This is a genomic window from Mammaliicoccus sciuri (genome assembly GCF_002901825.1).
Lineage (GTDB): Bacteria > Bacillota > Bacilli > Staphylococcales > Staphylococcaceae > Mammaliicoccus > Mammaliicoccus sciuri.
In genome coordinates this window covers 1,445-51,975 of record NZ_PPQD01000034.1, presented here as the reverse complement: position 1 = coordinate 51,975, position 50,531 = coordinate 1,445, and the positions used below count along the sequence as shown (strand labels likewise).

The window sequence follows — 50,531 nt, the reverse complement described above, 5'->3', positions numbered from 1 at the left end:
TGTCTAAATTGTTTAAATTGGCCTTTTGGTTTGACTGTTACTTTTTTATCGGCATTATTTTTAGCTTTTTGAGCTATCATACCTTTTATTAAGCCACCCTCTTTTTCTTCTTGTTCTTTAAAATGAGGGAATGTTGTTTTTAAGCTTAATTTATCAATATTTGCACCATAAATACCTGCCATTAAAGGTTCGATTAAGTTTTCTAATACTTCATCACCTAATCTTTGTCTAAAGAAATGGCCGATTGATATATCTGTATGCATCGGTTTAACAGGTAAGAAATAATCTAAACCCGCTCTTAATTTAGCTGCTGGAGAAATCAATTGTGTTTTAAGAAATGGTTTAATTTCTGTCGGTATACCCATAATTGAACCACCTGGTATTGGATATAACTTATTATGGCTGTAAATATATGATTGCCCTGTTTTATTTGTTACTAAATCATCAGCAATCCCAATTTCTTCAGCCAATTCTGTCATAATTGTTTTTCTACCTAAGTATGATTCTGGCCCTAGTTCAATTGTATAACCATTTTTACGATATGTTTTAATTTTGCCGCCTACTCTGTCTGATTGTTCATATACATCAATTTGTGCATCTGGATAATCTCTTCTTAAATAATGGGCAGCAGATAACCCAGTTATCCCTGCCCCTATTATTGCAATTCGTTTTGACATACTTAACACTTCTTTCTTATTCGAATATCGAATTAGAATTTTTTCTTAATTGCTGATACCATTGCTTCTATAAATTTAGGATCAATATTTGGCATTGGTGGTCTGTGATATTTCACGCCTAATTCATCACAAACAACTTTACATTCATAGTCGTTGTCATATAATACTTCTAAATGTTCACATACAAATCCTACTGGTGTATATATAAAGTGTTTATAGCCATGTTCATTGTATAAGTCTCTCGTTAAATCTTGAACATCTGGTCCTAACCAAGGTTCTCCAGTTTGACCTTCTGATTGCCAACCTACTGATACATGTTTGATGTTAGATTCTTCACTTAAAATTTTAGCAGTTTCTTCTAATTGATCAGGATATGGGTCGTTTGCTTTTTTAATTTTTTCAGGCAAACTGTGCGCTGAAACGATTAATACTGTTTCATCATGACTTTCTTCTGGAATCGTTTGTAATGTTTCGTCAATCATGTTTGTCCAGTAAGAAATGAATGCCGGTTCATTATAAAATTGCTCAACGTGATGCATTGAAATACCGTATTTATCAGCTTCTTCTTGAGCACGTTTATTATAACTTCCAACTGAGAAATTAGAATAATGAGGTGCTAATACAATCGTAACCGCTTCTTCAATACCATCATTATGCATTTGTTCTACTGCATCTTCAATAAATGGATGAATATGTTTTAAACCAATGTATAATTTAAATTCAACATCTTCATATGCTTCATTTAATGCGCCAAGTAAACTTTCTGCTTGTTTCTCTGTTGTACCTGCTAATGGTGAAATACCACCAATCGCTTTATAACGTCCTTTTAAGTCTTCAATTTGCTCATCAGATGGCTTACGACCATGTCTAATGTGTGTGTAATAAGGCACAATGTCACTTTCTTTATAAGGTGTACCATATGCCATAACTAAAAGTCCCACTTTTTTATTCATCTTCTATACTCCCTTTAATATAATTAAGCTGTTTAATAACCTATCTTTGTTGTAATTTATATTTTGCTGAATAATCATGCACAAACTGAGCAACTCTTCTCAATGTATCAGGTTGTACTTCTGGAAAGACACCATGTCCAAGATTAAAGATATAATTATGGTCTACTAAACCTTGATCCAATATTTGAACGAGTCTTTCTTCAATAACTTCCCATGGTGCTAGTAAAATAGCTGGATCTAAGTTTCCTTGTAACGTCTTAGTAATACCTTTTTCCCTAGCTTCTTTGATTTGTAAGCGCCAATCTAGCCCGATTACATCAACCGGTAATTGATTCCATTCTTCTATTAAATGGCTTGCTCCAACACCAAATGTTGTAACAGGTACGTTCTTTTCTTTAATTGCTGCAAAAATTTTATTCATAGATGGTCTAATGAAATAATGATAATCTTCAGCATTTAACGCACCTACCCATGAATCGAATACTTGAATCATCTTACATCCAGCATCAATTTGAGCATGTGTATAGCGAATTGCCATATCAGCTAATGTATCCATTAATTTAAACCAAGCTTCTGGCTGTTTATACATAAACGCTTTAGTCTTATTATAATTTTTAGATGGTCCACCTTCAATCATATAGCTCGCTAATGTGAATGGTGCGCCTGTAAATCCTATTAATGGTACGTTAAGTTGTTCTTCTGTTAAAAGTTTAATCGTATCTAAGACATATTTCACGTCTTCTTCAGGATTAATTTGACCTAATCGATTAATATCAGAAATGTCTTTAATAGGGTTATGTATAACAGGTCCTATTCCAGATTTTATTTCTACATCTACACCAATTCCAGTTAAAGGTGTCATAATATCTTTATATAAAATTGCAGCATCAGTATTATATTGGTCTACTGGTAATTTTGTAACATATGCACAAAGTTCTGGTTGATGTGTAATTTCAAATAGTGAATACTTTTCTTTAATTTTTCTGTATTCAGGCTGTGATCTACCTGCTTGCCTCATAAACCAAACTGGAGTATGAGATGTTTTTTCTCCCTTTGCTGCTTTTAAAATTGTATCGTTAAACGGTACACTCATTTATTTCACCTCATTATAATCATTACAATCTATTTTAACATATTCTATTATAAAGACATCTCTGTGCACAAAAATTCATAAATTATACAAAAGATTTCATGAATTGGTTGATTTTAGCGCTTACATGTTTATAATCTAATTAAAGAGATATAGGAGGTATATCATTATGAAATGTTATATAACAACAGGTACGTATCATTTTCTGCACAATATAATGAAGAAACATCCAAATGAAGATATTCATCATTATACGAGACAAGATACGACAGTACTTATTCATGAAACAAATGGTGATACAGTATTTGCACAACCTAGAGAATATCGAATATTAGAATCAAAAGGTGTTTTTATCAATCATGAATTTATAGCAGCAAGCTACATTCCTGTATCTGATGAAATGCAACATCGATTCGAAAATCATTATGTAGATATCGACAGTCAATTCGATAATTTCGAAGGGTTCGAATCATTTAGATTACTCAAACCTCGAAAAGGCGATACTTATATGATATTAGTTGGTTTCGATTCAAACGAATTATATGAAGATTTCACTAAATCATCTTTCTACGCTGAATATTTCTCTAGAGAGGCTACTCGTAAATTCTCTGGTGCTGAACAATATTCAACAGCAAATTATACAAAGTACTGGTATAGACCTGAAGAAGATGAAGAAACTGAAAACGAACAAGCATAATTATAAAATAAACAAGAAGAAATGACTCTCACTGAGTCATTTCTTCTTGTTTATTTGTTATTAATCTCTAAGTAGCTCTTGATGTTTTTTAATTTTCTTAATGGAAGAATCTATTGTTAACCAACCAACAATGAAGAATAATATAACGAAATAAATAGCTGTAACAAATTTCAATATATATATGATTGATAAAATAATACCTAAAACAATCATGATATTAATTAAAAATTGATGATAGCCTTTAACAACTTGTCCTTCACTAACCGGCCATACTTGAGGCCACAATCCGTATGCTTGTTGTTTATAAAATTGAGATAATTGTAATATCAACAAGTACATGATTAAAGCACCTAATATTGCTGATATAACTGGCTGGTCAATCCACCAAATGAGTACAAGTCCGATAATCAATAATCTTAATACGATAAAGAATGCATCTTTCCCTCTTGCAAAACTTCTAACAAATAAGAATTTATACATATAATCTTGATTAAATTTCTTAGAACTCGGAACTTTTAAGAATACATCTAAATATCTTCTACGAACTGTTCTTTCATTTAATACTTTTACATCTGTAAACATATTAACAAATTTATAATAATTCATCTTATGATTATGTTCGATAGCGATTAATGTTTCCCATTGATAAAAAGTACCTCGATTGATATTTTCTAATAAAATAATTAAAGCAATCAATACGACAATAGATAATAGACCTGATAATGCCCCTACTTTTAAAGTTGTGTAATAACCACTCGCATACACGATAAAGAGTAATACATTAATCCCCCAAATTTCTAATCCATATTTTAACCAGAACCATTTCATAATCAGTCCTAGAATTGGAAAGACGAAACTCAATATCATAACCGTGATATATAAGTAAAATTTACCACCCATTAATTGATAGAATAATGGTAGACCTATCACTAAAATCACGACTGGTAAAAATAGTCGATTAAAATAACTATATGTCAGTGCTTTTCTAATATAGACCGTTAAGTGTTTCTCAAATGGTAATAAATATAACTTATCCGCTTCTCTAAAAAAAGTCCTCATTGGAAATATCGAACAAATAGATAATATAACCGAAAAGATTAGTCGATAGTTAATATTTTGTGGAATGTCTTTTAACCAATTACTATAGCCTAACGCGAATGCGCCAATCATAATGGTTATAAATATCAAGAAATGACCATTAAAAATGAATTTATTGTAATTCATTTTCTCTAATACTTCTTCTCTTTGTCTAACCTTATATAAAGTATTTACATCATTCATACGCTTCACCTTGTGTTAAATGTATATAAATATCATCTAGCGTTGCATTGTTAAGTCCTGTTTTTTCTCTCAGTTCTTCTAAATTGCCCATCGCTACTAAACGACCTTGATGTAATATAATAAATCTGTCGCAATATCTTTCAGCAGTTGCAAGTATATGTGTAGACATTAATACTGAAGATCCTTGATTACGTCTTTCTACTATTAAATCTAACATTGTTTGTATACCTAATGGATCTAACCCTAAGAATGGTTCATCTATAATATATTGGGTCGGTTCAACTAAGAATGCGCAAACAATCATAACTTTTTGTTTCATACCTTTTGAAAAATGTATCGGAAAGACTTTTAATTCATTTTCAAGTCTTAGTCTTTTCAATAGTGGCATTGCCTTTTCAAGTGCAGTGTCTTTATCTATACCATATGCCATAGCAGTCATGTATATATGTTCTTCTAAAGTTAATTCATCATATAAAACTGGACTTTCTGGTATATATGTAAGATTTCTTCTATAAGATTCTATATCTGCTTTAATATCTATATTATTAATGGACATCTCACCTTGTTGTGGTGTTAATAAGCCAAGTATATGTTTAATTGTTGTACTCTTCCCTGCACCATTTAAACCAATAAGTCCTACTACTTCATTTGGTTTACATTCAAATGAGATATCATGGATAACAGCTTTTTTACCGTATCCACCTGTTAAATTATTCACTTTAATTGTCACGTGAACACACCTCCAAAATATATTGTAGCATGTTCTCAATGTTACATTCATTAAATATTATCTTTATCAGTGAGATGATATTACGAGCATGATATAATAAAACTAATATTTACATAGGAGATGATAGTATGTCAGAAACAATATTCAGCAAAATTATCGACGGTGAAATTCCATCATTCAAAGTTTACGAAAATGATTATGTATATGCATTCTTAGATATTTCTCAAGTAAGTAAAGGTCATACATTACTTATACCAAAGAAAGCTTCACCTAATATTTATGAAACAGATCCAGAAACAATGAAACACATAGCTGAAGCTTTACCAATCGTCGCGAATGCCATCAAGAAAGCTTTCAACCCTGATGGTTTAAATATTATTCAAAATAATGGTGAGTATGCTTCACAATCTGTATTCCATATCCACTTCCACTTAATCCCTAGATATAAAGAAGATATCGATGGTTTCGGTTATATTTGGAATACGAATGAAGATCAATTAGATGATGAAAAAAAAGCAGAAATCGCACAAACAATTCAACAGCATTTTTAATACACTGCATGTTTACAAAAATTTAGGGTATATATTTAAATAAGAGATATCAAGGAGGATAATTATGAAATTTTCAAGACTCGCAATTGGTGTTGGTGTAGGATTTGTAACAGGTTTTACAACAGCTATTTTAAATACAGACCGTTCTGGTGATGCTTTGAAGACAGATTTAAAATCAACTGCTGACGGTTCTAAAATTCAATTAAGTGAAATTAAAGACAATGCTATTGAAATAAAAGATTATGTATTAAAGACGAAAGACGAAAGCCAAATTGCCATTCAATCATTAAGTGAAGAAATTAAAACGATGATTAATGAATTTAAAGCTGATATTAACCCCAATATTGAACAAATCCAGAAAAATATTGAAAATATTAGTAATCGTGGCAATGAAATTCAAAAAGAAATTCAAAATACTAAGCTTCCATTTCTAAAAAATTAGAAAACATGTTAAAATTATTATATTATTAAAGTGTTATAACTAAGCATGATACATTAGTATCATGCTTTTATTATACAAAAAAGGGGGATGTAACTATGTCGAATGAATTGGACATGATTGAGAAAATGTTATTTACTCATAAGGTTTCACAGTTATCTAAAGCTTTATGGAAGACAATCGAGAAAGATTGGCAGCAGTGGATTAAGCCTTTCGACTTAAATATTAATGAACATCATATTTTAATTATTATTAGAAGTTTAAATGAAGCTACAATTTCTGAAGTGAGTAAATATGGTGTTATGCATGTATCTACTGTTTTCAATTTCGCTAAAAATTTAGAAAAACGTGGCTATTTAACAATGCCTAAAAGTCAGCACGATAAGCGAACAACTTATTTAGAGTTAACGGATAAAGGTCTTGCAGTGCTAAGAAAGACATATTTAAACTATTCAAATGATACAAACAGATTATATGAAATTGCTGCAGATTATGAAAAGGTTATGTACAATATGCCAGAATTTACAGATGTGAAATATATCGTTGGTCAAATATACGGTAGCGACTTTATTCATCACATTGAACAAAACCATGAACAATTAAGAAAATATCTACTTGACGAACAGTCTGAGGATGATGCATAATATCAAGATAAATCATATCTTAGAAGGTGACATTTCTTATGTTTTTGTGTTCTAAATCAATAAATATACAGTCTCGTTACGGATTACAGAGAATTGTATTAATTAGTGCTTTAGTTTCATTCTTAACATTTATCGTCACTTACGAAATATTCAATTATATACAAACAGAACCTTTAAAGGACGATAAGTTTATACTATTCTTATTCGTCCTTTGCTTAATTTATCCAATTCATAAATTGTTGCATTTGATTGTATTAATGTATTATCGTAAGTCATTTAAAATGAACAAAACAACTAAAGCTAAACGCGCTTTACCTTTATATAATATTAGAGTAGATCAACCAGTTAATAAGATTGTATTTTGTTTTGCACTTATTTGTCCGCTCGTAACGATAACTACCCTATCTATTGCACTCGTAAATATAATTCCACAATATGGACATTACATTTTATTTATAATGTCTATTAATATTGGCATATCAATTATTGACTTACTTTATTTGAAGATTATTTTATTTACAAAAAAAGGTACTTATATTGAAGAAAGAAAAAATGGTATCGAATTGTTAACAAAACGTTCACTGGATGCCGAACATTTATAGGTTATTTTTTGTAATTAAAATAGCAAATATGCTATATTTATCATTGTATTCTTACAAAAGGAGTTCTATTTATGAAATCAATTAAAAAAATAGTGTTACCTGTAACACTTTCAGCATCAGTATTAACTTTAGGCGCTTGTGGTAATGGTTCAGATAATTCTGGAGAAACCTTAGTAGAAACTAAAGCCGGAAACGTAACTTCACAAGACGTACTAGACAAAATGGGTAATAACGAAGTCGCACAAAATGCATTTCAAATTGTACTTAACAAAGTCTTAAAAGATAAATACGAAGACAAAGTTGATACGAAGAAATTAGACGAACAAGTTGATAAACAAATCGAGCAATATGGTGGTAAGAAGAAATTTGAAGAAGCACTACAACAAGAAAAACCAGGTGCTACTATTAAAGACTTTAAAGAATCTCAAAAGACTTCTAAATATCAAGAAGAATTTATCAACGATGCCGTAAAAGTTTCTGACAAAGAAATCGATGAAAACACTAAAAAAGGTTCTCATATCTTAATTAAAGTTAAATCAGAAGATTCAGAAGAAGGCTTAAGTGATAAAGCAGCTAAGAAAAAAGCTGAAAAATTACTAGCTCAAATTAAGAAAAATCCAGATGATTTCGAAAAAATCGCTAAGAAAGAATCACAAGATGAAGGTACTAAATCTAAAGGCGGTGCTTTAGGATTTGTATTGAAAGGTCAAATGGATGAATCATTTGAAAAAGCATTATTCAAACTTAAAAAAGATGACGAAATTTCAGATGTTGTTAAATCTCAATATGGTTACCATATTATAAAAGCAGATAAAGGCGAACCATCTAAGAAAGAAAAAGCTAGCCTTAAAGAACAATATCGTCAACTAAAAATCCAAAAAGAACCTAAGATCATCATCAATGCTTACAAAAAATTATTAGATGAATACAAAGTTGATTACAAAGATAAAGATATTAAAAAAGCAATCGAAGATAATATCTTAAACGAAAAAGCATTACAACAACAACAAATGCAAGCAGCACAACAATCATCAGCAAGCTAAAATTAAAAAGCTATGAAGAAACGTTAAATGTTTCTTCATAGCTTTTTTGATTAATCTAAAGTTTCAGGTTTATAAAATTGTCTATTTTCTAAAGCAAAGATGCGCTCTGTAAATTGACCTTTATCTACTTTTTTAAGATGTTTTTCAAACATCATCATTCTTGCATCAATATTATCAATAAAATGAAGAATTTCTGCTTCTTTAACCATAGGTAATTTTGGAGATCCATATTCTAATTTACCATGATGACTTAAAACTAAATGTCTCAATAAGAGGACTTCTTCCCCTTCTATATTGTGCTCTTTTGCAACTTGAGCAATTTCATCACTTACGATTGAAATATGACCTAACAAGTTCCCTTCAACTGTGTATGATGTTGCGACTGGTCCTGATAACTCTTTTACTTTACCTAAGTCATGTAGAATAATACCACTATATAATAAGCTTCTATTTAAAATTGGATAAATATCACACAATGCTTTCGCTTGTCTTAACATTGTAACAACATGATAGCTTAAGCCAGAAACAAAATTATGATGATGTGAACTAGCTGCTGGGAATGTAAAATACTCTTTTTGATACTTTTTCAGTAATATACGTGTAATTCTTTGTAATTTAGCATTTTCAATATCTAGTATATACGTCATAATTTCTTCTGACATATCGTCTATTGATAATGGCGCCGCTTCTAGAAAGTTTTCCAACTTCACATTATCTTCATCTACAGCCACTCTAAATTGATTAACTTTCATTTGTTTTCTTCCGCGATAATCAATAACGTCACCTTTCACACGAATAATCGTTTCAGGTACGAGTAATTGAATATCCTCATTTGTTACCGTCCATACTTTTGCTTCTATATCACCACTTTTATCTTTAAGATAAAGTGTCATATATGGTTTACCTTGAGCTGTAACACCTTGAGTTGCTCTATGAATCAAAAAGTAATGATCTACTGAGTCTCCTGGTTTTAATGTCTCTATAGTTCTCATTTGCTCTTAGCTCCTTCTATTTTTGTCAGCGTAATTGTTTGTTTCTGAGGTACATTTTGATCTTTATTACAAGTGAAATAAAGTATTTGAATATCATCTTTCATACTCATTAAATATTTAATCATAATTTCTTTACGATGTTTATCAAAATGCACAAATGCATCATCAACGATAATTGGGAATGGATAATATTTTTGTAAAGATTTAATTAAACTAAATCTTAACGCGATATATAATAATTCTTTCGTTGACTGACTTAATTCAGTAGGATGGAATATTTGTCCATTTTCATGTCTAACTTGTACATTTTGTTCTTCATAAATAACTTGATTATATCTGCCTTCTGTTAATGCTTTTAAGATATCTGTAGCATCTTTCACAACATATGGTAGTCGTTTATCTTTAATTTGTTTAATATGTGCTTCAACTAAGTTTTGTAAATAACTTAATGCTGCCCAATCATTTGCAGTTTCATTCACTTTATCTTTAAGTAAATGGTATTCATGTCTTAAAGCTGAAAGTGTTTCATCCGTTTCCATATGATTGATTTGAGCATTTAAATCACTTAATTCTGCTTGAACATTTAAATAGCGATCATTATATTCATCAACTTGACCTTCTAACTGAGTACGTTCATTTTCTAGGTCTGTTTTTGTCATATAACTTAGTTGTGTATTTTTATCGTAATCGTAATTTTGATTGTTCAATAAATCTGTTAAATAATTAAATCGTTTTAAATCTTCGTGATAAGACACAAAGGCTTTATGATGACGATAATAAGCTTCTTCATTATCTACACTAATGAAGTCAAATAAAGATTGAATCACATTGTTATTTTCTTCTAAACGTGCATTCAATGCATTTATTTCATTTGTTAATAATGCTTGTTGGTCGTTATTGCGTGATTGAATATTAAATTCTTTTTGATGTTCGTCTAAAGCTTGTTTGACATCATGAAATAGTGAAATCTCTTGATAATGTAATCCTGCATGACTCACAATGCTATCAGCTTCTCTATAAAATGCTTCTAAAGCCGCTTGTTTCTCGTCTCTTATTTTAGTAATGCGTGTGATTTCTAATCTATTTTGTTTAATTTTTCTAATTGTCGACAATGCATCATTTAATAATTGAGAAGAAATTTGATTAGAAACATGTAAACTCACTTTAGTTTCTTTAAGTGCTCTTTCTTTGTTCTCAATAATTTCTTCTACTTGTTCAAGTTCTTTATTTAATTCAGTTTGCTTAGTAGATAAAATCTCTTGAGACTGATAATAACTTTCTAATTCTTGTCTAATTTTCGTTTGTTCATCAAGATTAAAGTCTAAATCATAAAATTGCTTTAAGTGTTGTACTTTTTCTTCTAGTTCATCAATTTCCTTAGAAAATGCTTGATCATGGTTTAATTCTTTAGATTTAATCATAAAGGCTAATCCTACTAATACGACACCTACAACTACGAATATAGCACTAAATACGATTTGTGATGCGATAAACGCATAAATTGCAATTGCGATTAATAATATGCCACCAATTCCAGAAGCAAGTCTATATTGTTTACTTCTCTTTTCACTTTCTTCTTTTTGCTTATTAAAGCTTTCTTCCATTTTTTTGTATAGCGATTTCTTTTCACCGAGCTCTAGCGCTTTTTGGTTATATACTTTCTTTTGTTCATAATTCTCATCAGATACGAGATTATTATGCAATTTATCAACATTATTAGTATAACGCTCTTGTTCTATAGATAATTGATTGAGCGAACGTTTAATTTGCTCTCGTTCTGCAACGTTTTCTTCTCTAATGCGATTGACTTCAGCTATATGTGTCTTCATCGCATCAGACGTATCTACATCTAAAAATTCTTCATTCCAGCCGATATCTTGTCTAAGTAATTCATTATCACGTTCAGCATTATCGATTTGCTGGTTTAATTGTTTTAATTCTTGATGTTTTTCTTTAATATCTGATTCTCTTTGTCTAATACTATTGAGCGCTTTTTCATCTCGTTCGGACATGACTTTTACATTTTCTAAAGTATGTACGACTTGTCCAAGCTTTTCATTTCTTAACGTTAAATCGCGTTTAATACTTTCAATTGAACGTACAGCTGATTCATAACGCTCTATCCCTTGTTCAGGGAATTCATATGGTTCTATATTTAAATTTCCTTCTAATTTCTTCCATTCAACCACTTCATTATGTAGTGAAATTTCTTTTTCTTTATTTGTTAACCTGTCAGTAAGTTTGCCAAGATTCTCTTTTAATTGATTTAATCTTCGAGATGTTTTATCACTTTCATCTTGAAGTCTTTCATATTCTGATAGTTTCTTTTCTTCGTTTTTAATCTTAATTTCTAAATCATTCAACTGCTCTAATTGAACATTTAGCACTGGATTTTTACCATTTTTCTTATATAATGCATCTTTCTCAACTTGCATTAAATCGCTCATACCTGTGAACTCAGTTGAACCTAGTGCACCTGCTTGAAGTAAATACATTTGAAGCTGGTCTTCAGTTAAGTTCTTATGAATATCTTGTAAACCTAATACATTAAAAGAGAAAATACCTTGATAAGTTCGCTTATTAATGAAATTTAACTTTTGTTTCAGCCATTCTTCATCTTTAACTTTACCATTAGAAAGATATACTTTAACATCACCTGTTACACGACCTTTAACTCGTTCTACTTCAACAATTTGACCATCGAAGTCTAACACTAACTTACCGCCGTATTGGTTCCCTAGTCTTGGTTCTAATCTTGGTTCATTTTCTTTTTTAGTTGGAAAGCCAAATAATATAGAATGAATAAACGCTTGTATCGTTGATTTGCCCGCTTCATTCTCTCCATATATTTGCATAAAACTTTGATCAAATTTTATTGTTCTAGACATGAGTTGGCCATAGCCATAAATTTCTAAAGATTTAATTTTCATCGCTTTAACCTCTCATTCTTCTTTTTAAAATTGCTTCCCCACGCTCAATAAGTGCTTGTTTATCAACATCACTAAATGGCTCTAAAAATCTATTTGCTTTTGGATTCATATACAAATCACTGAGGGCTTCTTCAAGAATGTTCTCATCTTGTAAAATATCATCATTGAACTCATTCGCTAATGCTACTTCTGAATCTTGATCAAAAAAGACATTCAACTGTTCAACAAAGATAAAGTTTGTTTGATTCTCTTCATACTCTTGAATCAATTGTATAACTTGGTTAATTTCATCTTGCTTTAAAATCTCATCATGTTTGACATAAACGTCTAATTGATAAAAAGCCTTACCTTCTGTTCTCACACTATCTTTGAATTTTTGTATCGCTTCGTATAATGCGTGTTTACCTTTAGCTTGTGTTTCAATGACTGCTTTTTCAAACCTAATATATTGAGTTGGTTTGAATGATGCTTGTAATTTAGACTCATCGCCTTCAACGAGTAAATAACCCTTTTCACCTTTTTCTTTAAAATGACGGGCTTGTATATTACCAGGATAATGGACTTGAGATAATTCACTAATCATTGCTCTTTCGTGAATATGCCCCAATGCCCAGTAATGATATAATTTGCTATTTAAATCTTCAATATTGAATTCAGTATATCTTTGCTTCACACCTGAAGCTTGTGAATATGTACCATGTAAAACACCAATATGTATTCCTTTGTTACCTGTAGATTCAGGATATTCATCAATTTTATTCTCATAACTTTGATCTTTTTGATAACTAAAACCATGTAAATAAACAACTTGCCCATTTTTCGTAATAAGTTGATAAGTAGAAACTTTATCAGAGAAGACTGTAACATTCTCTGGCCAAACAGTATGGACACCCACAGATAAAGGATCGTGGTTACCATGTATGATATAAACAAAAATTTGTTCATCTTGTAATCTAAGAAATTGCTCTCTTAAAAACACTTCTGCACGCAAAGTTCTATTATTTTGATCAAATAAATCCCCTGCAATTACGATGAAGTCAACTTGCTCTTTAATTGCGTCGTCAACAATTTTTCTAAAACTATTATATGCACTTTGCTTTACATCGCTTAAAATAGAAGGGCTTAAATAATGTCTAGACTTAAATGGACTATCAAGGTGTAAATCCGCACAATGTATAAATTTAATCATATACCTAACCTCTTTCAATATTAGCTCATTTCTTAATTATTATATTCAAGCTCAACCAATAGAATAATCAGATTTATAAAGATTTTTAATGCTTTAATTTTACCATATTCCGCGCGTATACGATACATCGCACATATAAGAATGAACAACAAAAAAGTGACATATGAATTATTACTATGGAAGATTGTAATGGATATGTTATGAACACTTCTGGCTAAACTTGTTCGTAACGAGGGCGTTAATTACAAAACTCTGCCGAAGTGTTACTATAGACCACCTTAATTACAAAACTCTGCCGAAGTGTTACTATAACCCACCTTATTACAAAACTCTGCCGAAGTGTTACTATACCCCCCCTTAATTACAAATCTCAGCCGAAGTGTTACTATAGACCACCTTAATTACAAATCTCAGCCGAAGTGTTACTAACGCACTCACTATTTGCAGTTCTCATCAAAACTGCTAATAACAACACCAGTATTTGCACCTTCAGCCAAAACTGCTAATAACAGCCTACTCTCATCAACATTCCCCACTCTATATAATCTGTCATAAAAATTCCCACAAAAAAGCCGACAAAGTCTAATGACTTTGTCGACTCATAAAAGTTAATTAATTAACCTTCTTGGTTTTCTTCAAGGCTACCATAGATATCTTCTAATGGTTTCATGATAACACGGTTTAAATCTTGAATTAATTGACTCATTGCTTGTTCAGCTTGCATTAATTCAGCGATTGTTTCGTTTTGTTCAATTTCTTGAGCAGATTTTTGAGCTCTAGCGATATCTACTTCTGAAATTTCTTCGCCTTGCATTTGTTTAGTTTGTAATTCTAATTGAATTTCACGGAATTCATCGAATAATTTTTTTGTTTCTGGGTTTGCATTAACTTTTTCATATTGTTCTTTAATTTTGTTATATTCTTCACTTGCACGTAAAGTTTGTTCTAGTTCATTCGCTTTGTCGTAAATGTTTACTTCTGCCATAATTAATTCGCTCCTATAATAAATAAATGTATTAGAAAATCAATTCCAATAATACTGTATCATAATTCTAGGTCTTATACAAAAATAGCGATTATTCCTTGTAATAATCCAATAATTCCACCTAATACAAAGCCTAATAATGTAATTAATTTTAATTCTTTATTAGAGATTTCTATGACTAATTTTTCTAAATAAGATAATTCAAATCGGTCAATTTGATCTTTAATCAATTCAGCTAATTTCATTCTTTCCAAAATTAAGCTAATATTATCACCGACTTTACCAATCATATAGTCAATAAATCTTTCTGTTCCTCTTCCTTCCATATATACAAATAAATTTGGAACGAGTTCATCTAAAGGTGTATTTAAATATTTATTAACATTAATAGATTCTGTAATCTCAGTTGCGAATAATGTTTTGGCTTTTTCTTTTCTTTCATCTGTTAATACTTCTTGTAAAGGTTTAGCCATCCATTTGTCGTATTGATTATGCACTTGTAGATCAATCATATTTTTGATTTTTTCTTGTTTAATGACATTTCTTAGTTCTTTTTTAACTCTATATACGATATCTTCAGTTGTCATAAACATTTGAATCATGCCGACCATTCTACCTTTTTGTTCAAAAAATTCTTCAACCATCGAATGAATATCTTGTTCTCCTTTTTCAGAAACTAAATATTCATCAATCTTTGTTAAAATTTCTGGTGTTACACGATTAAGTTGAATATTTAATTGCTCAAGTATTTCTTCTGGAATAAGTGATTTAATGTCTTCATTTTTATGAGATGTATAATATTGATCAATCTTTTCTTTAATAGTAGATTTAATCGTTTCATTTAATTTCTCTTCAAGTGGATAATCAATTCGATCCACAAAGTTTTGAATGGTATATTTTTTCTCTTTCAAAGTATTAAATTGGACTTTAATCGTATCTTCAAGCACTTTCTTCGTACTTGGATTCACAAGTTTTTCTTTAAATACTTCAGGTGTTAAGAGATGTTTAGTAACCATCTCACCTACTTTTTCTGATAATTCATTTCTTCTTTTTGGTATTAAGCCTGGTGTGAACGGTAATTTATATCCAAACCATCTAATTTCATGGTATGGATGAAATAACATTTTAATTGCAATAAAGTTTGTAAATCCACCTATTAACGCACCAATTACCATCATGCTAAATACGGTTATAATTGTTGACATGGAAATTCTCCTTCTAAAAAAGCTACTTCTTTAGAATAATCCAAGAAGTAGCTTTTAACAAATATTATACAAATTTTAAACAAATAATGATTGCGTTTTACGTAAGAAATAAGTTTCTGCTTCACGTTTTTTCGCAGTACCGAAGATTGGTTGACGTTCTTCGTTTAAGACTCTATAAAGATCTGATTTTTTATTAGATTGTAAAATATAGCCAGATTTAGCATCAAGTGTTACCCAGTAAATATCGCTAGTATTGTCATGGTTTGGATATGCACAATGATGACGAGATATGATTTGAATAACTTCTAATGGGTCACAACCAAAAGTAGTATTTAAAACATCTGAATCTCTGAATAATGCACAAATTGATACACATGTCGTCCAGTTAGGTAATACTCTCTCTTTTTCAATTTGCACTAAAGTTTTCTTAGATAATCCTACTGTATTCGCCATAGTATCTTGAGTGTATCCAGCCTCAATACGAACCATTTTGAATTTTGTTTGGATTATTGTTGTAAATGTTTGTTTATCCATCTATATCTACCTTTCTTTTTAATATTTATATTAATTGATTTAATATGTTGCAAAAATACACGATTTTTTCAAGCACAAGTAACATCATAATACATTTTTAACCAAATTAAAAGAGGTAAATTGAATTTAATATCAATTTACCCCTTTAATACACTAAATTATTTATTCTTTTACAAATTTTGACTTTTCTCTTTCAGATAAAATTAGTGCACATGCAGCATCTCCAGTAATATTTACAGAAGTTCTTGTCATATCTAACAATCTATCTATACCTAAAATAATACCTATTGCTGCGGGGTCTAATCCGACTGAAGTCAGTACCATTGCTAACATTACAAGGCCAACACCAGGAACACCTGCAGTACCAATTGAAGCAATAACGGCAACAACAACAACAGTTACCATTTGCATAATTGATAAATCGACACCTGATACTTGAGCTATAAATATCGTTGCGACACCTTGCATAATAGCTGTTCCATCCATATTTATCGTAGCACCTAAAGGCTGTACGAATGAACTAATTTCTTTTCTCACACCCATTTCTTTAGTACATTCTAGTGAAATCGGTAATGTTGCGTTTGAACTTGATGAACTAAAGCCAACTGTCATAGCTGGGAAGAATTTTTTGAAGAACCAGAAAGGATTCTTACCTGCTAATAATTTAACTGCTCCACCATAGATCACAAAGAAGTGCACTGCTAACGCTAATAATACAACAAAGAAGTACATTCCAAGTTGTTTAATTGCGCCAAATCCTGCGTTTGTAAAAGCTGTTGCAACTAGTCCAAATGTACCAATTGGTGCGAAGTAATTCATAATCATAGTAACGATATACATGAGTATATCATTGGTCTGCTCGAAGACTTTTTTCACCGCTTCAACCTTACTACCAAGTGCAATCATTCCTACACCAATAAAGATTGCAAATGTAATAATTGGTAACATATCTTGTTCCACCATAGATTTCATTGGATTTTGAGGGAACAAATTAATCAATGTTTGATCAAATGTCTGATTTTCTGGTGCAGCTTGATCTGATGATTTAGCTTTTTGTTCAGCACCATATTTTTTAACATCATCACTATTTAATAAATCTGATTGACCAACACCTGGTTTAAATACTAAAGCTAATAACATTGCGATAATAATCGCAATTGCCGTAGTACATAAGAAGAATGTAACGGTTTTCAATCCTATACCACCTAGTAATTTTGGATCACCTACGCCAATAACCCCTAATACAATTGAAACAAATACGACTGGTACTACAAGCATGAAAATGAGGTTTAGGAATATTTGACCAATTACATTAAATACATATTGATTTGTACCTTGAACGAAACCCGTTCCGGCAAACATATTAAAAATCGATCCAACTGTTATACCTAATACTAAAGCGATAACAATTTTTAAAGTTAAGTTTTTCCTGACTTTCATATTAAACTACCCCCTATAAAGTATGTAAAATCATTTCTCCCATGTAACATATTATACTTTAAGGGCTTTCATTTTGTAAATTTATTTTTGTAATTTTACATAAAAACGAGTAAGTATTGAATATGACAATACTTACTCGTAAAAATATTATATCTGTATTTAAATTAATAATTGGTGTTCCATTGCATAGACTGCTGCTTGTGTTCTGTCTGATACTTTTAATTTATTTAGTATATGACTGACATGTGTTTTGATTGTCTTTTCAGATACAAATAGTGTTTCTGCAATTTCTTTATTGGTTTTACCTTTCACCAATTCTGCTAATACTTCAAGTTCTCTTTTTGATAATTTATTTTCTCTATGTGGTTTCTGTTCACTTTCAGAAATAACAGACTGTACTTTTGGATGAATTTTCTTCTCACCATTTAATACAGATCTAATTGTTTGTATAAGTGAATCAGGTTCTACATCTTTAATTTCATAACCATCTGCACCTTTATCAATAGCTGATATGACATGTTCTTCATCATAAAAGCTTGTTAAGACTAATATCTTAATGTTTGGGTATTTCTTTTTCATGATACTTGTGATTTCAATGCCATTCATATCGGGCATAACTAAATCTAACAGAACAATATCTGGTGATTCATGTTGTTCTAAGTACTCTAGCAATAACACGCCACTTGAGAAATCAGCTTGTATATTGAAATCTGGAACAGTATCTAGTAAGAAACTTAATCCTTGTCGCACAATATGATGGTCATCTACTAAGATTATATTATAACTCATGTGTGATACTCCTAACATTTAAAGTGGAATAGAAATCACAATTTCTGTTCCTTCATTCAATTTTGATTTAATATCTACATGTCCCTTCATTCCTTGAACACGTTGCTTAATATTTCTCAAACCGTGAGATAGCTTGTTGTCTAAATCTTGACTTTCAAATCCTTTACCGTTATCTACAACTTTAAATTTAAACGTTTTTTTATTTTGTTCTAGATATATTTTCGCACTATTTACACCTGAGTGTTTATGAATATTATTTAATGATTCTTGAATAATGCGATAAACATTCTCTTCAATTGTATTCGGCAAATCAATAAGTCCTTCAACTTCAAATTCAGGTTCAATATGAATTAACTGACTATATTGTTTAATAGCTGATATTAAACCTTGTTCTAATCCTATCGGTTTAAGTTGCCATATTAGTGCTCTCATTTCATTGACAGCACTTTGACTCGTCTCTTCAATTGTTTGAAAAGCTTTCTTAGCCGCTTCATGATCATCAAGACTTTTCGCAGCATGAGCAGTGATTTTTAAAGAAAATAGCATTTGATTAACAGAATCATGTAAATCTCTCGCTAACCTATTTCTTTCATTTATACGAGCTGCTTCTTTTTCTTGATCGGTTAATAATATCCGTTTAATAGCAGAGCCGATTTGAAATGCTACAGACTCTAACAATTCTAAATCTTCTTCTGAATATCGTTTCGTATTTGGTGTCGCAATATTAAGCAGTCCAAATTGTTCATTACCAGAACGCAGTGGCACAGTTGCATGATGTGTAATCCCATCCGTCTTATCATGATGTTCTTTAGTTGCTTTTACAATTCTCGAACATGTAATAATATTTGAAGCTTTCGTTAGTTTTTTATTTTGATATGCTGTTACACACCAACACGTACCTTCTGTCATGTATTGGCAGCTATTATGTGTTAAAGCGGGCGGTAACGCTTCTTCAGCAACAAGTTCATGTTTACCTTCTTCATCAATAAAAAATATCCAACCTGTATGAAAGTTACTACCACTCACTAATTTTTTAAGTGCGCCATGCATCATACTATACATTTCAGTCTCTTCATTTAAAAATTCTGCAATTTCTTTTAAAAGGCTTGTACGCGTTGGTTTTTCCATATCAATCACCTTTATTATTATTGATTATACGTAATATTATATACGTCATGTCGTCTATCTCTAAGATGTCTAACAGTTCCGTTTTCTCTACCTCTTCTTAATACTTCTAAATCAATTTCACCGATAGCAACCATTTCTAAATTCTCACCTGTTTCACTCACGATACCATCACGAGCAAAACCATAGTCTGAAGGAGAATATATCGCTGAAGCACTATATTGGATATCCATATTCTCAGTTTGTGGCAAGTTACCGCATGTACCTGAAGTCACTGTATAAACTTGGTTTTCTATAGCGCGTGCCATACAACAATATTTTACACGTAAATAACTTTGTCTATCTTCTGTTGAGAATGGTGTAAATATAATTTTTGCACCTTTTTCCATTGCGATTCTAGCCATTTCAGGGAATTCACTATCGTAACAAATTTGAATCGCTATTTTACCACAATCAGTATCGAATACTTCAACGCCATTACCAGGTGATACACCCCACCATTTTCTTTCATTTGGTGTTACATGGATTTTATATTGTTTTTCGATAGATCCATCTCGTCTAAATAAATATGAAATATTATAAATATCTTCCCCTTCTTCAACGAAATGAGAACCACCAATAATGTTGATATTATATTTCATCGCAAACTGATTGAACATCTCAATATATTGAGATGTATAAGTAGTTAATTTTCTAATAGATTCTGCCGGATTACTTTGTTCATCAAAGCTCATTAATTGTGTCGTTAACAATTCTGGAAAGACGATAAAATCACTATCCGCATCGTATGCAACATCAATAAAGTATTCAATTTGGTTTGCAAACTCTTCAAATGAATTAATTTTACGCATCATATAATTAACTGTGCATATTCTCACAGGTTCACTCGTTTTAAAATGAACATTACTTCTTGCTATGTAATCAGGATTATTCCATTCCATCAAAGTAGCAAATTTCATACTTTTTACATCATCATTTAAATAATTGGGATTAATACGCATTAACGTAAAATCATTCATCAATTGAAATGTTAATACTGGATCTTTAATACGATGTTTAATGACACCTTGTACATATTCACGTGGCGTTAATTCATCACTATATTGATGATAGTTAGGAATTCTACCGCCTATAATGATACTCTTTAAGTTTAATTCATAGGCAATTTCTCTACGCGCTTCATACAATCTTGCGCCTACTTTCATCCCTCTATAATCAGGATGAACCATGACTTCAATACCATATAAATTATGACCGTGATCATTATGGTTTGTAATATAACCATTATTCGTAATACTATCCCAAGTATGTCTGTCATCATATTCATCAAAATTGATGATAAGTGAAGAACATGAACCTATTATTTCACCTTCAAATTCTACAACAATTTGTCCTCTCGGAAACATTCTTAAATGACTTTCAAGGTGTCCTCTCTCCCACGGTTCCATCCCTGGAAAACATTTAGACTGTAATTCAATAACTTCATCAATATCATCAAAAGTCATCTGTCTAGTATTAATACTTACGTTAAATTCATTATTATCGATTGATTTTGACATGAAACATACTCCTCATCTCTTTTTCTTGTTATAATAATTATAACTTATTTTTTGTTATAATATAATTTTTCCCGATTTTGAGAGAAATATTCCTGGAGGGCGCTATGCTAATTACAATACCATCAAAATTTGAAGGTCAAACAATCGAAGAGATGTTTAAATCTTTACATCTACCAAAGAAAGAACTTCACCTTTTAAGAATGTCAAAAGAACTTACGATAAATGACGAAGTGTGTACATTAAGAAATACTGTAAATGCTGGAGATAAACTCAATATCCCATTATTTGACGAATCAAGCCAATATGTTTCTAGTTACCGATTAGCTGAAATTAAATACGAAGATGAATACTTAGCTATTGTTGTTAAACCTAAAGGTGTTAAAACACATCCAAATGATTTAAAAGAAGCAAACACACTTATGAATCACGTGATCTATACGTTAGATTCAGATTATGCTGAGCCTGTCCATAGACTTGACCAAGAAACTGTTGGTTTATTATTAGTCGCAAAACACCCTATCGCTAAAAAAATATTAGATCGTATGTTAGAAGATAGAGAAATTACAAGAACATATAAAGCGCAAGTTGATAGTCTATTACCACTTAAACCACAAACAATTGATATGCCAATTGGTAAAGACAAGTTCCATCCAAACAAAAGACGTGTATCACCAACAGGTCAACGTGCGATCACACATATACTTGAAAGTCATATGATTGATGAACATACAGCAGAAGTAGAATTAAAATTAGATACTGGTAGAACACACCAAATCCGTGTCCATCTTGCAGAAATAGGACATCCAGTTGTCGGTGATCCACTTTACAACAACAGTAAACTTAGAAAATTAAAATTACACAGCTACAAAATAGAATTCGAACATCCATTTAAAGATGAATTGATTTCAGTTACATTAGACGATTAAATAACGCGAAAAGCCAACAAAGCTTTAACTTTGTTGGCTTTTTCTATTTATCTCTTTAATCTTTGTTTAAATTTATTAATAAAGTTACTTCTTTTACCCGTTACAGGTCTCCCTATATTTAAGTGAGACTTTCTCATTTCTTTCCCTGCTAACATAGCCTCATCCATTAACATTTCTTGTGAGTTCATATGTTTATTCCCTGCATCATTGTATTGGTATAAACCTTCATTATTTTGAATACGGCCTTTTAGTCCATCATTGAGTTGTAAATCAACAATACCTTTTAAACGTTTAACTAAATTAGGATCTAATACTGGGAATAATATTTCAACACGTTTAATCATATTTCTTGTCATCATATCAGCTGAAGAAAGATACATTTTTTCTTGTCCATTATGGTAGAAATAATAGATTCTTGAGTGTTCTAAAAATCTACCTACAATACTGATGACTTCGATATTTTCACTTACACCTTTAATACCTGGTTTTAGACAACAAATACCTCGAATTATCAGTTTAATTTTGACGCCACACTGTGATGCTTCAAATAATTTTTTAATTACTTTTTTATCTGTTAACGAATTCATTTTAGCTATAATGAGACCATTACCATGTTCTTTATGAGATTCCATTTCTTGTTCGATATGTTCAACAAAGAAATCTCGTATTTCAAATGGTGCGACGATTAACTCATTATAATCAGGCTTTAATGAATAACCACTTAAATAATTAAAGAAGTTAATCGCATCTTGTCCTATTTGAGGGTTTGTCGTAATAATTCCCATATCTGTATATATTTTAGCTGTCTTATCATTGTAATTCCCTGTTCCTAGATGCACAAAAGGTGTCACTTTTCCTTTAACTTTCTTAATAACTAGCGTAATTTTACTATGTGTTTTAAGGAATGTCATACCATAAATAACATTACAACCTGCATCCTCCAGCATTCTTGCCCACTGAACATTGTTTTCTTCATCAAATCGAGCTTTCAATTCAACAAGAACTGTAACTTGTTTACCATTTTCAGCTGCATTTTTTAAAGCTTGAATGATTGGTGAATCACTACTTACACGGTAAAGTGTTTGCTTGATAGCAAGTGTATCTGGATCTTCTGAAGCTTCTTTTATAAATTCAACAATCGGCTCAAAAGATTCATATGGATGATGGAAAAATACATCTCTTTCCAATGCTAATTCAAAAACATTATTTTTACTTAATGAGGAAGGTATTTGTGGTGTATAAGGTTTAAATAGTAGTTCTGGGAATAAATCTTCTAATTGTCCTACAAGAGAGAATAACACTGTTAAATCTAGTGGACCATTAACTCTGTATATATCTTCGTTTGATAACTCAAGTTCATTCATTAAGAAAATACTCTTCACTTCTGAATCTATATGTCTACTATCAATTTCAAGTCGTACTGCTGCACCACTTTTTCTTTCTTTTAAAAATCGTTCTATTTCTATTAATAAATCTTCTGCACCTTCTTCATGAATTGTTAAATCTGCATTTCTTGTCACTCTGAATGTGTACGTATTAATCACTTCATATCCATTAAATAATTGTTCTATAAATAATGAAATGACATCTTCAAGAAATACAATATATTTAACGCCTTCATGTTCTAACTTAATAATTCTATCTAATAATGTTGGAACAGGAACGATTGCCGATTTAATTTCGCCATCATTTAGCCTAATATCTACAAATAAATTCAACATTTTATTATTTAATTTTGGAAACGGCCTGTATGCATCTATTCCTAATGGTGAAAGTGTTGGTAATATTTCAGTGTTAAATTGATGTTGAAGCTGCTCAATCAAAGGTTCTGGCAATCTTTCTGGTTGTGTAATAAATATTTTATAGCTCTTTAACAATTCTTTTAATTCATTAAATCGCTTATATTGAAGCTCGACGTTCACTCTATTTTTCTTTTCAATGCCGATAAGTTGTTCTTTAGGTGTCAATTGCGCTTTATTCTCTGGTTCATTAAAATTCATCTTAACTTGGTCTTTCAACCCCGCTACTCTAACCATAAAAAATTCATCTAAATTAGAACTATGAATTGCTAAAAATTTCAACTGTTCTAATAAAGGATTGTTAGGATCAATTGCTTCTTCAAGAACACGATAATTAAAGTCTAGCCAACTTAATTCTCGGTTGTTGTAATATTCTGGATTGTCTAAATAAAATTGTTCCGCTTGTGCTTCCATAATTATCTCACCCTTTACAAATTTCCAATCAAGATTATAAAATCACACTACTTCATTTAAACGTAAGTTTATTAATCTTGTGTAAATATAATATTAAGTTTTTTCGGTAGTAACTTTTCTAAATGTTTTTTCTGTCTATCTGACTGATATTCTTCAGCGATTGGGTCTGTAACATATTTGGCTTTTAATTCAAATTCATTTTTCTTTTCAGTTAATGCCATTGATTCAATGCAATCCGTATTAGAAACATTTAAAGCATGCGCAAACTTAATGATGCCGCCAAGCTTTTGAATAATTTCCATTTCTTCATCATCAAACCAAGGCGTTCCCTTTATATAGAACTTTAATAATGTCTTGTTTTTAAAGCTTGCCAGAAGTGCTAATTTAACCCTTTCTTTATGCGATAAACCATTAATACTTGAATTGGCTATAATATAATACGTATGTTGTGAACTAGAATCTGCATCAATAAATGAACCTAAATAATATAAATATGCAGCTTCTTTAAATATTTCTCTATCTTCTTTTGAAATTTTGAAGCTAGTGATATCTTCTAATTTGTTTAACAAATCTTCAGCTAATTTCATGCGCTGTTTACCATTTGAAGCATTGATATTATATTCATTTGCTATATGTTTTAATGCATCACTTGTAACATTATTTTTATTAAATGCCTTTGGAAATTCTTCTTTAATTCTTGTCATCACTAAACCTTCACGTAGACCTTTTCTTGAGAACGTAAAACGTTTTGCATCTGCGATATCATATAATGTATTAAAGACAATAGAACTAGGTAAAATGATATCTGTACGGTCTCTACTTAAACCATCTAAATCTTTTAATTCACTTTTATCAGATTTTTTCAAGACATCAAACACTTCTTCAAGTCCTTTTTTAGTCATGTCATACCCATGTACACCTGCAATTGGATAATTATTTAATGACTGATGTATACGCGCATTATTTCGGGCAGATCCACCAATTCCTATAATAGGAACGTTTTTATCTTTTATCCATTTTTCAGGCTCAAACTGTTCTTTAACATACTTCTCACATTTTTTTATCGCATTTTTATCATTGTGATCTTTATCAGAGAAAAACATTTTCTCTAAAGTTACCACACCAAAAGGAAAACTTATTGCCTCTTTTAACTTTTTATCTTCAAAATAAGTTATTTCTGTTGAACCACCACCTATATCAACTGTAATACCGTTATTTATATTTAAAGTATGTGTTGCTGCATAAAATCCGTAAAACGCCTCATCTTGTTCTGGAATAATTTCAATATCGAGATTCGTTTTGTCTTTTACACTTTTTATAATTTCATCTATATTTTTAGATTGTCTTACTGCTGCTGTAGCTGCAGGGACAAGTTCTTCCACTTGAAATTTTTCGGCAACTTTTTTAAAACTATTTAATGTTTCTACTAAAATATTGATTCCATCTTTGTTCATTGTTTTATCTTCTTCTAAATATTGACTCAAACGTGCTGGTGTTTTAACGTTTTGTAGTTCATTTAAACCTGTATCTTTAGAGTATTCAAAAATAACAAGTCTTATAGTATTGGAACCTATATCTATTAATCCTAATCTCTTCATAAATTGCCTCCAAAGTTATATTTTGATACAGAAAAAGGTGCCTATAGCACCTTTTTTCTGTTCTTTATATTTGTGTCTTAAAGCTGCTATTATTTTTTAGAGCTTATCATATCTTCTGGTTTAATCCACTCATCGAATTGTTCTTCTGTTAGAAGCCCTGATTCAATTGCAGATTCTTTTAATGTTAATCCATTTTTGTGAGCATTTTTCGCAATTGCTGCTGCATTTTCATATCCAATATGTGGATTTAAAGCAGTAACAAGCATCAATGATTGATTTAAATATTTATCGATATTTTCTTCAATCGGTTCAATTCCAACTGCACAATTGTTATTAAATGTTTCAATACCATCAGTTAATAAATAAATAGATTGTAATGTATTGTATAAAATAACTGGTTTAAATACATTTAATTCAAAGTTACCTTGTGATGCTGCTATACCTACTGCTGCATCATTTCCTAATACTTGAACAGCAACCATTGTTAACATTTCACATTGAGTTGGGTTTACTTTACCTGGCATGATTGATGAACCTGGTTCATTCTCTGGAATTGAAATTTCAGCTAATCCAGCTCTTGGGCCAGAAGCTAACCATCTTACGTCATTTGCAATTTTCATTAAGTCACTTGCTAATGCTTTAAGTGCGCCATGAACATAAACAACTTCATCATGAGCAGTTAATGCATGGAATTTATTTTCAGATGATACAAATGGATAACCTAATTGTTCGCTAATCTGTTTAGCCACTTTATCGCCGAATTCTGGATGTGCATTGATACCAGTACCAACTGCTGTACCACCAATTGCTAAGTTTAATAATTGACCTTTAGATTCATTTAATAATGATTCACATTTATCTAACATATATCTCCAACCACTAACTTCTTGACCTAAAGTTAAAGGTGTTGCATCTTGTAAATGTGTTCTACCAATTTTAATAATATCTTTGAAATTTTCTTCTTTTTTCTTAAATGTATCTCTTAACGTACCAATTGCTGGTAATAATTTAGATTCAATTTCATGGTATAAAGCAACATGCATTGCAGTTGGATATGTATCATTTGAACTTTGAGACATATTAACATGATCATTTGGATGAACGGACTCTTCTGAACCTTTTTCTTTCAAGTATTCATTGGCAACGTAGCTCACAACTTCGTTCACGTTCATATTACTTTGTGTACCACTACCTGTTTGCCAAACTACTAGAGGAAAATGTTCATCTAAGTTTCCTTTTAAAATTTCATCAGTAGCATATACAATGGCATCTTTCTTATCATCAGATAATTTACCAAGTTCATGATTTGAAATCGCTGCTGCTCTTTTTAAATGTGCAAATCCATAAATCACTTCAATTGGCATTTGTTCTTTACCTACTGGGAAATTCTGTTTACTTCTTTGTGTTTGTGCTTTCCAATATTTCTCACTTGGAACTTTAATTTCACCAAATGTATCATGTTCAATTCTGTAACTCATTTCAATACTCCCCTTTATTTCTTGAATTCATCATTCTTTATTCATCTCTATTATATCGTATAAAGAAAGCGATTTAAACTCTCAGTTGTCAGATAATTTAAATTAACGAAAAAAAGAGACTGAGACATTACATTATGTCCCAGACTCGTTTTTTAAGACTCTTGTTCAGATTTCTTTTCTTCAAAAGCTTCATCATTTTGTTCTGATATTTGTTCCATTTCTTTACCTAGTTCTTTAACATCTTCTAGGTCTTGAACCATTTCATTTTCTTCTTCTAGATTTTTATTCAAATTTCTCACCTTCTTATGAAAATTGAATTGAGAAGTAAGATCTAACGTCTTCAGGTAAGCCTTGTGCCGCTTCATTATCTAATACAACTGTTACCATTCTATGTTGTTTTAATTTAGCGGATTCAACAGAACCATTTGCAGGTTCTTGATATAACTGACTTACTGCTTTAGCTTTTTCTTTACCAGTGACAAGTACGATAACTTCTCTTGCTGGGTGAATTGCTTGATTATAGTCTAATCCAGTTCTACTATCTTCAGTTAAAGTGACAACATCTAACATCAATTTGTTTTTCTTTTTGTCAGTATTCACTTTTTCTTTAATAAATGCTTCAACATCACTACCGACATCAGTTTTTAATACTTGTTTAGCTGGGACACCTAATTCTGTGTAATAATCTTCTTTACCGTCAAAATCTAAAATATGAATTTGACTGAAGTTCACAGGATTTTTCTTAACATCATCTAATAGTTCATCGAAAAATGATGTTTGCTCAGCTTCTAAATGTACACCGACAACTGAAGTGCTGTCTGAATTAAATTGTTTGCGAACTACATCTGCAGCATATCGTGCAGCAATATCTTTTGTTTCAAATACTTTAAAGTTTAAAGCCATTTTGTCCACTCCTCATTTCAACTTGTCTATTTACAAAAATCATAACCTTTAGTCATTATTTATAATATACCCTTTTTTAATAGTAGTTAAAACATTTAATTCTGAATCAGCTATAACAAGATCTGCTTGTTTTCCAACTTTGATTGAGCCAATTCTATCATCAACTTTCAATCGAATAGCTTGATTTAAACTTGCTGTACGCCATGCTTCTTCAAGTGGTATATTTGCAAAGTCCATTAAATTTTTTAAGCCTTTGTTCATAAGTAATATACTTCCTGCAAGTGAACCTGTTTCTAATCTTGCTTCGTTATTTTTAACAAATACATCTTGACCTCCAAGATCGTATTTACCATCTTTCATACCTTTTGCACGCATTGCATCTGTAATAATGCAGAAATTCTCATTTCCTTTAGTAAGATACGCTAATTTTACTGCAGCAGGATGAGAATGAATACCATCAACAATGACTTCTGTTGTTAATCTTTCATCTGTCAGAGCGGCACCAAATACGCCTGGTTCTCTATGTGTAAATGTCGTTTGGGCATTATATAAGTGTGTAATATGCTTAAGACCATTTTGAACTGCTTTTTCAATGCCATCGTAATCAGATACGGTATGTCCTGCTGAAAAAATAACATCTTGATGAAGTGCTTTAATAACTTCTTCTGCACCTTCAACTTCTGGCGCAATTGTCACTACTTTAATCGCGCCATTTGCTTTTTCTTGAAAATCTTTGAATTTTTGCACTGTAGGTCTTGCAACAAATGCAGGATTTTGAGCACCAACTTTATGTTCAGAAATAAATGGACCTTCTAAATGTACACCGAGTATTTCAGCACGTTTATCATCTATCTGTTTATAGTTTGCAACATTTTCTAATGCAGCATTGATGGCTACAGTTGATTGCGTCATCGTAGTGGCTAAAAAGCTAGTCGTACCTTCAGATAATAATTTCTCAGACAATAAATTCAATGTTTCTGGTGTTGCATCCATTGCATCTTGGCCATAACCGCCATGAATATGTATATCAATAAATCCTGGAAGTACGTGTTGACCATTCGCATCAATCGTTTGTAATGTACCTGTATATTCCCCTTCTTGAATATCGTGAATACACCCATTACGCACTTCGATATAGCCATGATCAATTTTATATGTTTCAGTATAAATTTGTGCATTTTTCAAAATATAATTATCCATATCAATGTCTCCTTAAAAATGTATTTAATTATTGCCTTAATTCGTATATAATAAAGATAACATAACATTACGAGGGGGCTAATTAAATGAATACGCTATTAATCTGTATGGTTGGTGTAGCATTTATTACTGCGATGTTAACTGCTGGTCGCGATTCTAAAGACTACGGTCTTAAGGAAGAAGATTTAAACAAAGAACTTGAATCTTTAAAATCAAATAATAATTAATAACTGAGACCATATGGCCTCAGTTTTTTTATTTCTATGATAAATTAGGATAGTTTTGTTGTCTTAACGCTTCATAAATTAATATTGCAGCAGTATTAGATAAATTTAAAGATCTTACATTATCATTCATTGGAATTCTTAATGCTGTATCTTTATATTTTTCTTTAACCCAATCAGGAAGTCCTGTTGTTTCTCTACCAAATATAAAGTAATGATTTTCTTCAACATTACTGTAATCAAACTGAGTATGTGGTTGAGTACCAAACTTAGTTAGTAAGTAATAGTTGCCACCTTCAGTCTTTTCGAAAAATTCTTCAATACTATCATAATAAACAATATTTACAAATTTCCAGTAATCTAGACCAGCTCTTCTTAACATTTTATCATCAGTACTAAAACCTAATGGTCTAATTAAATGTAAAGTTGTATCTGTTGCTGCACAACTACGTGCAATATTCCCAGTATTCGCTGGAATTTCTGGTTGATATAAAACTACATGATTTGTCATAATTTATTTTCTCCTAATCTCTAATCCTTTTATCATTTCTTCTTGGACTTCTTCTATTTCACGTTCATAGTGTGACATAATGAATGGTCTTGCCTCTTCACCTTGTATTTGACCGATAGCCCAAAACGCAGTACCTCTTATCATTGGTCGCGGATCTGTTAACGCAACATCTTTTAAATCAGGTATTGCACTTTCTTCATTAAAGTGAGCAAGTGCGACAATCGCATTTCGTTGAATCGGCTTTTTACCTCTCCATGCACCAGCTAAATGTCCATAAGTATTTTTAAATTCTTTATTAGACATTTTGAGTAGTGGTACAAGTCTAGGTTTTAGTACCTCAGGTTCTAATATAATGTCGTCATGTTCAGTATTAATCCCTCTATTTCGTGGACATACTTGTTGGCATGTGTCACATCCATAAAGACGATTTCCTATTTTATAGCGGTATTCATCTTTTAAATAACCTTTTGTTTGTGTTAAAAAGCTGATACATTTTTGACTATTTAATTGACCATTACCTACTAAGGCACCTGTCGGACATCTATCAACACAAATGTTACAATCACCACAACTATCTATAACTGGATCATCAGGTTTAAATGGTATACTGACTAACATTTCACCAAGATAACTCCAAGTACCTAGTTCTTCATTAATAATAAATCCATTTTTACCTGCAAATCCTAACCCAGCTCTTTCAGCTACTGAACGGTCAGACAAGACACCTGTATCGACCATTGATTTAATTTCTACATCAGGCACTTTTTCTTTTAGGAATAAACTGAGTTTATCAAGGCGATTTCTCATAATAGTATGATAATCTTGGCCCCATGAAGCACGCGCAAACATACCTCTTCTATCTCCTCTAACACTTTTAGGAGCACCCTTTAATTTATTCGGATACCCTACAGCAATTGCTATAATTGAGCGAGCAGATGGTAATGATAATTTAGGGACTGTTCTTAATTCAATATCACTTTCTTCAAACCCAGAAGCATATCCTTTAGAATGATAATCTTCTAACTTTTTCTTTAATTCATCAAAAGGATCAGCAGTTGTAAATCCAATACTATCAATACCAATAGAATGTGCATAATCTATCACTTCTTGCTTCAATTGATCTAAATTCAAATTTATTCACCTCACTATCAAACATGCTAATACATTTTAACACATTTAATAAATAAATTTACGGTATTCGTATTAATTCAATTAAATAAGTATATAAAAATTACTTTCATAAACTATATGGTAAATGGTTTGGCAAGACAGTATTTAGCTTGTTTGAGGTGGGGGCTGTTATGAACACTTTTGGCTAAACTTGTTCATAACGGGGTTCTTGTGAACACTTTCGCCCAAACTTGTTCATAACGAGGGTGTTAGTTACAAAACTTGGCCGAACTGTTACTATGGTATGCCTTAGTTACAAAACTCGGCCGATGTGTTACTATGGTATGCCTTAGTTACTAAACTCGGCCGAAGTGTTACCATGGATAGCTATAATTACAAAAGTCAGCTGAAGTGTTACTATGGTATGCCTTAGTTACAAAACTCGGCCGAACTGTTACTATGGACGGCCATAATTACAAAACTCGGCCGATGTGTTACTATGGGTCGCTATAATTACAAAAGTCAGCTGAAGTGTTACTATGGACGGCCATAATTACAAAACTCGGCCGAAGTGTTACCATGGATAGCTATAATTACAAAAGTCAGCTGAAGTGTTACTATGGACGGCCATAGTTACAAAACTCGGCCGAAGTGTTACCATGGATAGCCATAATTACAAAAGTCCTGAGAAATGTAAACAAGACACTCGTTATTTGCACTTCTAACCCAATCTGCTAATAACGACACCAGTATTTGCACTTCCATCCAAATCTGCTAATAAGCGAACAAAAAATCCGACAGTGCTCAAAAACGCTGTCGGATTTTTTAATTTATAATGTAATTGTTGTACCTATTTTATTTGAATGAGAACTTTTTAATAATGCATGGTCTGATGATCCTGAAATAATCTTGACGCTTTTACAGCCTTCTTTTATTGCAGAAATTGCGCCAGTAACTTTAGGGATCATACCTCCATATATTTCAGTTGTTTCTATATAATTATGAATATCATTTATACTTAAATGACTTTGTACTTCATCTTTAATCAGTACACCTGGAATATCACTTATTAAGAATAAGTCGCCTTCCATTTCACTCGCTATTTTATATGCAAGGCTATCTGCATTAATATTATATCTTTGACCAGTATTTCTATCGATACCGATTGGTGCGATAACTGGAATACTGTTCGAACATATATTAGCCAGTGTTTCTTTATTAACGGATGTACATTCTGCTACAAATCCATATTTAGAATCTAAAGGTTTAATGTCAAATAAATTCATATCAATGCCATTTATTCCTAATGCTAATGAGTCGTGTTGATTAATTTGATACACAACTTGTGGATTGACTTCACCTATCAATGTACTTGAAGTTTGTAGTAACACTTCTTCATCAGTAACACGTAATCCATCTACAAATTTACTTTCAATACCAATTTTAGTTAGTTGTTTATTAATAAACGGGCCGCCGCCGTGGACAATGATTGGCATATAATTTTGACTTTTTAAAGTAAGTATATCTTCTATTATCGTTTGACTTAAGTTGCTTAATACACTTCCACCAATTTTAATGACTGCATACTTCACTTAATGACCTCCTATTAAGTTCTATATAATGCATTAATTTTTACGTAATCATAACTCAAATCGCATCCGAAAGCGGTAGATGAATGATGAGAATTTCCAATTTTTGCTTCTATTTCAATTGTGTCTTGCTCCATTTTAGCTTTTAAATCTAACTCATCAAATGTTACATTCATACCTTTACTGACTAATAAATGTCCACAAAGCCAAACGTCTACTTCGTTAGTATCTACAGTATGATCAGCATAACCGATTGAAGTTACGATTCTTCCAAAGTTTGGATCAGCACCGTGTATTGCTGTTTTCACTAAGCTTGAACCAACAATTGTTTTAGCAATTGCACTATTTTGAGCTTTAGTCTTAGCACCTTTGACATTAACTTTGATTAGCTTCGTCGCACCTTCACCATCTCTTGCAATACTCTGAGCTAAATATTGACTCACATATTGGACAGCTTGAGCGAACTTCTCCCATTCTGGATGTGATTTAGTTAATGTATGTTGGCCACTTTCACCGTTAGCTAAAAGTATAACCATATCATTTGTACTTGTATCACCATCAACTGTAATCATATTAAACGTTTCATCAACAGATTCTTTTAATAAGTCATTCAAATCATCAGAGTCAACATTTGCATCTGTAGTCATAAAGCCAAGCATTGTAGCCATATTTGGATGAATCATGCCTGACCCTTTACATGAACCGCCAATCGTAATAACTTCCTCATCAATTTTAATTTGTACTGCTATATGTTTAGTCTCTTTATCAGTTGTTAAAATAGCTTCATTAAAATCAGAAGAATGTGCATTATTGAGAATATCAATATTATTCACACCATCTTCAATTTTTTGCATAGGTAAAAATTCACCAATCAAGCCTGTAGATGCAATTGCGATTTGATGTTCAGGTAGTTGTAGTTTAGATGAAATCCATTTCTGAGTTTGCTTTGCATCATCCAAACCTCTTTGACCTGTACAAGCATTTGCGATGGCAGAATTAATAACAATTGCCGAAAGTTTGTGTTCAACATTAATACTTTCTTCAGTGACTTTTAATGGGGCTGCTTTAAAAGCATTTTGTGTATATACCGCTGCACAATTAGCTGGAACTGATGAATATAACCAACCAAAGTCTTTCTTTTCTCTACGTAAACCAACATGCATGCCGCCAGCAATGTATCCTTTAGGTGATGCGACATCACCTTCTTCTATAATGATCATTTCAGAGTCAATTAATTCTTCAGTCTTATCTAACATCAAATTCCTCCTATTCTATGGGTATATTGGTAATAAATTTAATCCTTCATCTTCATTAAATCCAAATAATCTATTCATGTTCTGAATTGCTTGACCACTTGCACCTTTAACGAGATTATCTATAACTGCAACGATAATAGCTTTTTGTCTGTCTTCATCAACATAAATACCTATATCGCAGTAATTACTGCCTAGAACTTCTTTTGTTGTAGGGAATTCGCCAAGGTCTCTTACACGAACAAATGGTTTGTCATCATATTTCTGTTTATATATTTGATGTAATGCTTCTTCACTTGTTTGATCTTTTAAATCTACATAAATAGTTGCCAATATACCTCTTGTCATAGGAACGAGATGAGGTGTGAATGTCACTTTTATGTCTGATTTCGAGACTTGTGATAAATACTGTTCAATTTCTGGTGTATGCTTATGGGATCCTAATTTATAAGCTGAAAAGTTTTCATTTGCTTCGCCAAAATGAACATTTTGACTTAATGTTCTACCAGCACCTGAAACACCAGTTTTAGCGTCTATTATAATCGTGTCTTTATTAATTAAGTCACTTTCTAAAAGAGGGTGTAAAGATAAGAGTATTGCCGTTGGGAAACAACCCGGGTTTGCAATAATTTGTGTCGATGATCCATCCACATTTGACCACTCAGGCAAGCTATACATCGCTTCATCCAATACACTCTGAGGAGCTGGCTTTTCTCCGTAATATTTTTCATAAATTGTGGGGTCTTTTAACCTAAAGTCTCCAGATAAATCGATTACTTTAATACCACGTTCTATTAATTTAGGAATAAAATTCTTGCTCACATTTGAGGGGGTCGCAAAAAATATTAAATCACATTGCACTGTTTCTACATCTAAACTTGTGAATTGTTCAATAATATTATTTTGTAAATGTGGATATGTTTCCTTAATATCTTGACCAGATTTCGAGTGTGAGAATACATATTTGATGTTCACTTCTTTATGCTGATTTAATAATCTCATCAATTCGATTGCACCGTATCCACTTCCACCGACTATACCTATATCTAACACGAAAACACCTCTTCTATTTTTAGTATTATAATACTTTAGATAAAAATTGTTTCGTTCTTTCGTTTTGAGGATTATCAAATATTTGTTCAGGTGTACCTTCTTCTTGAACAATACCTTCATCCATAAAAATCACATGGTCGCTGACATTTTTAGCAAATCCCATTTCATGTGTTACAACGACCATTGTCATACCTTCTTTGGCTAAATCTTTCATAACACTTAATACCTCACCAACAACTTCGGGGTCTAATGCTGATGTTGGTTCATCAAATAAAATAACTGCTGGGTTCATCGCTAACGCACGAGCAATCGCTACACGTTGCTTTTGTCCACCTGATAATTTAGAAGGATAAACATCTGCTTTATCTTCTAGACCAACTTTTTGAAGTAATTGTTTAGCTTGATCTTCTAATTCGGATTTTTGTCCTTTTTTCAAAGTTAAAGGTGTTAGTGTAATATTTTCGATTACTTTTTTATGTGGAAAAAGATTAAAACCTTGGAAAACCATGCCCATTTTTTGTCTTAATTGATCCAACTTTGCACCTTTAGTATTTGTTAAATCATTATTTTCAAATACAATCTGTCCAGAGGAAGGTTCTTCTAATAAATTCAAACATCTAAGAAGCGTACTTTTACCACTACCAGATGGGCCGATAATCGCAACAACTTCCCCTTTTTCAATATTTAAATTAATACCTTTTAATACTTCATTTTTACCAAATGATTTGTGTAAATCGTTAACTTTAATCACTTACACTAAACCTCCTTTCAGCAAAGTACATCACTCTAGATAACGTAAACGTTAAGATAAAGTACAATACTGCTGCTACTAATAATGGTGTAAATGGATCAAATGATGCCCCTTGAACAACTTGAGCATTAAACATCAATTCACTTACGCCGATAACAGAAACTATAGAAGATTCTTTAATAACTGTTACAAATTCATTACCTAATGCAGGTAAAATATTTTTAATGGCTTGTGGCAAGATAACTTTAGTCATTGCTTGCGATTTATTTAATCCTAGTGATCTAGCTGCTTCCATTTGGCCATTATCTACTGCGTTAATACCAGCTCTAATAATTTCTGCAATATAAGCACTACAGTTAATGATGAGTGCGATAATACCACAAATTAATGCTGATAAATCTAATCCAAGTACTGCTGTTGTACCGAAGTAAACTAAAAATACTTGAACAAGTAATGGTGTGCCTCTTATAAATTCAATGTAAACTGAAGCAATCGATTTAAATATTTTACTATTACTTAATTTCATAAGTGCTAAGAAGCAACCAATTAATGCCCCAGCTACTACACCTAAGAATGATAATAAAATCGTATAACCTACACCATGTAAGAAATATGAACCATATTTACTGAAGAAAGAACCATCATCGAACATCGCTTCAGTTGCTTTATCTTGATAGTCTTTAATCAAATTATTATCACGAACTTCTTTAACACTCTTATTAACTCTCTTCATTAATTCAGGTGAATTTTTCGGTAATGCAATAGCTGTTGTCTTGTCTGCATCTGAAAATGTTACATCTGAATATGTTAAATTAGGATTCTTCTCTAGGTACGCATCAGCAACAGGCCCTTCAATAATCATGCCATCTACTTTTCCAGAATTAAGTGACATAATAACTTCCGGTACTCTCGTCAATGAGCTAACTTGAGATTCTGGCATTTCTGTTTTTGCCAATTCTTCTTGAGTCGTTTGCTTTTGCACACCGACCATTTTACCTTTAAAATCATCAATCGTTTTTAATTTGTCTTTATCTTTTTTCTGTATAATCATTCTCTGATTAACTTCCATATAATCATCAGAAAAATCAACTTGTTTCTTTCTCTCAGGAGTTGGAGCCATACCAGAAATAATCATATCGATTTTTCCAGTTTTTAAAGCACCTAGCAAACTATCAAATTGCATATTCACAATTTTAAGTTTAATGTCATTGTCTTTTGCAATTTTTTTAGCAAGTTCTATATCTATCCCAGCATATTCACGTTCACCATCTTTAGTGTGCTCAAACTCATAAGGTGCATAATCTGCTGATAAGCCTACTCTTAACTCGCCTCGTTCTTTAGCTTTATCCCATTGATCAGTTTCTGCAGCTTGTGACTTTATGGGGGCTAAATAAGGAATTGTAAGTAGTAAACAAATTGTTGCTATAACTACTTTAGTAAATACATTTCTTTTCAAATTCGTTACCTCCTGAATTAATAATATTCATTATTATACGCATTTATGAAATTTTATGCAATAGCTTTTTATAAAAAAAGTATGAACGAACGTTCATTCATACTTTACTTAATTGAACTTCATTTTCACTGTATCCAGTTGTGATAACTTCAAGTGCACTATCTAATGAAATTTCAACCATATTTTGTACTGCTGTATGCGTATAAAATGCAATATGAGGTGAAATTAAAACATCATCACGTGACATCAATTCTTTTAAAGTAGGATCTTCAATTTCTTTGTCTTTATAATCATATGAGAAATATGCAAACTCATTTTCATATACATCTAAAGCGACACTATGTAATTTACCACTATTTAATGCTTGAATGACATCATTAGTATTCACTGTCGCACCTCTAGCTGTATTCACTAAATATGCACCATTTTTCATATATTTAATCGTCTCTTCATTAATAATATGTGTCGTTTCTTCATTTGCAGGAACATGTAATGTGATTAAATCAGCTTTAGATAGTCCTTCTTGTAAACTTTGTACATATTCAATATCGCGTAACGATTGATCATATGGGTCATAACCGATAACTTCCGCACCAAATCCTTTAAATAATTGTGCTGACACTTTACCAATTCTACCAACACCAATAACCAGTACCGTCATATTTCTTAGTTCTGTAGCGATTACTGTTTCATCCCAAGTAAAATCTTGACGTTCTACTTTTTTATTTATTTTATTAATGTTTCTTACTAATTCTAATGCTCTACAAACTGCAAATTCCGCTATCGCATTTGGACTGTATGAAGGAATATTTGTTATTTTTAAATCATGTTTAGCAGCTTCAGTTAAATTAAACATATCAAACCCAGCAGCACGACCAGCAATTTGTTTAATACCTACATCTTTAAGTGCTTCATATATTCTGTCATCAAACTTAAATAGCTGCTGAGTACTCACACCATCAAAAGATGATAAAGTATGGACATTATTTAAAGTTAAATCCTCTTCGGTACATTCAATTTCATGACCATTAGATTGCCCCCATTGATATGCATAAGGCTTTTCATCTTCTCTTATATTAAATAATTTAAATTTCATAATATGTTCTTCCTTTCAGTAAAAAAATAATAATGATTAATTCTACAACACTTTATGAAAACAAACAATCTCTTTTTCATAATATTCTTACAATTAAAAATGTATGTATGCAGTATGGTTAATAACACAACTAACAAGAAGTGTTACTAATTAGTGTCCTTGTGAACAGTTTTGTCTAAACTTGTTCATAACGGGGTTGTTAATTACAAAAGTCAGCTGAAGTGTTACTATGGACAGCCTTAATTACAAAACTACTGAGAATTGTAATTACTGATCTCCTTATTTGCACCTCTTGCCAAAACTGCTTATAACGACCCCAGTAGTTGCACTTCTCGCCAAACTTGCTAATAACGGCACCAGTATTGAGACAAATTTAAAGGCTGAGACATCTTTCTTGTCTCAGCCTTCTCTTCATTTTAATTATTTTCTTTAAATAAAAACATTTCTTGATTGTATTTTGGAAGTATTTTTAAACAAACTTTATGTACGATATATGCAAATACAAACGGTATGACGAAATATGCTACGCCAAGTATTAATATATTTAAAAATACTGATCCTTCCATAAATTTTAATGCGTTTGCTGGTCCAACAAATCCTGTATAACCAAATCCTGTAGACATTGGTGTACCTTTTATGCCTATGAAATAAGTTAGTAATCCACTCATTAATCCATTTACGATTAATGGTACTGCGATGATTGGATTTTTGAAATATACTGGAATCATCATTTTAGCTGCACCGATTATAAGTACGATATTGATACCTTTTTCGTTTACTTTCCATGAGCCCATTAAGAAAGTCACACATGCTGCAACAATACCCATATTGCCAGCTCCTGAACTTAAACCGTTTAAACCGACTGCAGTAGCTATTGCAACAACTGAAATTGGCGTAACCATTAATAATGCATATGTAATCGCGATCAATATACACATCATTAACGGATTCAATGTAGAAAATTGTTCTATTAATTTGCCGATGCCTTTAGTTACATTACTAACATATGGAAGTGTCAGCATACCTATAAATCCACTAACTACTGAAATAATAATTGGCATAATCAACATATCTAAAGAACCAAATTTACCTTTCAATTTAATCATCAAATAACAACTGATAATTAACACAACGATTAAATTGACGACATCCCCTATACTCACAAATATAAATTGACCATTTTGTATTTTTACAGCGCCTGAACCTATTAATCCTGCAGCGCCAATCATAACCGCATCAGTAGCTTGGAATTTAAATTGATGTGCAACAACGATCCCTATAATAAAACTCATCGCAAACTGCATGAGTAATAATGCTTGATTAAACATTTCTAATAGCGGATGAAACTGTGATAAATAACTAAATAACACACCAAGTATGGCGTTTGGTATTAATGCTATAACAATACCTACACCTATACCATTTAAAATATTAAAGAAAAATTCCTTTACTGTGAAATGTTTATCCATAAAAAGCCTCCTGAAATAATATGTATTAATGATATATGACTTTATTTTCATAGACAATGCTATTTTTACTATTTTACTTTACTTTGGTATAGATTAATGTAATAGTCTAAATAACAACGTTGTTATAGGAGGCTATTTACATGTTTAATATGATTTCACAAGATAAAAATACAATTGTAATCAGTGACAAGCAAAATGAGCATTTCTTTACAATCCGCATATTAGAAGATTACTTAATCAATATTAAATCTTCTACACAGAAAGATATATCTTTACCAACTTGGACCATTACACCAGGAGATACTGACTTACCGTTTGAAGGTCTCTCAAGATACGATCAATCTAACTTTTCATGTCCTCAATATGAAATTTCAGAAGAACAACACAATATTATAATTGAGACAAAATTATTAAAACTCATTATTGATAAAGAAGATTTCTATTGTAGTTGGTATGATTTAAGTTCATCTGACAAAGAAATTAAAATCATGCAAGACCGTCAGACAGGCAGCTATCATCATCAAATATCAAAAAATCACCCGACTTGTCATTATTTAAATCGAGATAAAAATGAAATGTATTTTGGACTCGGAGAAAAGAGTGGAAAAGTGAATAAGCATGGCAGACGATACAGAATGAAGAATATAGATGCTATGGGTTATAATGCTGAAACGACTGATCCGCTTTATAAACATATTCCTTATTATCTCACATACAATACTGACGAAAATATAGCATTTGGTATCTTCTATGATGATTATCAAGACTCTATTGTAGATCTTGGACAAGAGTTAGATAATTATCACGGTCATTATAGATATTATGAAACTAAATCAGATTTTCTTGATTATTACGTTATTGCTGGTCCGTCTATTCAACAAGTAACGACGCGTTTTAGTCATTTAACAGGAAGACCAACACTGATGCCTGAATGGAGTTTGTCTTATTCTGGCTCAACAATGCAATATACAGATTTACCAAATTCAGATGAAAGATTGTTGTCTTTTCTAAATCAGTGTAACACACATAATATAACGATTAGATCTTTCCACCTATCATCAGGTTATACATCCATTCATGATAAGAGATACGTTTTTAATTGGAATTACGATAAATTTAAAGACCCAAAATCTTTTGGTAAAGCTTATACAGACCAGAATGTAGAATTAGTTGCTAATATTAAACCTACCCTACTTACAGATCATCCTCTACTAGATGAGGTATTAGCCATAGATGGATTTATTAAAGATATGAATGGCAAACCGCTTCTTGTACAATTTTGGGATGAAAAAGGATACTACTTAGACTTTACAAATAAAGACACTATTAAATGGTGGCAATCAAAAATAGAACAACAATTATTATCTAATCATGTGAATTGCACATGGAATGATAATAACGAGTTCGAAATTTGGGATGATAAAGCTATCGTAAATGGATTCGGAAATGAAGCGAATTTCCAAGATTATAAAGCAATCATGCCTATATTAATGATGAAAGCATCAAGAGAAATTCAACAAAAATATCATAAAGAAGAATATCCTTATATCATTAGTAGATCTGGTGCAGCTGGTATGAGTAAATATGTTCAAACTTGGACAGGTGATAACTATACGAGTTGGCATACATTAAAATATAATAATGCTATGGCAATTGGTTTAAGTCTATCTGGTGTTTATAATTTCGGACATGATATTGGCGGTTTTTCTGGAGATAAACCAGAAGCAGAATTATTTTTAAGATGGGTGCAATGTGGTGCTTATTATCCGAGATTTTCAATCCACTCATGGAATGATGATGGTACTGTAAATGAACCTTGGATGCATCAAAAAGTATTATCTGAAGTTAAGCAAGCCATGCACTTCCATGAAAAGCTTAAACCATATCTTCAGTCATTAGTTATACAGGCACATGAATCGTATGAACCAATTATAAGACCTACTTTTTACCAATATGAAAATGATATCACTACTTTTGTAGAAAATGATGAATTTATGTTAGGTGAGCATATGTTAATTGCCCCTATCGTAGAAAAATCTCAACAAGAAAGAACAATCTATTTACCTAACAACAACAAAGGTTGGATTGATTTTCATAGTGGCAAACAATTTGAAGGTGGTCAAACAATAACCGTAAAAACGACTTTACAACATATCCCAACATTTGTAGTAAAAGGCGCAGAGATACCAGTTTATAAAGATGATTTAAAAACAATTGAAAATCTAAAGTTCTAAATGTAAAAGAACCTAAGACGATGCTGTCTTAGGTTCTTAATTATTATATAGCATCTACGCCTTCGATATTATATAGAGTCACAGCGTTATTAAAGCATATATCCTTAATAATTTCAGAAAGAATTTCATCATCATCAATGATTTCTCCTCTTTCCACACGTTTACCAATCATTTCACATAATATTCTTCTAAAATATTCATGTCTTGTATACGATAATAAGCTTCTTGAATCAGTTAACATACCAACGAAAGTAGATAACAATCCAACATTTGCGTATTCTACTAAATGTTGTTCCATTCCTTCTTTAGTATCATTGAACCACCATGCAGCACCTAGTTGCACTTTGACTTTATCTGAAGTAAAGTTTCCAGCTGTAGCTTGCACCATTAAGTGATCATTTGCATTATTAGGATAAATAATTGTATCTGATAATGCATCATTTTGATTTAAATGATCTAAAAATCTATTTAAATCAGACGAACTGAGCATATCACCTACACTATCAAATCCAGCATCTGGACCAACTTCTTCAAACAATAATGTATTATTATTTCTTACTGGTCCAAGATGAAACTGTACAACCCAATTATATTTTTTATACGTTTTACTTACTTCAGTTAAAATATACCCAGATAATCTACTTAAATCTTCCTCATCTAAGTCTTCACCTTGTTTAATTTGTTCAAAATACTGATCAGCTTGTTCTTTTGTTACATCCACTTTAAGTACTTTCGCAAAGCTTTGATCAGAACTTCTTGCGCCATTTTGATGAAAGTATTCAATACGTTCATTGAGCGCATTAATATATTCTTCCAAATGATTTATTCTTGTTCCTGTAGCATTTTCTAATTGATTAATTGATGCTTCTACATTATCTTTCGTTAAGGCGATATAACGATCAGGTCTAAATGTTGGTAACACTTTAACATCAAATGACTTATCTTCACGAAGTAATTGATGATATTTCAAATCATCACACGGATCATCAGTTGTACAAATGATTTGGACGTTGCTTCTTTCTATTAATTTTCTTGGAAGAAATTCTGGTTGTTGTAAACTTTCATTCAACTGATTATATAATTGTTCTTTATCAATTTTATTTAAATTTTCATTGATATTGAAATACCTTGCTAACTCTAAATGACACCAGTGATACATCGGATTCATAATACTTTTTGGCAATAAACTTATAAAAGCATCGAATTTTTCTTTGTCGGATTTATCTCCTGTAATATACGACTCATCAATTCCATATGCGCGCATTAAGCGCCATTTATAATGGTCATGTTTAAGCCAAACTTCAGTAATCGTAGTAAATGGTTTATTTTCATAGATTTCTTTCGGATCTAAATGACAATGAAAATCAAAAATCGGGATATCTTTAGCAACTTTATATAATGCTTGTCCTTTTTTAGATTGAACAATAAAATTTTCTTGAATCATACTCATAAATACTCACCTTTCCTAAAGCCCAAGTAATTTTGGTAAAAATAACGATAATTGTGGTACGAACGTAATTAATAACAACAGAATAATTAAAATAATAAAATATGGTATTAATGTCTTAATGACACTTTCAATTCGTACATTTGCAACACTACTACCAACAAATAACGCACTACCTACTGGAGGAGTTATATTACCAATACATAAGTTAAATGCGATCACAATACCGAAATGAATCGGGTCTAAACCGATACTATCTGCAATTGGTAAGAAAATTGGTGTGAATATAAGTACTGCTGGCGTTATGTCCATAAATGTACCAACAATTAGTAAAATTAAATTCATTAACAATAATAATAAAATAGGATTTTCAGTTAATGATAATATACCGCCAGAAATTGCTTCTGGTAATCCTGTGAAACTCATAACGAGTGAGAATAATGCAGATGCTGTAATTAAGAATAAAATCATACCTGTAATTTCAACCGTTTCTATAATAATCGCAGGTATATCTTTTATTTTTAAATTTCTATAGATAAGTGACAGTATAAACGCATATAGAACTGCGACTGCTGCACCCTCTGTTGCTGTGAATATTCCAGCTACAATACCACCAATTACAATAATAATTAATAGTAAACTTGGAATAGCATCTAAAGTTAAAAATAATTTATCTTTCCAACTCACTTTTTCAGAAACTGGATAGCCATGTTTTTTAGCTAAAAAGTAAGCAACAACCATACAACCTAGGCCCCATAGAATTCCAGGGATGTAACCTGCAATGAATAATGCAGCAATTGATGTTCCACCACTTACAAGTGAATAAACAATCAATAATGAACTTGGTGGAATTAATAATCCTGAAGGTGCTGAAGCAATATTAGCAGCTGCAGAATATGATTTTTTATAACCTTGTGTTGTTTCCATGGGGGTCATGATTCTCCCCATTGCTGCAGCAGCTGCAACACTTGATCCTGAAATAGAACCAAACAACATATTACCTACAATGTTCGTATGTGCTAAAGAACCAGGTAATCTACCTACTAACACTTTCGCAAAGTTAATTAATCTAAATGCAATACCACCGTTATTCATCAATATTCCGGCAAGTACAAATAGCGGAATGGCAAGCATTGTAAAGTTATCAATACCTGTTATCATTCTTTGAGCTGCCGTAAGTATTGTGACATCAAATGGGAAAATAAGTATTAACGTTAATAATGAACTTAAAATTATTGAAATTGCGATTGGAATACCAAAAGCTAAAAATACGGCTAAAGATACAAATAATACGATTCCAGCAATTGTCGTCATTACACTTCACCGCCTTCATCATTTTCTGGTAACTCATTTGTTATAATGCCTCGAATTGAATAGAAAGCAATGAAAAGTCCTGATATAGGTAACGCACCATACATTAACGCCATTGATACACCAGTAGATGGTGCTATTTGAGTCCAAGTAAGTGCAACAATTTTAATACCACCATAAATCATCAAAATTAAAGCAACTAATAAAATAATGATATTCGTCAGCCTTTCTATAAATAACTGCGCTTTAACTGGAAACTTTTCTCTAATAAATAAAATGGCAATATGCTTTTTCTTACCAAATACATATGCTGCACTTAATAATGCAAACCAGATTAACAAGAAACGAATGATTTCTTCACTTGTCGTACTTGGTGTGTTTAATATATATCTAGTTATCACTTGCCAAACTGATAAAATAACCATTACAGTTACCAATACACCTGAAACAGAAAGCAAAGTTCTATCGATATAATGTGTTAATTTATTCATTTTGTTCTGCCTCCTTAATCAATTTGTATTGTTTTTCAGTTCCTTTATTATTTTTAAATTCTTCTTGTAAAGGTTTTACAGCTTTTTTGAAAGATGATTTATCTACATCATGAAACTTAACATTCATATCTTCTTTAGCTGTCTTAATCCCTTCTTTAATAGCTTTATCCCAGATAACTTCGTGCTTTTCAGTTGAAGATCTTGCTGCACTTTTTATCCATCCTTTTTCTTCTTTAGATAAATCATTATATGCATCCTTATTCATGATTAAAATATCAGGAACAATAGCGTGTTCTGTATTATAATAATTTTTTGCGACTTCACCATGTTTATTGTCAGTCAATGCTGTTTCATTATTCTCAGCTGCATCAATAACACCAGATTGTAGTGCTGTATAAACTTCACCAAACGCCATTGGTGTTGGTGTACCACCTAATGATTTAATAAGTTCAACACTTGTTTTACTAGGTTGAACACGTGTTTTTAAACCATGTAAATCTTTATTCGTTTTTATCTCTCTATCTTTTGTATAAATATTTCTTAATCCTGCGTCATAGTAAGTAATACCTACAAACCCGTTGTCTTTTGTCGTATTAAAGAATGAATTTTGTACTTCAGGTTTTTTCATAATGGATCGGAAACTATCTTGAGATTTAAATAGATAAGGCATACTGAATAAAGAATACGATTCAGAGAAACTTTCAAGTGCACTTGCTGAAACTTTTGTAAATTGAATGGCATTTGTTTGCGTCATTTCAATCGCTTCTCGCTCACTTCCAAGTTGTCCGTTCGCATATATTTTGATTTTTAATTTTCCATGAGATTTCCTTTCTACTTCTTTTTTAAATTCTTCTAAAGATTTATGTACTGGATGTGTTGTTGATTGGTTATGTGCTAATGTTAAAGTCTTAACATCTTTATCTTGTGCGTCACTTTGTTGGCATCCGTACAAAACTATGAATACGCTTACAATTAACAGTAAAATTTTTTTCATCTCTCATCCCCCATTAATTCTAAAAAAGTAATCAATTTGATTACATCTTTAATTCTTATTGATAAGTATAAATGAAATGAATCAAAATAACAACGTTGTTATTTATAGAAATTGTGTGCTTATGGTATAATATAGAAAATAATATTTAAAGGAGACTCACATGGCTGTAACATTAAAAGACATTGCAAATGCCTGTGGTGTTAGTTATTCAACAGTAAGTAAAGCATTAAAAAATTCTCCTTTAGTTACTGCTGAAACAACAGAGCGCATACAACAAAAGGCAAAAGAAATGAATTATATACCTAATAATTCCGCTCGCTCTTTAGTCTCAAATAAGAGCCAAACAATTGGACTCATTTGGCCATCAGTAGACAGAGTTGCAGTTTCAACTCTTGTTTCAGAAATTAATAACTTTTTAAAGAATACTGGATATTTTATGTCTGTATCAATCGATGATGTGGAAACTGCTGCACATAAATTTTTAGAATTACGTTTTGATGGCATCATCGTATTTGATGAAGGTGAAGCTTCTACCTTACCAAGTATCATAAGTTCTAATATTCCAGTAGTTGCCTATGGTACAGACCGAAAGCTCGAATACCCTATTGTAAATGTCAATCATAAACATGCAATGATTCTTTCATTAGATGATTTAATGCAAAATAATATAACAAATATTTGTTATATTGGAGATCTTAACACCGATGATATTCGACAAATTATAAAGAAAGAAACCTTTGAACATTATTGTAAAGAACATCATCTTAATTATAATATGATTGATTCAAAAGGATTATCTGCTGAAGATACATTTTTTGCATTAAAATCATATTTAACCAATCATACTTTACCAGAAGGTATCATTTGTGGAAGTTATGATATTACTTTAGGACTCATACACACTTTAAAAGATTCACTTGATCAACATATTGTATACTCATACGACAATGTACCTCAATTTGACCATATGGATACAGTGATTCATTCAGTTGGTGTCCCTACTAAAAAAATTGCTGAAACATTAGTTAATATCCTTATCAATGCAATTGAATATAAGGAAAATCAACCAGATGTCTATCATCTTGAGCCTGAATTAGTAAAGCGGAAATAAAGACAAAAAAATGACTACAATTTTGTAGTCATTTTTTTACTATTGTTCCTTGATGGAATCTCATCTTCCACTCAGATTGTTTTCTAATCCATAATGTACTTCGCTTAGTTGAAATATGATCAGTTTTATTGATTAATTCATAAGTCGTTAGTACAATACCTTTTTGGATTTTTTCAACTATAAAATCCGAAATCTCATAATCAAATGTATGTAAAGTGTTCTCTTCAATATCACGTTTATATATCATTCTGCCAGACTTACCTATTTCTTTAAAATCATCATCAAGTAAATTTATGATAAACGACTTATCCTCTCTATTACTAGCATCCAAATGTGCACATTCTAATTCATAAAATTGCTGTTTAATAAATTACACCTACTTTATCTTTGTAAATATAGTTCAATTTATATGCTAAAATAATAACATAGTAATAAGTATAATCGAGGGGGTATGCAAATGACAAATTTAAAAGAAGTAGCTAAACGAGCTGGCGTTTCACCAAGTACTGTATCACGAGTAATTAATAACCACCCTTATGTTAATGAAGAAAAAAGACAAAAAGTACTTGATACTATAGAAGAATTAAATTATATACCAAATATCAATGCAATTCATTTAAAAAAAGGTAAAACAAATTTGATAGGTGTCGTTTTGCCATTCTCTAATCATCCCTATTTTTCACAGTTAATTCAAGGTATTTCTGAAGAAGCGATTAAATCAAACAAAAAAATTGTTTTGTTTCAAACTGCCTATGATACTGATCAAGAAATTGACGCTTTGGAAATGTTAAAATTAAAACAAATAGACGCACTCATTATATGTTCAAGGAATATTTCATTAAATATAGTTGAACAGTATATAGAGTATGGTCCAATTTCCATATTCGAAAATATTTCAAACTCTAAATTTAGAACTACATATATTGATCACTATAATGCCTTCAAACAAGCATTAAATCATCTATACAATAATGGACATAGACATATTGCATGTGCCATAAATAGAAGAAATAGCACTAGTTCAATTTTAAGAATACAAGCATATAAAGACTTTTGCAGTGAGAATTCTATAACTTACAATGATCAAGATATATATGAGAATTTTGTATTATTAGAAGATGGTCAAAGACTCGCACAAGAAATTGAAAATAAAGAAAATCCAACAACAGCAATTGTTGTATCAGGAGATAACACAGCAGCAGGATTATTTATAAGTTTAGATGAAGAAAAGAAGAAAAACATATCTATCATTGGATTTGAAAATCATAAAATATCTAAGTTGCTGAACCTTACTACAATAGAGATTCCCCTCTTTCAAATTGGTAAAAGTTTGTTTAATCAACTATATGAAGATAAACTGAATAACTATTTATTTGAAACAAAACTTATTAAAAGAAACTCAGTATTTAAATTAAACCATTGACATGAAATGCATTTCATAGATTACCCTTTAATCAATCACAAATATTAGGGGGTAATTAAAATGAACAAACAAAAAGTTGGTATTGATGGTTGTAATATTACTTCAGAAATTTATGTAGAAATACTTCAACACACTAGCAATATTGATATAGTCGCTTGTACTGATGAGAGCCTATCGAAAGCAATTAGTATGAAAAACAAATATGATATCCCTCAAGTAATGACAAGAAGTAAAATGTATAAAGATAAGAAGATTGATTATATTATTAAACTTTAAAAGAAACTCTAAAAAAATAACATCTCATTCTACTGATTCACAGTAAAAATGAGATGTTATTTTTTATAATCTACGATTTTGTACGTGCATGCTTGCCTAGGGTATGGTTCGAGCCTGTAGTCTCTCACTCATACTTTTTTCTCAGGCGTCAGCACTTAACAAAATTGTTAATATAGTCTGATCTTATAGCCCTAACTGTGACCAAAAATTTGAACTTATATGTTTCTAAATGGTTTATTAACAAACAAAAAAGCCGTAAAATCAACGTTTACGACTTAAATAGTTCTAAATGGTTTATTAATATATACCGGTGGTCGGGTTCGAACCGACACGTCCTCAACGGACACGGGATTTTGAGTCCCGCGTGTCTGCCAATTCCACCACACCGGCTTAATAAAAATCCTACAAAAAAATCTTCCCAATGGAAGAAATAAATGGAGCGGAAGATAGGACTTACACCTATATCTCATTCCGGGAAGGAATGTATTCTAAGAGTTGAAATACTCCCGCATTTTAATAAATAGCAGTATTAATAATAATGGAGCGGAAGATAGGACTTGCACCTATATCTCATTCCGGGAAGGAATGTATTCTAAAAGTTGAAATACTCCCGCAAAGTTATTAATGGAGGCGGCAACCGGATTTGAACCGGTGAATAGAGGTTTTGCAGACCTCGGCCTTACCACTTGGCTATGCCGCCAGACTACTGGGCTAGCTGGATTCGAACCAGCGAGTGACGGAGTCAAAGTCCGTTGCCTTACCGCTTGGCTATAGCCCATTAATATAAAATAAGGGCGGCTGATGGGAATCGAACCCACGAGTGTCGGAACCACAATCCGATGCGTTAACCACTTCGCCACAGCCGCCATGGCAGGGGCAGTAGGAATCGAACCCACACCAAAGGTTTTGGAGACCTCTATTCTACCGTTGAACTATGCCCCTATTAAATTAAAATAATA

Annotated in this window: 47 protein-coding genes and 6 tRNA genes; 12 read left to right on the top strand and 41 right to left on the bottom strand. The window is 31.4% G+C overall.

The window, feature by feature from the left end; genetic code table 11:
• From hemG to hemE, 3 genes are all read right to left on the bottom strand, one after another.
• The coding region (gene hemG, locus CD035_RS14185) for a protoporphyrinogen oxidase (RefSeq protein ID WP_229412548.1) at window positions 1-677 on the bottom strand (677 nt) is incomplete at its 3' end.
• Between the two features lie 32 nt (window positions 678-709).
• Window positions 710-1,630 (bottom strand): ferrochelatase, encoded by a 921-nt coding sequence (hemH, locus tag CD035_RS11665; protein WP_025904824.1) that lies wholly within the window; start codon window positions 1,628-1,630, stop codon window positions 710-712.
• A gap of 40 nt (window positions 1,631-1,670) precedes the next feature.
• A complete protein-coding gene (hemE, locus tag CD035_RS11660; protein WP_048539854.1) occupies window positions 1,671-2,723 on the bottom strand; it encodes a uroporphyrinogen decarboxylase in 1,053 nt (350 codons plus the stop codon).
• A 166-nt stretch (window positions 2,724-2,889) separates the two neighbouring features.
• Here hemE and CD035_RS11655 point away from each other — a divergent pair, with 166 nt between their 5' ends.
• Window positions 2,890-3,417 carry an antibiotic biosynthesis monooxygenase family protein gene (locus tag CD035_RS11655; RefSeq protein WP_048539853.1) on the top strand — a complete coding sequence of 176 codons (528 nt, stop codon included), beginning with the start codon at window positions 2,890-2,892 and terminating at the stop codon, window positions 3,415-3,417.
• Between the two features lie 60 nt (window positions 3,418-3,477).
• Here the strand turns inward: CD035_RS11655 and ecsB are convergent, their stop codons facing one another.
• Window positions 3,478-4,698 (bottom strand): ABC transporter permease EcsB, encoded by a 1,221-nt coding sequence (ecsB, locus tag CD035_RS11650; protein WP_048539852.1) that lies wholly within the window; start codon window positions 4,696-4,698, stop codon window positions 3,478-3,480.
• The gene (locus tag CD035_RS11645) at window positions 4,691-5,428 is read right to left on the bottom strand and encodes an ABC transporter ATP-binding protein (RefSeq protein ID WP_048539851.1); all 738 of its coding nucleotides are present in this window, start codon (window positions 5,426-5,428) and stop codon (window positions 4,691-4,693) included. Before CD035_RS11645 ends, ecsB begins: the two co-directional genes overlap by 8 nt.
• Before the next feature lie 128 nt (window positions 5,429-5,556).
• On the opposite strand from CD035_RS11645, the gene CD035_RS11640 reads away from it, so the two are divergent.
• From CD035_RS11640 to CD035_RS11620, 5 genes are all read left to right on the top strand, one after another.
• Complete coding sequence (locus CD035_RS11640; RefSeq protein ID WP_025904819.1) at window positions 5,557-5,979, top strand: HIT family protein; 423 nt, start codon at window positions 5,557-5,559, stop codon at window positions 5,977-5,979.
• A gap of 64 nt (window positions 5,980-6,043) precedes the next feature.
• Entirely contained in the window at window positions 6,044-6,421 is a 378-nt protein-coding gene (locus CD035_RS11635) for a YtxH domain-containing protein (RefSeq protein WP_025904818.1), read from the top strand.
• A gap of 95 nt (window positions 6,422-6,516) precedes the next feature.
• Window positions 6,517-7,062, top strand: a complete 546-nt coding sequence (locus CD035_RS11630) for an HTH-type transcriptional regulator Hpr (RefSeq protein WP_025904817.1) — start codon at window positions 6,517-6,519, stop codon at window positions 7,060-7,062.
• A 38-nt stretch (window positions 7,063-7,100) separates the two neighbouring features.
• On the top strand, window positions 7,101-7,664 hold the full coding sequence (locus tag CD035_RS11625; protein ID WP_025904816.1) for a DUF3267 domain-containing protein: 564 nt from the start codon (window positions 7,101-7,103) through the stop codon (window positions 7,662-7,664).
• A 71-nt stretch (window positions 7,665-7,735) separates the two neighbouring features.
• A complete protein-coding gene (locus tag CD035_RS11620) occupies window positions 7,736-8,707 on the top strand; it encodes a peptidylprolyl isomerase (RefSeq protein WP_048539850.1) in 972 nt (323 codons plus the stop codon).
• Window positions 8,708-8,757: 50 nt separating this feature from the next.
• Here the strand turns inward: CD035_RS11620 and yhaM are convergent, their stop codons facing one another.
• The 10 genes from yhaM to CD035_RS11570 form a co-directional block, all read right to left on the bottom strand.
• Window positions 8,758-9,699, bottom strand: coding sequence for a 3'-5' exoribonuclease YhaM (gene yhaM, locus CD035_RS11615; protein ID WP_025904814.1), 942 nt, complete (start codon window positions 9,697-9,699; stop codon window positions 8,758-8,760).
• Window positions 9,696-12,629, bottom strand: coding sequence for an ATP-binding protein (locus CD035_RS11610; protein ID WP_048539849.1), 2,934 nt, complete (start codon window positions 12,627-12,629; stop codon window positions 9,696-9,698). The genes yhaM and CD035_RS11610 overlap by 4 nt, the downstream gene beginning before the upstream one ends.
• Window positions 12,630-12,633: 4 nt before the next feature.
• Window positions 12,634-13,818 (bottom strand): metallophosphoesterase family protein, encoded by a 1,185-nt coding sequence (locus CD035_RS11605; RefSeq protein WP_025904812.1) that lies wholly within the window; start codon window positions 13,816-13,818, stop codon window positions 12,634-12,636.
• 616 nt (window positions 13,819-14,434) lie between these two features.
• Window positions 14,435-14,803 carry a YlbF/YmcA family competence regulator gene (locus CD035_RS11600; RefSeq protein WP_048539848.1) on the bottom strand — a complete coding sequence of 123 codons (369 nt, stop codon included), beginning with the start codon at window positions 14,801-14,803 and terminating at the stop codon, window positions 14,435-14,437.
• A 74-nt stretch (window positions 14,804-14,877) separates the two neighbouring features.
• Complete coding sequence (locus tag CD035_RS11595; RefSeq protein WP_048539847.1) at window positions 14,878-16,008, bottom strand: DUF445 domain-containing protein; 1,131 nt, start codon at window positions 16,006-16,008, stop codon at window positions 14,878-14,880.
• Window positions 16,009-16,083: 75 nt separating this feature from the next.
• Window positions 16,084-16,542, bottom strand: coding sequence for an XRE family transcriptional regulator XdrA (gene xdrA, locus CD035_RS11590; RefSeq protein ID WP_025904809.1), 459 nt, complete (start codon window positions 16,540-16,542; stop codon window positions 16,084-16,086).
• Window positions 16,543-16,704: 162 nt separating this feature from the next.
• On the bottom strand, window positions 16,705-17,982 hold the full coding sequence (locus tag CD035_RS11585; protein ID WP_048539846.1) for a dicarboxylate/amino acid:cation symporter: 1,278 nt from the start codon (window positions 17,980-17,982) through the stop codon (window positions 16,705-16,707).
• Window positions 17,983-18,141: 159 nt separating this feature from the next.
• Window positions 18,142-18,771, bottom strand: coding sequence for a response regulator (locus tag CD035_RS11580; protein WP_048539845.1), 630 nt, complete (start codon window positions 18,769-18,771; stop codon window positions 18,142-18,144).
• Between the two features lie 18 nt (window positions 18,772-18,789).
• Complete coding sequence (locus tag CD035_RS11575; protein WP_048539844.1) at window positions 18,790-19,899, bottom strand: GAF domain-containing sensor histidine kinase; 1,110 nt, start codon at window positions 19,897-19,899, stop codon at window positions 18,790-18,792.
• Between the two features lie 17 nt (window positions 19,900-19,916).
• Entirely contained in the window at window positions 19,917-21,455 is a 1,539-nt protein-coding gene (locus CD035_RS11570; RefSeq protein ID WP_048539843.1) for a bifunctional GNAT family N-acetyltransferase/carbon-nitrogen hydrolase family protein, read from the bottom strand.
• Between the two features lie 104 nt (window positions 21,456-21,559).
• On the opposite strand from CD035_RS11570, the gene CD035_RS11565 reads away from it, so the two are divergent.
• Entirely contained in the window at window positions 21,560-22,381 is an 822-nt protein-coding gene (locus tag CD035_RS11565; RefSeq protein WP_048539842.1) for an RluA family pseudouridine synthase, read from the top strand.
• A gap of 47 nt (window positions 22,382-22,428) precedes the next feature.
• Here CD035_RS11565 and CD035_RS11560 read toward each other — a convergent pair whose 3' ends face one another.
• From CD035_RS11560 to nagA, 6 genes are all read right to left on the bottom strand, one after another.
• On the bottom strand, window positions 22,429-24,594 hold the full coding sequence (locus CD035_RS11560; protein ID WP_048539841.1) for an RNA degradosome polyphosphate kinase: 2,166 nt from the start codon (window positions 24,592-24,594) through the stop codon (window positions 22,429-22,431).
• Window positions 24,595-24,665: 71 nt separating this feature from the next.
• Entirely contained in the window at window positions 24,666-26,192 is a 1,527-nt protein-coding gene (ppx, locus tag CD035_RS11555; RefSeq protein WP_048539840.1) for an exopolyphosphatase, read from the bottom strand.
• Between the two features lie 89 nt (window positions 26,193-26,281).
• On the bottom strand, window positions 26,282-27,670 hold the full coding sequence (fumC, locus tag CD035_RS11550) for a class II fumarate hydratase (RefSeq protein ID WP_048539839.1): 1,389 nt from the start codon (window positions 27,668-27,670) through the stop codon (window positions 26,282-26,284).
• Between the two features lie 152 nt (window positions 27,671-27,822).
• Window positions 27,823-28,035 carry an SAS053 family DNA gyrase inhibitor gene (locus CD035_RS11545; protein WP_370622769.1) on the bottom strand — a complete coding sequence of 71 codons (213 nt, stop codon included), beginning with the start codon at window positions 28,033-28,035 and terminating at the stop codon, window positions 27,823-27,825.
• Window positions 27,974-28,573: a 6-phosphogluconolactonase gene (locus CD035_RS11540; RefSeq protein ID WP_048539838.1), complete on the bottom strand. Its 600-nt coding sequence runs from the start codon at window positions 28,571-28,573 to the stop codon at window positions 27,974-27,976. The genes CD035_RS11545 and CD035_RS11540 overlap by 62 nt, the downstream gene beginning before the upstream one ends.
• Window positions 28,574-28,621: 48 nt before the next feature.
• Window positions 28,622-29,773, bottom strand: coding sequence for an N-acetylglucosamine-6-phosphate deacetylase (gene nagA / locus CD035_RS11535; RefSeq protein ID WP_048539837.1), 1,152 nt, complete (start codon window positions 29,771-29,773; stop codon window positions 28,622-28,624).
• An 86-nt stretch (window positions 29,774-29,859) separates the two neighbouring features.
• Between nagA and CD035_RS13975 the strand changes: the two genes are divergently transcribed.
• Window positions 29,860-30,000, top strand: a complete 141-nt coding sequence (locus tag CD035_RS13975) for a hypothetical protein (protein WP_162841915.1) — start codon at window positions 29,860-29,862, stop codon at window positions 29,998-30,000.
• 34 nt (window positions 30,001-30,034) lie between these two features.
• Here CD035_RS13975 and trmL read toward each other — a convergent pair whose 3' ends face one another.
• The 9 genes from trmL to CD035_RS11490 all read right to left on the bottom strand — a co-directional run bounded on the left by trmL (window position 30,035) and on the right by CD035_RS11490 (window position 40,285).
• Window positions 30,035-30,508, bottom strand: coding sequence for a tRNA (uridine(34)/cytosine(34)/5-carboxymethylaminomethyluridine(34)-2'-O)-methyltransferase TrmL (trmL, locus tag CD035_RS11530; protein WP_025904798.1), 474 nt, complete (start codon window positions 30,506-30,508; stop codon window positions 30,035-30,037).
• 3 nt (window positions 30,509-30,511) lie between these two features.
• The gene (queG, locus tag CD035_RS11525; RefSeq protein ID WP_048539836.1) at window positions 30,512-31,639 is read right to left on the bottom strand and encodes a tRNA epoxyqueuosine(34) reductase QueG; all 1,128 of its coding nucleotides are present in this window, start codon (window positions 31,637-31,639) and stop codon (window positions 30,512-30,514) included.
• An 809-nt stretch (window positions 31,640-32,448) separates the two neighbouring features.
• Window positions 32,449-33,210: an acetylglutamate kinase gene (gene argB / locus CD035_RS11520; protein WP_048539835.1), complete on the bottom strand. Its 762-nt coding sequence runs from the start codon at window positions 33,208-33,210 to the stop codon at window positions 32,449-32,451.
• 14 nt (window positions 33,211-33,224) lie between these two features.
• On the bottom strand, window positions 33,225-34,463 hold the full coding sequence (argJ, locus tag CD035_RS11515) for a bifunctional glutamate N-acetyltransferase/amino-acid acetyltransferase ArgJ (protein WP_048539834.1): 1,239 nt from the start codon (window positions 34,461-34,463) through the stop codon (window positions 33,225-33,227).
• Between the two features lie 15 nt (window positions 34,464-34,478).
• On the bottom strand, window positions 34,479-35,513 hold the full coding sequence (gene argC, locus CD035_RS11510) for an N-acetyl-gamma-glutamyl-phosphate reductase (protein ID WP_048539833.1): 1,035 nt from the start codon (window positions 35,511-35,513) through the stop codon (window positions 34,479-34,481).
• A gap of 25 nt (window positions 35,514-35,538) precedes the next feature.
• Window positions 35,539-36,264, bottom strand: coding sequence for an amino acid ABC transporter ATP-binding protein (locus CD035_RS11505; protein WP_048539832.1), 726 nt, complete (start codon window positions 36,262-36,264; stop codon window positions 35,539-35,541).
• Entirely contained in the window at window positions 36,257-37,720 is a 1,464-nt protein-coding gene (locus CD035_RS11500; protein WP_037589738.1) for an ABC transporter substrate-binding protein/permease, read from the bottom strand. The genes CD035_RS11505 and CD035_RS11500 overlap by 8 nt, the downstream gene beginning before the upstream one ends.
• 97 nt (window positions 37,721-37,817) lie before the next feature.
• Window positions 37,818-38,816 carry a D-2-hydroxyacid dehydrogenase gene (locus CD035_RS11495; RefSeq protein ID WP_048539831.1) on the bottom strand — a complete coding sequence of 333 codons (999 nt, stop codon included), beginning with the start codon at window positions 38,814-38,816 and terminating at the stop codon, window positions 37,818-37,820.
• A 416-nt stretch (window positions 38,817-39,232) separates the two neighbouring features.
• Window positions 39,233-40,285, bottom strand: a complete 1,053-nt coding sequence (locus CD035_RS11490; protein WP_048539830.1) for a PTS transporter subunit IIC — start codon at window positions 40,283-40,285, stop codon at window positions 39,233-39,235.
• A 140-nt stretch (window positions 40,286-40,425) separates the two neighbouring features.
• On the opposite strand from CD035_RS11490, the gene CD035_RS11485 reads away from it, so the two are divergent.
• On the top strand, window positions 40,426-42,519 hold the full coding sequence (locus tag CD035_RS11485; RefSeq protein WP_053076864.1) for a glycoside hydrolase family 31 protein: 2,094 nt from the start codon (window positions 40,426-40,428) through the stop codon (window positions 42,517-42,519).
• A 43-nt stretch (window positions 42,520-42,562) separates the two neighbouring features.
• Here the strand turns inward: CD035_RS11485 and uxaC are convergent, their stop codons facing one another.
• From uxaC to CD035_RS11465, 4 genes are read right to left on the bottom strand one after another with little or no spacing between them, the layout of a single operon-like run.
• Window positions 42,563-43,969: a glucuronate isomerase gene (gene uxaC, locus CD035_RS11480; protein WP_048539829.1), complete on the bottom strand. Its 1,407-nt coding sequence runs from the start codon at window positions 43,967-43,969 to the stop codon at window positions 42,563-42,565.
• 15 nt (window positions 43,970-43,984) lie between these two features.
• A complete protein-coding gene (locus CD035_RS11475) occupies window positions 43,985-45,280 on the bottom strand; it encodes a TRAP transporter large permease (RefSeq protein ID WP_048539828.1) in 1,296 nt (431 codons plus the stop codon).
• Entirely contained in the window at window positions 45,280-45,768 is a 489-nt protein-coding gene (locus tag CD035_RS11470; protein ID WP_048539827.1) for a TRAP transporter small permease, read from the bottom strand. The genes CD035_RS11475 and CD035_RS11470 overlap by 1 nt, the downstream gene beginning before the upstream one ends.
• Complete coding sequence (locus tag CD035_RS11465; protein ID WP_048539826.1) at window positions 45,761-46,762, bottom strand: TRAP transporter substrate-binding protein; 1,002 nt, start codon at window positions 46,760-46,762, stop codon at window positions 45,761-45,763. Before CD035_RS11465 ends, CD035_RS11470 begins: the two co-directional genes overlap by 8 nt.
• A 160-nt stretch (window positions 46,763-46,922) precedes the next feature.
• Here CD035_RS11465 and CD035_RS11460 point away from each other — a divergent pair, with 160 nt between their 5' ends.
• Entirely contained in the window at window positions 46,923-47,873 is a 951-nt protein-coding gene (locus CD035_RS11460) for a LacI family DNA-binding transcriptional regulator (RefSeq protein ID WP_048539825.1), read from the top strand.
• 28 nt (window positions 47,874-47,901) lie between these two features.
• On the opposite strand, the gene CD035_RS11455 is transcribed toward CD035_RS11460, so the two are convergent.
• On the bottom strand, window positions 47,902-48,240 hold the full coding sequence (locus CD035_RS11455; protein ID WP_080964638.1) for a nuclear transport factor 2 family protein: 339 nt from the start codon (window positions 48,238-48,240) through the stop codon (window positions 47,902-47,904).
• A gap of 90 nt (window positions 48,241-48,330) precedes the next feature.
• Here CD035_RS11455 and CD035_RS11450 point away from each other — a divergent pair, with 90 nt between their 5' ends.
• Together CD035_RS11450 and CD035_RS11445 are read left to right on the top strand one after the other, a co-directional pair.
• Complete coding sequence (locus tag CD035_RS11450; RefSeq protein ID WP_048539823.1) at window positions 48,331-49,296, top strand: LacI family DNA-binding transcriptional regulator; 966 nt, start codon at window positions 48,331-48,333, stop codon at window positions 49,294-49,296.
• A 60-nt stretch (window positions 49,297-49,356) separates the two neighbouring features.
• Window positions 49,357-49,572: a hypothetical protein gene (locus tag CD035_RS11445; protein ID WP_048539822.1), complete on the top strand. Its 216-nt coding sequence runs from the start codon at window positions 49,357-49,359 to the stop codon at window positions 49,570-49,572.
• A gap of 305 nt (window positions 49,573-49,877) precedes the next feature.
• On the opposite strand, the gene CD035_RS11440 is transcribed toward CD035_RS11445, so the two are convergent.
• From CD035_RS11440 to CD035_RS11420, 6 genes are all read right to left on the bottom strand, one after another.
• Window positions 49,878-49,962: transfer RNA gene (locus CD035_RS11440), tRNA-Leu, on the bottom strand.
• Window positions 49,963-50,111: 149 nt separating this feature from the next.
• Window positions 50,112-50,186: transfer RNA gene (locus CD035_RS13970), tRNA-Gly, on the bottom strand.
• An 11-nt stretch (window positions 50,187-50,197) separates the two neighbouring features.
• A tRNA-Cys gene (locus tag CD035_RS11435) sits at window positions 50,198-50,272 on the bottom strand.
• 6 nt (window positions 50,273-50,278) lie between these two features.
• Window positions 50,279-50,350, bottom strand: a tRNA-Gln gene (locus CD035_RS11430).
• Between the two features lie 15 nt (window positions 50,351-50,365).
• Window positions 50,366-50,438, bottom strand: a tRNA-His gene (locus CD035_RS11425).
• A 2-nt stretch (window positions 50,439-50,440) separates the two neighbouring features.
• Window positions 50,441-50,514 (bottom strand) — tRNA-Trp (locus tag CD035_RS11420).
• Window positions 50,515-50,531: the final 17 nt, after the last annotated feature.

Bases quoted from the DNA above. Each gene is read 5' to 3' on its own strand.
- CD035_RS11575 (WP_048539844.1), bottom strand. From the start codon at position 19,899: ATGGAAAAACCAACGCGTACAAGCCTTTTAAAAGAAATTGCAGAATTT.
- CD035_RS11620 (WP_048539850.1), top strand. From the start codon at position 7,736: ATGAAATCAATTAAAAAAATAGTGTTACCTGTAACACTTTCAGCATCA.
- CD035_RS11605 (WP_025904812.1), bottom strand. From the start codon at position 13,818: ATGATTAAATTTATACATTGTGCGGATTTACACCTTGATAGTCCATTT.
- CD035_RS11495 (WP_048539831.1), bottom strand. From the start codon at position 38,816: ATGAAATTTAAATTATTTAATATAAGAGAAGATGAAAAGCCTTATGCA.
- uxaC (WP_048539829.1), bottom strand. From the start codon at position 43,969: ATGAGTATGATTCAAGAAAATTTTATTGTTCAATCTAAAAAAGGACAA.
- ppx (WP_048539840.1), bottom strand. From the start codon at position 26,192: ATGAAGAGATTAGGATTAATAGATATAGGTTCCAATACTATAAGACTT.
- hemH (WP_025904824.1), bottom strand. From the start codon at position 1,630: ATGAATAAAAAAGTGGGACTTTTAGTTATGGCATATGGTACACCTTAT.
- CD035_RS11595 (WP_048539847.1), bottom strand. From the start codon at position 16,008: ATGTCAACAATTATAACCGTATTTAGCATGATGGTAATTGGTGCGTTA.
- yhaM (WP_025904814.1), bottom strand. From the start codon at position 9,699: ATGAGAACTATAGAGACATTAAAACCAGGAGACTCAGTAGATCATTAC.
- CD035_RS11625 (WP_025904816.1), top strand. From the start codon at position 7,101: ATGTTTTTGTGTTCTAAATCAATAAATATACAGTCTCGTTACGGATTA.
- CD035_RS11630 (WP_025904817.1), top strand. From the start codon at position 6,517: ATGTCGAATGAATTGGACATGATTGAGAAAATGTTATTTACTCATAAG.
- xdrA (WP_025904809.1), bottom strand. From the start codon at position 16,542: ATGGATAAACAAACATTTACAACAATAATCCAAACAAAATTCAAAATG.
- CD035_RS11635 (WP_025904818.1), top strand. From the start codon at position 6,044: ATGAAATTTTCAAGACTCGCAATTGGTGTTGGTGTAGGATTTGTAACA.
- CD035_RS11560 (WP_048539841.1), bottom strand. From the start codon at position 24,594: ATGGAAGCACAAGCGGAACAATTTTATTTAGACAATCCAGAATATTAC.
- CD035_RS11570 (WP_048539843.1), bottom strand. From the start codon at position 21,455: ATGTCAAAATCAATCGATAATAATGAATTTAACGTAAGTATTAATACT.
- CD035_RS13975 (WP_162841915.1), top strand. From the start codon at position 29,860: ATGAATACGCTATTAATCTGTATGGTTGGTGTAGCATTTATTACTGCG.
- CD035_RS11640 (WP_025904819.1), top strand. From the start codon at position 5,557: ATGTCAGAAACAATATTCAGCAAAATTATCGACGGTGAAATTCCATCA.
- trmL (WP_025904798.1), bottom strand. From the start codon at position 30,508: ATGACAAATCATGTAGTTTTATATCAACCAGAAATTCCAGCGAATACT.
- CD035_RS11565 (WP_048539842.1), top strand. From the start codon at position 21,560: ATGCTAATTACAATACCATCAAAATTTGAAGGTCAAACAATCGAAGAG.
- CD035_RS11585 (WP_048539846.1), bottom strand. From the start codon at position 17,982: ATGAAAGTCAGGAAAAACTTAACTTTAAAAATTGTTATCGCTTTAGTA.
- CD035_RS11540 (WP_048539838.1), bottom strand. From the start codon at position 28,573: ATGGCTTTAAACTTTAAAGTATTTGAAACAAAAGATATTGCTGCACGA.
- ecsB (WP_048539852.1), bottom strand. From the start codon at position 4,698: ATGAATGATGTAAATACTTTATATAAGGTTAGACAAAGAGAAGAAGTA.
- hemE (WP_048539854.1), bottom strand. From the start codon at position 2,723: ATGAGTGTACCGTTTAACGATACAATTTTAAAAGCAGCAAAGGGAGAA.
- argJ (WP_048539834.1), bottom strand. From the start codon at position 34,463: ATGTTAGATAAGACTGAAGAATTAATTGACTCTGAAATGATCATTATA.
- CD035_RS11465 (WP_048539826.1), bottom strand. From the start codon at position 46,762: ATGAAAAAAATTTTACTGTTAATTGTAAGCGTATTCATAGTTTTGTAC.
- nagA (WP_048539837.1), bottom strand. From the start codon at position 29,773: ATGGATAATTATATTTTGAAAAATGCACAAATTTATACTGAAACATAT.
- CD035_RS11485 (WP_053076864.1), top strand. From the start codon at position 40,426: ATGTTTAATATGATTTCACAAGATAAAAATACAATTGTAATCAGTGAC.
- CD035_RS11545 (WP_370622769.1), bottom strand. From the start codon at position 28,035: ATGAAGCGGCACAAGGCTTACCTGAAGACGTTAGATCTTACTTCTCAA.
- fumC (WP_048539839.1), bottom strand. From the start codon at position 27,670: ATGAGTTACAGAATTGAACATGATACATTTGGTGAAATTAAAGTTCCA.
- CD035_RS11445 (WP_048539822.1), top strand. From the start codon at position 49,357: ATGAACAAACAAAAAGTTGGTATTGATGGTTGTAATATTACTTCAGAA.
- CD035_RS11655 (WP_048539853.1), top strand. From the start codon at position 2,890: ATGAAATGTTATATAACAACAGGTACGTATCATTTTCTGCACAATATA.
- CD035_RS11475 (WP_048539828.1), bottom strand. From the start codon at position 45,280: ATGACGACAATTGCTGGAATCGTATTATTTGTATCTTTAGCCGTATTT.
- CD035_RS11610 (WP_048539849.1), bottom strand. From the start codon at position 12,629: ATGAAAATTAAATCTTTAGAAATTTATGGCTATGGCCAACTCATGTCT.
- CD035_RS11580 (WP_048539845.1), bottom strand. From the start codon at position 18,771: ATGAGTTATAATATAATCTTAGTAGATGACCATCATATTGTGCGACAA.
- CD035_RS11490 (WP_048539830.1), bottom strand. From the start codon at position 40,285: ATGGATAAACATTTCACAGTAAAGGAATTTTTCTTTAATATTTTAAAT.
- CD035_RS11600 (WP_048539848.1), bottom strand. From the start codon at position 14,803: ATGGCAGAAGTAAACATTTACGACAAAGCGAATGAACTAGAACAAACT.
- CD035_RS11460 (WP_048539825.1), top strand. From the start codon at position 46,923: ATGGCTGTAACATTAAAAGACATTGCAAATGCCTGTGGTGTTAGTTAT.
- CD035_RS11470 (WP_048539827.1), bottom strand. From the start codon at position 45,768: ATGAATAAATTAACACATTATATCGATAGAACTTTGCTTTCTGTTTCA.
- CD035_RS11450 (WP_048539823.1), top strand. From the start codon at position 48,331: ATGACAAATTTAAAAGAAGTAGCTAAACGAGCTGGCGTTTCACCAAGT.